This is a genomic window from Pseudomonas sp. KH_024_B2, assembly GCF_057839965.1.
This window is the reverse complement of record NZ_JBYQPS010000002.1, coordinates 1-56435: the sequence shown is the minus strand read 5'-3', so window position 1 is coordinate 56435 and position 56435 is coordinate 1. Positions and strand designations below refer to the sequence as shown.

59 protein-coding genes and 1 pseudogene (1 of these 60 running past the window's edge) are annotated in these 56435 nt (G+C 54.7%); 21 read left to right on the top strand and 39 right to left on the bottom strand.

Annotated features, from left to right (window positions below; translation table 11 throughout):
• A protein-coding gene (istA, locus tag AC3I0A_RS27520; RefSeq protein ID WP_019437297.1) for an IS21-like element ISPsy14 family transposase crosses the window boundary here: on the bottom strand, positions 1–901 show its 5' portion. 614 nt of this gene lie to the left of the window's left edge; 901 of the gene's 1515 nt are visible here — the first part of the coding sequence; the start codon lies at positions 899–901; the stop codon falls past the left edge of the window.
• Positions 902–1088: 187 nt separating this feature from the next.
• Here istA and AC3I0A_RS27515 point away from each other — a divergent pair, with 187 nt between their 5' ends.
• The 7 genes from AC3I0A_RS27515 (at position 1089) to AC3I0A_RS27485 (ending at position 6031) form a co-directional block, all read left to right on the top strand.
• Positions 1089–1925, top strand: coding sequence for an IS3 family transposase (locus AC3I0A_RS27515; RefSeq protein WP_489378742.1), 837 nt, complete (start codon positions 1089–1091; stop codon positions 1923–1925).
• Between the two features lie 104 nt (positions 1926–2029).
• The gene (gene topA, locus AC3I0A_RS27510) at positions 2030–4153 is read left to right on the top strand and encodes a type I DNA topoisomerase (RefSeq protein ID WP_489378741.1); all 2124 of its coding nucleotides are present in this window, start codon (positions 2030–2032) and stop codon (positions 4151–4153) included.
• A gap of 89 nt (positions 4154–4242) precedes the next feature.
• Positions 4243–4701 (top strand): hypothetical protein, encoded by a 459-nt coding sequence (locus AC3I0A_RS27505; protein ID WP_050682350.1) that lies wholly within the window; start codon positions 4243–4245, stop codon positions 4699–4701.
• Entirely contained in the window at positions 4688–4900 is a 213-nt protein-coding gene (locus AC3I0A_RS27500) for a hypothetical protein (protein WP_050682351.1), read from the top strand. Before AC3I0A_RS27505 ends, AC3I0A_RS27500 begins: the two co-directional genes overlap by 14 nt.
• A gap of 71 nt (positions 4901–4971) precedes the next feature.
• Entirely contained in the window at positions 4972–5244 is a 273-nt protein-coding gene (locus AC3I0A_RS27495) for an HU family DNA-binding protein (RefSeq protein WP_489378740.1), read from the top strand.
• A 48-nt stretch (positions 5245–5292) separates the two neighbouring features.
• Entirely contained in the window at positions 5293–5484 is a 192-nt protein-coding gene (csrA, locus tag AC3I0A_RS27490; RefSeq protein ID WP_103403702.1) for a carbon storage regulator CsrA, read from the top strand.
• A 250-nt stretch (positions 5485–5734) separates the two neighbouring features.
• Complete coding sequence (locus AC3I0A_RS27485) at positions 5735–6031, top strand: hypothetical protein (protein ID WP_103403703.1); 297 nt, start codon at positions 5735–5737, stop codon at positions 6029–6031.
• A gap of 177 nt (positions 6032–6208) precedes the next feature.
• Here AC3I0A_RS27485 and AC3I0A_RS27480 read toward each other — a convergent pair whose 3' ends face one another.
• The 3 genes from AC3I0A_RS27480 to AC3I0A_RS27470 all read right to left on the bottom strand — a co-directional run bounded on the left by AC3I0A_RS27480 (position 6209) and on the right by AC3I0A_RS27470 (position 8493).
• On the bottom strand, positions 6209–6883 hold the full coding sequence (locus AC3I0A_RS27480) for a hypothetical protein (protein ID WP_103403704.1): 675 nt from the start codon (positions 6881–6883) through the stop codon (positions 6209–6211).
• A complete protein-coding gene (locus AC3I0A_RS27475; protein WP_273875625.1) occupies positions 6855–7385 on the bottom strand; it encodes an SEL1-like repeat protein in 531 nt (176 codons plus the stop codon). Before AC3I0A_RS27475 ends, AC3I0A_RS27480 begins: the two co-directional genes overlap by 29 nt.
• An 88-nt stretch (positions 7386–7473) precedes the next feature.
• On the bottom strand, positions 7474–8493 hold the full coding sequence (locus AC3I0A_RS27470; RefSeq protein ID WP_103403706.1) for a M50 family metallopeptidase: 1020 nt from the start codon (positions 8491–8493) through the stop codon (positions 7474–7476).
• A gap of 190 nt (positions 8494–8683) precedes the next feature.
• Between AC3I0A_RS27470 and AC3I0A_RS27465 the strand changes: the two genes are divergently transcribed.
• On the top strand, positions 8684–10156 hold the full coding sequence (locus AC3I0A_RS27465; RefSeq protein WP_489378738.1) for a 3'-5' exonuclease: 1473 nt from the start codon (positions 8684–8686) through the stop codon (positions 10154–10156).
• A 12-nt stretch (positions 10157–10168) separates the two neighbouring features.
• Here the strand turns inward: AC3I0A_RS27465 and AC3I0A_RS27460 are convergent, their stop codons facing one another.
• From AC3I0A_RS27460 to AC3I0A_RS27440, 5 genes are all read right to left on the bottom strand, one after another.
• On the bottom strand, positions 10169–10744 hold the full coding sequence (locus AC3I0A_RS27460; RefSeq protein WP_273875623.1) for a hypothetical protein: 576 nt from the start codon (positions 10742–10744) through the stop codon (positions 10169–10171).
• Complete coding sequence (locus AC3I0A_RS27455) at positions 10744–10995, bottom strand: hypothetical protein (protein WP_146041463.1); 252 nt, start codon at positions 10993–10995, stop codon at positions 10744–10746. Before AC3I0A_RS27455 ends, AC3I0A_RS27460 begins: the two co-directional genes overlap by 1 nt.
• 241 nt (positions 10996–11236) lie before the next feature.
• Positions 11237–12181 (bottom strand): DsbA family protein, encoded by a 945-nt coding sequence (locus AC3I0A_RS27450; protein WP_489378737.1) that lies wholly within the window; start codon positions 12179–12181, stop codon positions 11237–11239.
• An 88-nt stretch (positions 12182–12269) separates the two neighbouring features.
• Complete coding sequence (locus tag AC3I0A_RS27445) at positions 12270–12872, bottom strand: hypothetical protein (protein ID WP_103403711.1); 603 nt, start codon at positions 12870–12872, stop codon at positions 12270–12272.
• 135 nt (positions 12873–13007) lie between these two features.
• Positions 13008–13439, bottom strand: a complete 432-nt coding sequence (locus tag AC3I0A_RS27440; protein WP_489378735.1) for a TraR/DksA family transcriptional regulator — start codon at positions 13437–13439, stop codon at positions 13008–13010.
• A gap of 227 nt (positions 13440–13666) precedes the next feature.
• On the opposite strand from AC3I0A_RS27440, the gene AC3I0A_RS27435 reads away from it, so the two are divergent.
• Positions 13667–13879, top strand: coding sequence for an Arc family DNA-binding protein (locus AC3I0A_RS27435; protein WP_425312363.1), 213 nt, complete (start codon positions 13667–13669; stop codon positions 13877–13879).
• A gap of 163 nt (positions 13880–14042) precedes the next feature.
• Here AC3I0A_RS27435 and AC3I0A_RS27430 read toward each other — a convergent pair whose 3' ends face one another.
• From AC3I0A_RS27430 to AC3I0A_RS27420, 3 genes are all read right to left on the bottom strand, one after another.
• Positions 14043–14963: a hypothetical protein gene (locus AC3I0A_RS27430; RefSeq protein WP_273875616.1), complete on the bottom strand. Its 921-nt coding sequence runs from the start codon at positions 14961–14963 to the stop codon at positions 14043–14045.
• Positions 14964–15025: 62 nt separating this feature from the next.
• Positions 15026–15343: a hypothetical protein gene (locus AC3I0A_RS27425; protein WP_489378734.1), complete on the bottom strand. Its 318-nt coding sequence runs from the start codon at positions 15341–15343 to the stop codon at positions 15026–15028.
• A 97-nt stretch (positions 15344–15440) separates the two neighbouring features.
• Entirely contained in the window at positions 15441–16103 is a 663-nt protein-coding gene (locus AC3I0A_RS27420) for a hypothetical protein (protein ID WP_489378733.1), read from the bottom strand.
• Between the two features lie 190 nt (positions 16104–16293).
• Between AC3I0A_RS27420 and AC3I0A_RS27415 the strand changes: the two genes are divergently transcribed.
• Positions 16294–16629 (top strand): DUF4870 family protein, encoded by a 336-nt coding sequence (locus tag AC3I0A_RS27415; protein ID WP_050682368.1) that lies wholly within the window; start codon positions 16294–16296, stop codon positions 16627–16629.
• Between the two features lie 62 nt (positions 16630–16691).
• Here the strand turns inward: AC3I0A_RS27415 and AC3I0A_RS27410 are convergent, their stop codons facing one another.
• The 3 genes from AC3I0A_RS27410 to AC3I0A_RS27400 form a co-directional block, all read right to left on the bottom strand.
• On the bottom strand, positions 16692–17249 hold the full coding sequence (locus tag AC3I0A_RS27410) for a hypothetical protein (protein ID WP_489378732.1): 558 nt from the start codon (positions 17247–17249) through the stop codon (positions 16692–16694).
• Between the two features lie 416 nt (positions 17250–17665).
• Positions 17666–18175, bottom strand: a complete 510-nt coding sequence (locus AC3I0A_RS27405; RefSeq protein ID WP_273875610.1) for a hypothetical protein — start codon at positions 18173–18175, stop codon at positions 17666–17668.
• Entirely contained in the window at positions 18168–18746 is a 579-nt protein-coding gene (locus tag AC3I0A_RS27400) for a hypothetical protein (RefSeq protein WP_050682371.1), read from the bottom strand. Before AC3I0A_RS27400 ends, AC3I0A_RS27405 begins: the two co-directional genes overlap by 8 nt.
• Before the next feature lie 280 nt (positions 18747–19026).
• Here AC3I0A_RS27400 and AC3I0A_RS27395 point away from each other — a divergent pair, with 280 nt between their 5' ends.
• From AC3I0A_RS27395 to AC3I0A_RS27380, 4 genes are all read left to right on the top strand, one after another.
• On the top strand, positions 19027–19827 hold the full coding sequence (locus AC3I0A_RS27395; protein WP_407004678.1) for a phosphoadenosine phosphosulfate reductase domain-containing protein: 801 nt from the start codon (positions 19027–19029) through the stop codon (positions 19825–19827).
• An 86-nt stretch (positions 19828–19913) separates the two neighbouring features.
• Complete coding sequence (locus AC3I0A_RS27390) at positions 19914–20300, top strand: hypothetical protein (RefSeq protein WP_489378731.1); 387 nt, start codon at positions 19914–19916, stop codon at positions 20298–20300.
• 14 nt (positions 20301–20314) lie between these two features.
• The gene (locus AC3I0A_RS27385; protein WP_407004676.1) at positions 20315–20539 is read left to right on the top strand and encodes a hypothetical protein; all 225 of its coding nucleotides are present in this window, start codon (positions 20315–20317) and stop codon (positions 20537–20539) included.
• Positions 20540–20857: 318 nt separating this feature from the next.
• Positions 20858–21220, top strand: coding sequence for a histone-like nucleoid-structuring protein, MvaT/MvaU family (locus AC3I0A_RS27380; protein WP_407004675.1), 363 nt, complete (start codon positions 20858–20860; stop codon positions 21218–21220).
• A 780-nt stretch (positions 21221–22000) separates the two neighbouring features.
• Here the strand turns inward: AC3I0A_RS27380 and AC3I0A_RS27375 are convergent.
• Positions 22001–22810 carry a hypothetical protein gene (locus tag AC3I0A_RS27375; RefSeq protein WP_407004674.1) on the bottom strand — a complete coding sequence of 270 codons (810 nt, stop codon included), beginning with the start codon at positions 22808–22810 and terminating at the stop codon, positions 22001–22003.
• 217 nt (positions 22811–23027) lie between these two features.
• Between AC3I0A_RS27375 and AC3I0A_RS27370 the strand changes: the two genes are divergently transcribed.
• From AC3I0A_RS27370 to AC3I0A_RS27360, 3 genes are all read left to right on the top strand, one after another.
• Positions 23028–23552, top strand: coding sequence for a hypothetical protein (locus AC3I0A_RS27370; protein ID WP_407004673.1), 525 nt, complete (start codon positions 23028–23030; stop codon positions 23550–23552).
• A gap of 161 nt (positions 23553–23713) precedes the next feature.
• Complete coding sequence (locus AC3I0A_RS27365) at positions 23714–24979, top strand: DNA methyltransferase (RefSeq protein ID WP_407004672.1); 1266 nt, start codon at positions 23714–23716, stop codon at positions 24977–24979.
• A 790-nt stretch (positions 24980–25769) separates the two neighbouring features.
• Positions 25770–27056, top strand: a complete 1287-nt coding sequence (locus tag AC3I0A_RS27360) for an OmpP1/FadL family transporter (protein WP_103403729.1) — start codon at positions 25770–25772, stop codon at positions 27054–27056.
• A 60-nt stretch (positions 27057–27116) separates the two neighbouring features.
• Here the strand turns inward: AC3I0A_RS27360 and AC3I0A_RS27355 are convergent, their stop codons facing one another.
• From AC3I0A_RS27355 to AC3I0A_RS27335, 5 genes are all read right to left on the bottom strand, one after another.
• Positions 27117–28028 carry a DNA-binding protein gene (locus AC3I0A_RS27355; RefSeq protein ID WP_103403730.1) on the bottom strand — a complete coding sequence of 304 codons (912 nt, stop codon included), beginning with the start codon at positions 28026–28028 and terminating at the stop codon, positions 27117–27119.
• A 726-nt stretch (positions 28029–28754) separates the two neighbouring features.
• Entirely contained in the window at positions 28755–30239 is a 1485-nt protein-coding gene (locus AC3I0A_RS27350; RefSeq protein ID WP_103403733.1) for an ATP-binding protein, read from the bottom strand.
• A 189-nt stretch (positions 30240–30428) separates the two neighbouring features.
• Complete coding sequence (locus AC3I0A_RS27345; RefSeq protein WP_407004670.1) at positions 30429–30908, bottom strand: hypothetical protein; 480 nt, start codon at positions 30906–30908, stop codon at positions 30429–30431.
• A gap of 188 nt (positions 30909–31096) precedes the next feature.
• Positions 31097–32173 (bottom strand): helix-turn-helix domain-containing protein, encoded by a 1077-nt coding sequence (locus AC3I0A_RS27340; RefSeq protein ID WP_407004669.1) that lies wholly within the window; start codon positions 32171–32173, stop codon positions 31097–31099.
• Between the two features lie 634 nt (positions 32174–32807).
• Positions 32808–33500, bottom strand: coding sequence for a hypothetical protein (locus AC3I0A_RS27335; RefSeq protein ID WP_489378728.1), 693 nt, complete (start codon positions 33498–33500; stop codon positions 32808–32810).
• A 195-nt stretch (positions 33501–33695) separates the two neighbouring features.
• On the opposite strand from AC3I0A_RS27335, the gene AC3I0A_RS27330 reads away from it, so the two are divergent.
• Positions 33696–34514: a hypothetical protein gene (locus tag AC3I0A_RS27330; protein ID WP_407004667.1), complete on the top strand. Its 819-nt coding sequence runs from the start codon at positions 33696–33698 to the stop codon at positions 34512–34514.
• 1051 nt (positions 34515–35565) lie between these two features.
• Here AC3I0A_RS27330 and AC3I0A_RS27325 read toward each other — a convergent pair.
• From AC3I0A_RS27325 to AC3I0A_RS27270, 12 genes are all read right to left on the bottom strand, one after another.
• Entirely contained in the window at positions 35566–36081 is a 516-nt protein-coding gene (locus AC3I0A_RS27325) for a hypothetical protein (RefSeq protein WP_050682389.1), read from the bottom strand.
• Between the two features lie 85 nt (positions 36082–36166).
• Positions 36167–36559, bottom strand: coding sequence for a hypothetical protein (locus AC3I0A_RS27320; RefSeq protein WP_146041468.1), 393 nt, complete (start codon positions 36557–36559; stop codon positions 36167–36169).
• Between the two features lie 122 nt (positions 36560–36681).
• The gene (locus AC3I0A_RS27315) at positions 36682–37032 is read right to left on the bottom strand and encodes a hypothetical protein (protein WP_103403738.1); all 351 of its coding nucleotides are present in this window, start codon (positions 37030–37032) and stop codon (positions 36682–36684) included.
• A gap of 154 nt (positions 37033–37186) precedes the next feature.
• On the bottom strand, positions 37187–37945 hold the full coding sequence (locus AC3I0A_RS27310; RefSeq protein ID WP_407004552.1) for a hypothetical protein: 759 nt from the start codon (positions 37943–37945) through the stop codon (positions 37187–37189).
• Positions 37935–38297 (bottom strand): hypothetical protein, encoded by a 363-nt coding sequence (locus AC3I0A_RS27305; RefSeq protein ID WP_103403740.1) that lies wholly within the window; start codon positions 38295–38297, stop codon positions 37935–37937. Before AC3I0A_RS27305 ends, AC3I0A_RS27310 begins: the two co-directional genes overlap by 11 nt.
• A gap of 20 nt (positions 38298–38317) precedes the next feature.
• Entirely contained in the window at positions 38318–38635 is a 318-nt protein-coding gene (locus AC3I0A_RS27300; protein WP_103403741.1) for a hypothetical protein, read from the bottom strand.
• Between the two features lie 130 nt (positions 38636–38765).
• Positions 38766–38954, bottom strand: coding sequence for a hypothetical protein (locus AC3I0A_RS27295; protein WP_050682395.1), 189 nt, complete (start codon positions 38952–38954; stop codon positions 38766–38768).
• Positions 38951–39343, bottom strand: a complete 393-nt coding sequence (locus tag AC3I0A_RS27290) for a hypothetical protein (RefSeq protein WP_103403742.1) — start codon at positions 39341–39343, stop codon at positions 38951–38953. The genes AC3I0A_RS27295 and AC3I0A_RS27290 overlap by 4 nt, the downstream gene beginning before the upstream one ends.
• 15 nt (positions 39344–39358) lie before the next feature.
• Positions 39359–40852, bottom strand: a complete 1494-nt coding sequence (locus AC3I0A_RS27285) for an AAA family ATPase (protein ID WP_407004553.1) — start codon at positions 40850–40852, stop codon at positions 39359–39361.
• Positions 40853–41945: 1093 nt separating this feature from the next.
• Entirely contained in the window at positions 41946–42272 is a 327-nt protein-coding gene (locus AC3I0A_RS27280; RefSeq protein ID WP_407004554.1) for a hypothetical protein, read from the bottom strand.
• 479 nt (positions 42273–42751) lie between these two features.
• Complete coding sequence (locus tag AC3I0A_RS27275) at positions 42752–45361, bottom strand: autotransporter family protein (protein ID WP_489378725.1); 2610 nt, start codon at positions 45359–45361, stop codon at positions 42752–42754.
• A 300-nt stretch (positions 45362–45661) separates the two neighbouring features.
• Positions 45662–46204, bottom strand: coding sequence for a hypothetical protein (locus tag AC3I0A_RS27270; RefSeq protein WP_103403750.1), 543 nt, complete (start codon positions 46202–46204; stop codon positions 45662–45664).
• Positions 46205–46575: 371 nt separating this feature from the next.
• Here AC3I0A_RS27270 and AC3I0A_RS27265 point away from each other — a divergent pair, with 371 nt between their 5' ends.
• A complete protein-coding gene (locus AC3I0A_RS27265) occupies positions 46576–46935 on the top strand; it encodes a hypothetical protein (protein ID WP_489378724.1) in 360 nt (119 codons plus the stop codon).
• A gap of 139 nt (positions 46936–47074) precedes the next feature.
• Here the strand turns inward: AC3I0A_RS27265 and AC3I0A_RS27260 are convergent, their stop codons facing one another.
• The gene (locus AC3I0A_RS27260) at positions 47075–47266 is read right to left on the bottom strand and encodes a hypothetical protein (protein ID WP_489378723.1); all 192 of its coding nucleotides are present in this window, start codon (positions 47264–47266) and stop codon (positions 47075–47077) included.
• 380 nt (positions 47267–47646) lie between these two features.
• Here AC3I0A_RS27260 and AC3I0A_RS27255 point away from each other — a divergent pair, with 380 nt between their 5' ends.
• Both AC3I0A_RS27255 and AC3I0A_RS27250 read left to right on the top strand, forming a co-directional pair.
• Positions 47647–48627, top strand: coding sequence for a ParB/RepB/Spo0J family partition protein (locus AC3I0A_RS27255; RefSeq protein WP_489378721.1), 981 nt, complete (start codon positions 47647–47649; stop codon positions 48625–48627).
• 2375 nt (positions 48628–51002) lie between these two features.
• A pseudogene (locus tag AC3I0A_RS27250) lies at positions 51003–51044 on the top strand (hypothetical protein).
• A gap of 1179 nt (positions 51045–52223) precedes the next feature.
• Here the strand turns inward: AC3I0A_RS27250 and AC3I0A_RS27245 are convergent.
• The 5 genes from AC3I0A_RS27245 to dnaB form a co-directional block, all read right to left on the bottom strand.
• Complete coding sequence (locus AC3I0A_RS27245) at positions 52224–52520, bottom strand: hypothetical protein (protein WP_156320504.1); 297 nt, start codon at positions 52518–52520, stop codon at positions 52224–52226.
• Positions 52521–52624: 104 nt separating this feature from the next.
• A complete protein-coding gene (locus AC3I0A_RS27240) occupies positions 52625–52900 on the bottom strand; it encodes a hypothetical protein (RefSeq protein WP_273878450.1) in 276 nt (91 codons plus the stop codon).
• Between the two features lie 36 nt (positions 52901–52936).
• Complete coding sequence (gene ligD, locus AC3I0A_RS27235; protein ID WP_489378719.1) at positions 52937–53905, bottom strand: non-homologous end-joining DNA ligase; 969 nt, start codon at positions 53903–53905, stop codon at positions 52937–52939.
• A 230-nt stretch (positions 53906–54135) separates the two neighbouring features.
• Positions 54136–54567: a hypothetical protein gene (locus AC3I0A_RS27230; RefSeq protein ID WP_050682406.1), complete on the bottom strand. Its 432-nt coding sequence runs from the start codon at positions 54565–54567 to the stop codon at positions 54136–54138.
• 473 nt (positions 54568–55040) lie between these two features.
• A complete protein-coding gene (gene dnaB / locus AC3I0A_RS27225) occupies positions 55041–56435 on the bottom strand; it encodes a replicative DNA helicase (protein ID WP_050682408.1) in 1395 nt (464 codons plus the stop codon).

The window sequence follows — 56435 nt, the reverse complement described above, 5'->3', positions numbered from 1 at the left end:
CTGACCGGCGTGAGCCGGGCAGCTTTTTGAAGGGCTTGTGGTTGAGGCGATCCAGCAGCAGCGCGATGGCTGTATTGAGTTCGCCAAGCGAGAAAAACTGGCGGTTGCGCAGCACCGCCAGGATCCAGCGTTCGACCACTTGCACGCCGACTTCGACCTTGGCTTTGTCCTTGGGCTTGCGCGAGCGAGCAGGCAAGACGGCGACGCCGTAATGCTCGGCCAGATCGCGGTAGCTGGGGTTGATATCCGGCTCGTAACGGTGCGCTTTAGTCACGCCACTGCGCAGATTATCGGGCACCAGGATCTGCGTTGTGCCGCCGAAAAAAGCAAAGCATCGGACGTGCGAGCCCAGCCAGTCGGGCAATTTCTGCGACCAGGTGGCCTCGGCAAAGGTGTAGCTGGACGCGCCGAGAACGGCGACGAAGATCTGAGCCTGACGGATCTCGCCGGTTTGCCGGTCGATGACCGGCGCTGTTTGCCCGGCGTAATCGACGAACAGCTTTTCGCCAGCACGATGCTCCTGGCGCATGACCACGTCGACCTTGGCGGCCCAAAGGCGGTAGTGCTCGCAGAACCAGCTGTATTGGAAGCCTTGCGGGTGAGCGAGTCGATATTCCTGCCAGAGCAAGGCCAGAGTGACGCCGGGGCGGCGCAACTCCGCGTGTACCCACGCCCAGTCAGGAATTGGGCGCTGGTCGGTCGGCACCGCCACTGCCGGTGGAAACAGCCGTCGATTCAACTCCGCGTCAGAAATATCGATGGGCCACTGAAGCCCACTGGCGGCGAACCGGCAGAGGTAATCCCCTGCACTCGAATGGCCGATGGATAAGCTGGCGGCGATCTTTCGCACGGACAGGCCGGCGTCGAACTTTAGGCGTAGTACCTCTCGGATTTTACGCATGGATAAACGCTCCACGACGACCTCTTCGCTTCGAAAAAAGAGGTCGATAGTAGTGAATAGTCCTGCGTTGCTGCCTGCCTGAAGGTGTCCGGATGGCCGTGGAATCGGTGTCCGGATGCTTGTGGAATTAGTGTCCGGATGTCGGTGGAATGGGTGTCCGGATGATCATGGAATCCGCACGTTTTCGATGATCGCAGAGCTAAGAGAGTCATTTCCGACGGCTGTGGTGTGTCGTGTTTTCGGCGTGAAGCGCAGCAGCTTTTATGAGTGGATTCAGCGGCGAGCCAAGCCGCGGATCAGACGCGAAGAACTCAAGCTGAAAGTCGTTGAACTGCACAGCGAAAGCCGCGAAGCGATGGGTTCCAGAATGATCAGCAAGGGCCTGAAGTCTCAGAAAATAACTGCTGGAAGAGGCCTGGTCAGAGCGCTGATGAGGGAGGCAAACATTGTCAGCAAACAGCGTCAGCCGCATCCGTTTAGATCCAAAGGTGTAGAAGCATTTGTCGCGCCCAATCGGCTCAAACGCAATTTCAAACCGACTGCAATCGATCAGGTTTGGTGCGGCGACGTGACCAGTCTAATGGTGGGAAAACGCTGGATTCATCTGGCCATCGTGATTGATTTGTATGCTCGCAGGGTCATTGGTTGGGCTTTTTCTCTGGTCAATGACGCCAACCTGGTCAGCAAAGCGCTACGCATGGCTACGGCGGTACGAACGCGTCCTCCTGGGCTGATGTTTCACTCAGACCAGGGATGTCAGTACACCAGCCGCAAGTTTCAAGAAGAACTGACGCGCCACGGCATTTTGCAAAGCATGAGTCATCGTGGACAGTGTTGGGACAACGCTCCAACAGAGCGTTTTTTCGGCACACTGAAGTCAGAGTGGGTTCCTCGAAATGGCTACAACCTGATCGAGGAGGCAAAAACGGACATGGTGCGATTCTTCATGTACTACAACCGCACCAGACTCCACAGCTACAACAACTACCTGTCGCCAATAGCCATGGAGCAAAAAGCGGCATAAACACCGTAACCGGTGTCCGGGATTACTTGACCAGTTCAAGATTGCCCCCCCAGCGACCCGATGTTGAAGCAATGTTGCTCTAAGTTTCCCCAGGGCTAAACATTGTGTTTGATCTCGTCATAGTTGAATCGCCGAATAAAATTAAGAAAATCCAGAAATTTCTAGGGGACTCCTTCAAGGTTTCCGCTAGCGTCGGGCACTTCCGAGACCTTCCACTCAGGAGGATGGGAGTAGAAGCCCCAAACTTCGTACCTGACTATGAGGTAAGTGAAGACAAAAAGAAGGTCGTATCCAACCTGAAGAAGTTAATTCAACAGGCAAATATGGTGTACCTGGCCACCGACCTCGATCGCGAGGGTGAAGCCATTGCCTGGCACTTGAGGGAGGTCCTCAAGCCCAAAAAATACCGAAGAATTAAGTTTAACGAAATCACCAAGAAGGCCCTTACTGAAGCTATCTCCAAGGCCGGCGACATCGACATGATGTTGGTGGCGGCCCAAGAGGCACGCAGAGTTCTGGATCGCATAGTTGGGTACACTGTCTCACCGCTACTGACCGAGCTATCCGGGGCCGGTGTCAACCTATCCGCCGGACGCGTCCAGTCGGCAGCCCTTTTGCTTCTGGTCGAACGAGAACAGGCGATCACCAGTTTCGTCTCCGTCGACCATTACAAGCTGAAAGTGAGCTTTCCCTGGCCAGGGAAACACGCAGTTTGGACTGCTGAATGGCAACACAAGGCGCTACAAGCAGCCATGGGTGTTGAGCAAACCGACCTTTTTACGCATGCCGCTTATTTACAAAGTCTCGCCGACGCCATTAAGGGTCAGCCTGCCTTCATGGTTTACAAGCTTGAGAGTCGAGAGGAGGACAGAAAGGCGCCGGCGCCCTTCACTACATCGACTCTGCAGCAAGCCGCAAGTGTGAAGCTGGGTATGGACGTGGATCAGACCATGAAGAAGGCCCAGGCGCTCTTTGAAGCAGGCATGATCACCTATCACCGCACCGACAGTCCTAACCTTTCCGAAGAGTCTGCCCAGGAAATTCGTGCATGGCTCACTGGGAAGGGACATGCGGTCCCTGCAGCACGCAACACTTGGGCGTCCAAAGCTGACGCTCAGGAAGCTCACGAGGCCATACGACCGACAGCAATCGACATTACACCGTCCGATTTTGCGCCCGACAGCGATGAGATGAAGCTCTACAAGCTGATCTGGCTCCGCGCTGTGGCAAGTCAGATGGTGCCCGCCAAATTTTATGCGACTAAGGCGCTGCTCCTCTCGGCCGTCAAAGTGAAAGATCACAACCTGCAGTTTCTGGCAAAAGGCCGAGTCCTATTGAGCCCGGGATGGATGGCACTGACCCCGGACGACGCAGTGGAGGACAAAGACGAGGGCAATGAGGACGACGCAGACAAATCCCTCCCTGACCTGCAGGAACAAGCCCGACTCCAATGCAGTGAAGTACAAGCCGTCACAACCGCAACAAAGCCTCCGCCGCGGCTCACGGATGCCTCGCTCACAAAATTGCTTGAGTCCATGGGTATTGGTAGGCCCTCTACTTTCGCGTCTATTGTGGCCACGCTTTACAAGCGTGAGTACATTCGAAAGGAAGGACGGAAGCTTTACGCGACACCACTGGGCATAGGCGTGATCTCCATCTTGAAGGGCCGGTTCAGCTTCGTTAGCTACGATTTTACAAAGATGATTGAGGAAGCCTTGGATCAAATTGCCACCGGCAAAGCATCGTACTTGGCCGTCGTTGGTTACCAACACCAGGTGCTCACGGGTGAAGTGGACAAGATCAAAGCAGACCCGGGCATCTCAGCAACCGTGGCTGAACAAAAGTCAGAGATGTTCGGCGACCAGGTCAGTTGCCCGATCTGCAAATCCGGTGTTCTTCGCCGGCGAGCCACCAGTTCGGGGGCATTCTGGGGATGCACCAAATACCCGTCCTGCACAGCGTCCTGCAATGACATCAAGGCACGGGGCAAGCCTCCTGAACCTGATCTCTCAACCATCCGCACCAAAGAAACCTCTGCTGAGAACGGCGCACCTAAACCGGAGCGAATCATTTCTGAGGAGAATTGCCCAAAGTGCAAGAAGAAGAAAATGTCGCTGCGACCAGGTCCAAAGGGGCCGTTCTGGGGATGCCTTGGCTACCCTTCTTGCAAGGGCACGGCGCCCGACGATGGTGGCAGGCCATTAATTGCAGCGTCACCGGCAATCTGAATTCGCCCCTGTGACTGGGACTGATCGGACGTTTGTACCGTTATGGCATCGGGATAATGCGCCGATTAGACGGAGGCTCTTGGACCATTATGTGTATCGACGGCGCAATTGCAGTAACCAGTTACTCATCAGCAAACGCTAAGCTTCCTGTTGAGATCGGGATTGCCACTGGCACCAACACCCTGAATGTCGTGATCGGTGTCGTGCCGGGCGTTATCGAGATTCATTCGGGTGATGAGGCTGAGGCTGGTCTCGGCGCCCTCGAAATGGAAGCCATTGGCCTTCAACCTACCAGGGCATGCGAACTGATCAATGATTTCCTGGTCGGGGGTGTTGTTGGCTGCAGGGAAGAGCGAGTCAAAATTGCATTGCAGCAACTGTACAAAATAGCCGGTTATGAGATGGAGTTCCTATTGGAGGAGCTTGGCGACCTCGACATTTCTCCTCCGACTTTTGACCAGGGTACATGCGCAGAAATGGAAGCTCGTAGGCTTGTGTTCCTCGCCAGGCAAAGTAAGAGCAGAGGCGCTTCACATGTTCGACACTGACGTAATACCACATGAGACGAAGGAAAAACTTCAACGTCTCCTGGATCTAACTGCGTCGCTTGAAAGGGTCAACTCCAAGGTGATGCACGGCCAACAACCGACTACTGAAGATTTCCAGCTGCTGGGGGAAGGTCGACGGGAATTTGGGGATCTGATCGCACTCTTTGGCCTGCGCCCGCCGGGCAATTCACTCTCATAGCTACACCTTGATGTAATGGGATATTTCTAGTTTCGCCCTGACAGTACAGGCCAACCAAAAGGAGCGCCTAAGTGAATAAAAATCAGCTCGTGGAAAAAGTTTCAGCTAGTGCGGACGTTACGAAAGTCGCTGCTGGAAAAGCTGTTGATGCACTAATCGATGCAATCACCACCACTCTGGAAGGCGGTGGCTCCGTTACATTGGTCGGCTTTGGTACTTTCAACGTTGTGGACCGCCCCGAACGTATTGGTCGAAATCCCCAATCAGGGAAGCCGATGACGCTACGGGCCCGACGTGCGCCCACCTTCCGGGCTGGTAAATCGCTCAAAGAATCAGTCAACTAAAAAACCTATAACGCGGGTGACTCCCTAGCGTCTAAGAAGGAATCAAGACTGCTTATTCTCACACGGAAGGTCGGAGAAACTATTGTCATCGGCGATGACATTCGCGTGACGGTTCTCAACGTCTCGGGCAACCAGGTTCGTATCGGAGTCGAAGCCGACAGGGCGACACCGGTTCACCGCGAAGAGATTTACAACCTGATCCAGCAATCCGGCTCCACGCAACAAAGACAAAGCGCCTGACAACCATTGGTGGAAAGTCGCCGGCGTTTAGCCGGCTTTTTTGTCAGGATTCCCTACTGGCTTAATCGCTCTCAGGCCAACCGGGCTGGCTCCATGTCTGTCGGCATGTGATATCCTCAAAAAGATTCTTTCGCGTCCAGGATGTCCTGGCGTGAAGTCCAGCTGATAGCAATCATCAGCACCAATTTCCAACCTAGTGGGGTCCATTTCCCCATTGGGGGACATGGCCTCCACACTTTCGGAGAACGCCATGTCAAATCAAGCCCCGCTATCAAAACTCTCCTTGTCGATCGGCCTGCTGGCCGCGCGGATCGCAGAGAAGCTGTTGGTGAACTACACGATCACTATTCCAACAGACCATGAAGCCACGCGGACCTATGAGGTTCTCGTGACGCAAACCTTGAAACGCACCATCGCAGTGAACGTTCAAGACTCAAATTTGCTTGCTGCAATGACCCAGGCCGCTACTTTGGCCACCACAATTCAAGACTCCGATTGGGAACCACTGAGTGAACCCATTCACGTCGAATGCAGGGTGATCAAGTAATCGAAGGAGTGGTAGGCATGGCCTGGTTCATACCTTGGCAATGCGTCTATCCAAAATCGCCTTGCCTCACGGAGGCAGGGCACTTTGAGAGTTGCCTTGGCAGTAGCACCAGTTGCTGCCAAGGTCTGTTCTATTTCATTTAGGTGGTGTGCGCCATGATCACCTAGAGCGACTTACCTAATTGCAGAACCGGTAAAGCACTTGTGGCACACCGCACTTGTAAATTCGAACGTATCCGAAAGGTCCTCCGCGCAACCCCTCATCCCCTGTTTGACCCAGACTAACGCCCAACATCGAACCGACACCGATCCAGCCGGTCAACGGACCACAAATTGATTGGATGGTGAAGACCGAACCTTCAACGGTGCATGCTGCTCTGCAGTATGAATCGATGTGCCATTTCCCACGCACCCCAGCGACAACAGCGAGGTGCAGCATTGAGCCATCGACAAGCAAGTAACCTACCGCCTCATACCCGGGATAACCTGAGGTATCGATCCCAAATGCCCAGCACTGACCACTGAAATCGTCTGGTAGCGGTTGGATCATCAGGTCCTGCATTACCCCGTCATGCGTATGGTCATGCACCTGCGGCGCCATGGACCACAAGTGATTGCACCTGGCCTTGAAGCCGGCTCGCTTGGTGCCACTATCGAACCAGGTAATTGCCCATTGACCCACACCCTGGACAATCATGAGAAAGCCAAAGAGCAGGGCTAACCCATAGACTAGGAGTAATGGTTTGAATGTCGGCAACAGGATCTGGAACAGAATGTTAACAACCAGTGCTGCAGCGATGATGCTCAACCCCGGTTTCACAAACCTAGCCAGGCTGACAAGGAGATCCTTCAACGGTTACACCTCGAGTTCGGTAAAGTTGAATCCAGCGAGCACCTCGCTGAACCCCTACGGTTAGATCGGTGCCAGCTGCGGCCAAGTTGACCAGTTGAACAACGACATCTGAACTACCCTCGCCGTCGATGTATCGTGCAACTTTTGCCCACTTCGCCGCCTCCTGTAGCTCCTCAGCTCCAGCAGCGTTTGTCGCAATCGCGATCGCCAGATCTGCAGCCGAGTGAGAGGTTCCACTCTCGGCGCCGAACCGTAAAAATGACTTCGCCTTTTCAAGATCCCTCCCAAGGAGCCCGTTGCCGAAGAGATAGAGTCGGCCGATCTTGGCAGCGGCCTCAGGATTGCCGCTACAGGCCATTTCCTTCAACTCGATCAATGCCACACCAGCGGCGTCCAGGTCGTCGCGAGAGATGGCATCAGCAATATTCGCCTCGAGTGATACCGGGTCACTTGCCGATGCGGGTAACGCCAGAAGCAGGATTAGCAGAACGACAATTCGCATAAATGGCACTCGCTAATAACGTGAGACGACTATATTCGCCCCGTGCCTGTGCGATCTCTCCAGATAGGCCCTACGGCCGGGGCAAACCCTACGACTCTGAAGCCTCTCCAATTCCATTTTGGTCTGCTGGCGGACCACCCATGCGTTTACCATTTTTTGTGGCACCAGAATTCATCGTCCTATTTTTGCCTTCAACGCCGTCATCCGGACTGACAAGAACACCAAACCCAGCGACCGGGTCGCTGCCGCCGGCGCGATCCAGCTCAGCGACTGGATGAGACGGTACCGCACCGCCGTATCGCAATCGTCTTAGTACGATCACGACGAGAGAAGGCAGCACCAACATGACAAACACCCCGGCAACAGCCAATGTCGTGACCATGGTCACCGCGTAGATAACCCACTCAAGCGCCCGCATGCTCATCGCATCCGCCATTCCCTGGGCGTGAGCCAGGCCATTACGCAACACTGTGGGGAGCTGACTCGCAAAATCGACCTTGAACAGGAATGACGCAGCAAGCGCGATAACCAGCAGCACGACACCTCCCCTTAAGGCCAGGCGGATATCAGCCCACGAAGGTATGCAGTGCATCGCTATGATCAGCGCGGACATACTCCACACGGCGCCCATCCCGCCTGCGCAAAGATTCCCGTAGACCAGCGTCCAAGCGCCGACCACGCCCTCCAGGAAGACAGATCCATCAAATCCACTATCTCCCCAAGGAGCCACAGCAGGGTTTAATGGAAAGAGGAACTCAAACAATAGGAATGCCATAAAGATTGGGGCAACACCTTGCACCACCAGCCCAACAGCGTGAACTGTTGAGGACGGACGATAGGTGAAGGCGACATAGCCAAGACGCCCGGTGGCCGCGTCGGGTGAGTAGAGCCGGATTTGAGTTATTTTCAAACCGAACATCCAGCACGCCAAAACGTGCCCCAACTCATGTATGGGCGTACCAAGAACACCTGTGACCGCGTAGAACGGGAAAACGCTCCGGACAAGCGACTGAACCAGCCTGTCCATAACCAGAATGACCAAGGGCGGCATCAGGAAGATGTAGGCCAGGTACTGTACGATCAGTTGCCAGTTAGAATCATTAAACATTGAAGGCTCACGGAAAGTGGGGGGGGGGCCGCTCATTCTCACCCTCCTCAAGCTCGCCGCGGAGCGACATTGATGCCCGGCCTGGGGCACCAACATCTGTCATAGATCGAACCCGTCTACAGGCTCAGTCTCAACACCTGCGCTCCTCTCCCCTTGCTAGATTGGCCTGATCGAATCTAGAGGAACGGCCGTGGACATTAACTGGACATCGGAGCAGCTGGAATTTCTCAATTGCACGGCACCGCTCATTAGGCTCCGAGCGTTTGCTGGTGCGTCCAAAACGACCTCCCTCGAAGGCTATTCGCGCAAACATAACCGCCTCAAGTACCTGTACCTGGCTTACAACAAAGCCATCAGGGATGAGGCCAAAAAACGCTTCCCGAAAAACGTCGTCTGCGCGACCACACACGAGTTGGCCTACAAAGGTTACAGGGCAAAATACGAGCATAAGCTCGAGGGTGGTTTGCGCCTTGGGGACATGGCCAAGGTACTGAATACGAATGATTGGACCGTGGTAAGGGCCGTGGTCGATACCTTGAACAACTTTTTGTGCAGCCCCCTCGAGACCTTTCATGAAAGCCATCTCCCAATGGTCAAAAGGATGCCGGGCTCGCAAATGCCACCGAGCTTCATCGAGAATGTTTTCAAGTCTGCAGAGTATCTTTGGGAACGGATGATCGACCCTGAAGACACGTCGGTACCCTTGTTGCACGATGGCTACTTGAAAATGTATTTGCTCAGCAATCCGGACCTCAGTAGAACCTACGATGTCATCCTGGCCGATGAGAGCCAAGACCTGAACGGCCTGACACTGGCCCTCATCAAGAAACAATCTTGCAGGAAGATTTTCGTTGGCGATCGGCACCAGGAACTCTATCGCTTCAGAGGTTCTGACAATGCGTTGGATGATCCAGACCTCGACGATGCGGTTGACCTTCGCCTGACCAGGTCGTTTCGATTTGGGCCAGCAACAGCCGCCCTTGCCAACATCATTCTAAGTTTCAAAGGCGAGACGGTACCGGTAATAGGTGCCGGCGCTCGAACTAAAATTCGATCCACCTTAGACAGCGATGCCAAACGTCCCGCGTTGCTCCACCGCACGGTCATGGGGGTCATCCTTTCAGCGCTGGACTACACCGCCGCCGGCAAAAAAGTGTTTTGGATCGGCAAAATTGATTCGTATCAGATCTCGAGCATCGAGGACCTGTATTGGTTCAGCGAAGGCCGCACTGATAAGGTCAAAAACAAACGGCTGTTGAAGGAGTTCAGCAACTGGCACCAATACCTGACCATCGCAGAGGAAACGAAAGATCGCGAAATGGTCCGAGCCATCAAGATCATCAACGCCTACGATGACCTTGAAGCACGCCTACGTCAGATGCGCGCGATGACGGTAAACGAGGAGGACAAAGCCGACATTATCCTGGCCACAGCCCACCGATCGAAAGGGCTTGAGTTTGCCAATGTCGCACTGATGGATGATTTCCCGGACCCACTGGACCCTCAGATGGACCATGGGTCGCGTGAGGATGAGCTCAATTTGCTGTACGTCGCGGCCACCCGTGCGAAGTACCAATTGGCGGTCAATCAAGTCGTGATTGGCCTCATGCGCGAACACGCCTACAAGGTAAAAATGGCCGCTAAACAAGCGCAAGGGGTTTGAAAAACCGCCGTGTCATATCGCCCGGCGGAGCGGCACTAGATGATCCGGTGATGCCCCAAATCGCTTGCAGAGGGACTCGTAGCTAGAGCCGAATCCCAAACTCGACATTGTGCATAGCACCTCAATGTTCGAGTCCAGCGTCGCAAGACAAAGGTCGCGGCTATGGGGAACCATACGAAATCCGCGGACCTTCAATTCGTGCTCAAGCTCCCCCCACCCACTTGAAATCTTGGTGAGCGCCAGGAGTTCAACCTTTTTCGATTCACTTAACTCGCCCTTCAGCGCAGGAATTTTTCTAAGGTCTTCCCGAGGGTCCACACGAAAGCCTGAGAAAAGGGCCTTAATCTGCCAACTACGTCCTGTCCGAACCCAGCGGAGCCCTCCAAGAAGCGCCCACACAGCGCAGAACACTGCAAAGGCTACACCAGCACCCGATAGGATCGAAGAAGCCTCAAGCATGCCCAGGCGACGCATTAGGGTGGGAAAGAGATCACCCACACCAAAATAGAAGAAGCAGGCGTAGGCAAGGGGTCTGATGATCGCCGCACCAAATCCCGGCCGGCGCCGATGGGAGTTGAGCTTGTTCATTAGGCAGTGGCTCCGGCTGCACCCTGGATATCGCTGTGGTTGGCCCGACCCTCAGCTTCCACCCGATGAGCAGGGTCGGCATTATCCGCCGCGACCAGTGAATCCCGGGCGTGCTGAGCCCACTCGTCGATCGCCCCCTCAACAATTTTCGGATACTCCTGATCAGACTCTAAAGCCTTCATCTGCAGCAGGATCTCGTCAATCACCAGGTCTGGCTCGACTCGCGCCCCGCATTCGCTGCAGTGACTCATTCCAATTGCCAAGCCAGGCATCCGGTAGGGACGTCGCCCAGTCTGCAGCTGAAACTCGGAAAATGCCCGCGCGTAGAGGTCAACGGTTCTTGAGGGCAAAGCGCGGACCGGCAAGTTCCCCAGAATGGCTATGACGCATTGGTGTGACATGGTTTTCTCCAAACAAAATGGCTCTCTCAGAATCAACCGAGAGAGCCAATATGCAAGCCCTGCTCCTGAGAGATCTGCTCAGAATGTTGTTCTACTGCTCATCTGTGCCGGCGTCATGTTCTTCATCAGCCGTCGCCACCGGGGCAGTTTTCTCTGCCACCGGCGCTGCACCGCCGCGAGCGCCATAGCCCAGTATTTGCTCGCTTACAACAGCCCCACCATCAACCTGTTCACCCTTCTGCTTTTGCTCATCGGCCTGAGCGTCCGCTCGTTCGCTGACCATCATTTTTTTCATGACGGTAATGAAAGCGCTGGCCGGCTGGGCGCCTTTAACAAACTCCTTTTCACCGGTGAGATTGTCGATGACCATCGTCGCAGGCGTTCCGGTGGCGCCAATCTTCTCGCCCATCAACATGTGCTCGTTGATCCGGTCCTTGTGACGTTCACTGGCCATGCACTCGTTAAACTTCGCCTTGTCGCCACCGAGTCGTTTGGCCAGCGCCGGCAAGTCCTTTACCCCGCCACCATTGCCAGCAGAAAGCTCGAACACCTGGTCGAGAAAGACCCAAAAGCCCTTGTTGCCTTTTTGCTCTGCGAAGCACTCGGAGGCCTTTGCCTCATCGTGGGCCGCCGGGTTATGGAACTGCAGAGGCAGATGTCGCCATTGCCAGTTAACGGCACCGTTAGAGCGATCAACAATTTCCTTCATTGTTGGGTGCAGACGCTTACAGTACGGACACTCCATATCGGAGAATTCGGCCAGGGTAAAACGCGCTTTCAGGTCACCGTATACGCGCGCGTCATTTGGCACCGTGTCGACTGCATTGGGGTACCGGGCATACTGGGCACTGGCGTAGGCTTCAATTTCCTTAAGCTCGCGCTGGACAATGAGATCGTCGACAGCAGCGGCTACTTTGTCATCGAGATATCGACCGCCCTGCAAGGCGTTGAATGCCGCAAGCCCGCCAAAGGTTGCAACTTGGGAGAGGACGACTGAGATGGCTATAGCCGGGATGAGCGGTTTGAGGTTGAGCATGGCTGTTCCTGCAGTGGTATCTAGTGCAGGAGACGATACTCAGCCGCGGAAACCGAAAGGGGCTAATCAGCCCCTCAAACTGGCTCGGTTACCGTGCGGCCACGAGCATGAGAGAAGCAACTGATGGCAGTATCGGGGAATGGATCTGCGTGGCTTGTCGCACCGATTTCTGAACCACGATCAACTCGCCACGACTCGCCAACAAACAGGCTAATAGCGGCCCCATTTCACCGCGGCTACAGGAAGAAGAATCTTCTGCCTTGTACCGGGTAACCAATTGAACAAGTGAAGCCGTCGCCCATCCAGCACCAGGAAGGCTTTTCGCTTGAGCGCCAACGAGATCCAGGCGCTCGTTCAGCGTCAAGATCGGTGTGAGTGCGTCCATTAGCACAATTAACCTTTGGCCATATGCGGCAAGAGTGACAGCCAGGTTGCTCATTCGAGTGGCAAAAAAACGGCTTTGAGCCAAATAGCTTTGATATACAAAGATGTCATCCCTTGGAAGCCCCTGCCCTTTACCTTTCGCATCAAGGATTCCCAGCGCGCGCTCGGCCGATCGCAACTTCTGCCGCTCCTGGACGAAAAGTTGAAGAACGCAGCGGGCTTCCTTGCGCATCAACAACAGCTCTGCCCTGTGGGCGGCCTGGTATTTCAAGTTAATGGTCCCGTTGCCTAAGTGTTGAATGTCCATTTTTACCTCCGGGCAAACTACGCTTGTAGCGTTTTGCCCCATTGATTGGACTGGTAGTTGCGTTTAGCTCGATTCTTCACCCTATGAAGAAGGGGTTGAACTCACCACTGAGCAGTAGAGCCAACCCCACACATTTCAGGCGGCAAATCTTGCGCGATGGCGGTCTTTGGCCTCACGGCGCTCCTGCTCTTCCACGCACAGTTTGGCGGAGGGCAGTACCAACAACCGGCGCAGTCCGATTTGCGGGCCGGTTTCACAGTAACCGTAAGTGCCGTCTTCAATCCGGCTGAGAGCCTCCACGAGCTCGTCCAGAGCCGATGAGTCACGTCGGATCGAGCTGGTTAACTTTTGACGCTGTTCTTCGATAGTCGCGGCGTCCCCAGGATCAGGCACGTTCTCCAATCGCTCAAGTTCCTCCCGCCAATTGCCGATACGCACCCTGAGTTCACTGATGTGGGTATTGATCAGATCGCGGAAGAATTCAAGCTGCGCGTTGGACATGTAGTCATCGGCACTCATGAGCAAAATTTCACTTTTCGTCACATCAACCTCCAGGTTGTTTTTCATCACCTGAATCATGCCGATAGTTTGAAATATGCAACCTGCTAAATGGGCCCAATGGAGGCCGTATCCAGGGTCGGATTCGAACCCCTGAATCACGCATATCGTCAAACATTGCCGGCGATATTGAACGAGGTCGACTACCCCATCTTGGTGTGCAAAAAGACTCTTTCAGTTCGACCTTCATTTCGATACGACCATGGCGCCAAAGTCGTTTTAAAACAGGAGCACGCATGACGAAAAACTCAACTCACCCTGAGGCCAAATACCCTGCGCGCCTACCGAGTACTCTCCTCGAGCGAATAAGGGAAAAAGGTCGCGTCAACAATCGGAGCATCAACCAAGAAATTGTCCATGGAATGACTCAGTACCTTGATGGACTGGACGAACTTCAGTTGCTCATCGCGACTATGAAGCGACAGCTTGTCGCTATTCAGTCCACTTAATATCTGTATGCGTGCCCCCCTCTCTACTGCTGCATCTCCACATCAGGCAGCATCGTCCTAACCGGGCTGTGGCTGTAGAGGTAGCGTAAAAACGCCCTCACATGGAGGGCGATTTTATTGTGCAAGATTGGAATGGGGGCCCTGATGCTAGGCCGCCCCAGTCTCAATAAAACGCAGAGGGTCCACGCTCACTGTCAGGCAAGTAAAAAGCAGTGTCCTTCGGCAGGTTCTTGGACAGGGCGGCTGCCAGCTGCTCGGACGTCACTTCACCACGGGTCTTAAGCACCATCGAATCGAAGAGCGATCCCGATGCCGAGCCATTCGTGGTTTCGTGCCCAACCGGGATAGCCACGATTCGAGCTGGGTAACCACCACGATCTACAGGAGCGTAACCGTCTGCAGCGAGGATACCTCGGTGACCCATGAAGACTTTGGCGGCCTTTAAGCCAGACGTGGTCTCAATTTTGCCCAACCGGAATTGTCCGTTTGGCAGATCATACGATTTGGTAACGTCGACCACTGTCTTGGCAAACATGGCTTCCATCTTCGCCCCGCACCCCGCCACGGCTGCAGCCATGTCCTGCCCATCGACCTTAGGCATAAAGCAGACAACATAGCCTTGCGTGACGCGTGGGTCGAATTTTGGTGAGCCTGCCACCAGGCTCAGCACCATGCCGGCGCCACCCACGTCTCCACCGATTGCGTTTAAGCCAATCGCTTCAAGGTCCTTTCCTGTTGAGCTTGGTCGAGAAGAGTCGGTCGACATATATCGGATCGTTTCCTCTTTGGTCGACTGCCGCAATTGGGTGCCAGTGAACGAGCCAGCTGGGGCGGCCTTCAAGGACGGCATTCCCATTACTGCAAAGACCTTGTCGGTTGCCGTCGCAGTGCTGGCAAACTTCTGAGGTTCGCTGTTTGCGTGCTTGATGGTCATCTCATCAGCCGCGCGAAACTCGTATTGCACTGACGCAGATTGTGCCGTTCCCACTCCGTCAACCTGAGCCTTTTTGGCTCCGTCGTACGCGGCGCATCCACCCAGGGAAGCGATAGCTGCAGCGATCAGTGTGTAACCGATGGACTTCATCCTTAGACCTCATTTTGGTTTTTCTAAATGAGACCACAAGGCCGTCAAAGTGCAAATTGGATTTATTGGAACGCTTTGCTCTGTTGATCTATCGGCAGACAGAGCTCCGTAACTTTTTTCAGGTCCCTATGCGTGATTGCTTGAGCGCTACTGTTCGCATCGGCGAGCAATTTTTTCGCACAGGCCGACTCGGCGATCACAGTTCGAATTTCATCGACGGACGCCGGTTGCCACGGCTCGTATAGTGCCTTGACCGCTGGATAGCCGATTAGACAGACAAGCGCTAGCCCACCAATCCATTTGCAGACCACGAGAAATTTTCCCCTGGTAGATCCAGGCTCGTTCACCAATGTTTCACCGTCAGCGTTTACGTTCGTCATAGCGCATCCAGATAATATTTGTGGTTGATGTAAATGCTCAGGAATGGCAGGCCAGATCTGAAGGTTGTCGCCTTGAATGAGTCTCGCCGGCTACGTGTTACCCGCACCACAGTGAACAGGTACCGGCGATTTTTTTAGCGAGTACTGTTACGTCACCGCGGCCCCGGTGCCCAATGACCGTGCAACCTTGCCGGGTGCATTTCACAACTAGGGGGTGGTCGTCACACATGCTGATGCCAGAAAAGCTCATTTTGATCCCATGTATCGGGCACCTCCCCTCATGCAGGCGCTGCGCCTGCTCTGACGCCGATTGCCTACGTGGATCAAGTCGCCAATCGGCTCCTATCTCTGAAGGGACATCTGGGAACTTGGGGTCGTGAATGTCGCTGTACCAGCGGCCATCCCTTTCACTTATGTCGTGGCCTTCGTATTGCCGGTAGATACAGTCGAGCCCAAAGTTCTGGGGGATAAATTCCCGAAGGGCCTCGCCAATGAAATTGTCTCGGCACGCGGCCTCCGCGCCTCCAACCAACTCGACAATCACTGAGGCAACGTAACCAGGTCGTCTGTAATACCGGTGCGTGATGACCCAGGACCCGCCAAAGCGGATATAAAACTCATTGAGCTCGCCTTCCGGGACCCCTCGGGCCAAACCCTTCTCATCAGAGTCGAACCAGAAGGCCCACTTGAAACCATCCCATTCCTGCGAGTGATCGGCGTCGGATGATTCGCCCTCTACACCTGTTTGATCGTTCAGCATCATGGTGTCCAAAACTCAAAGTTGACGCTTATGGTCTCAGGTGCAACAAAGGAGCGAGCTTGGGTTTGCTCCCTAGGACGGGGCCAACTCCACCAAAAGGTCTATAGGAGAAATGTGACTATGGTGAGCATCCATGTGGGGACCTCACTATCGCCCTGCAGATCTGCTTTGAAAAAATGGACGAGTACTAATGTCGGTCGCGAAACACATAGCCCGTGCCTTGCCTGCTCAGCGCGTTGCCTTGCTGATCTACCTGCTCTACATCTCCGGTTATTTCTTCGGGATCACAGCTTTAGTGGGGGCAGTCATCGCCATCATCTACAGAAAATGTCCTGATGAAGTTGTCGCTACACATTTTCGCGCCCAAGTCCGACTTTGCTGTTGGAGCCTGCTCTGGGTTGTGTTGGGTGGCCTTACGGTTAAGGTAGGCGTTGGTTACATCGTCCTCACGACCTGGTTTTTTTGGTCCGTATGGCGAATCGCGCAGGGCCTGTTCGCGCTTTCTAAACACCGGCCCACGACCTGAAAAAGAAAACCCCCCGGCCACTGACGCGACCGGGGGTTTGTTTTTTTATGTGATGTCCGGGGCTAGAGCCGACAAACTACCGACTGACCAGCAAGTCCCAGAATTGCTCCCATGACTTCCTCCGGCGCCGATGCCCATTCAGCCGAGTCCCAATACATGAGCTCGAACCCCACCTGAACGATTCGCACGTACGAGCATGGGCCACGAGCCGGCATTCTTAGCTCTCGACCATTGGCCACCGAAACTAACCGCTCCTCGCCATATGCAGTTCCGAAGGACTCCAGCGCATGCGTGGCTTCAGCCCTTCCCCAACCAAGTTCAGCGGCATACTGCTGCACGACTTCATGAACTGCCACCTCCTTTGGTATGGATGCTCCCGCAAAAGCTGACCACTCAACATGCGCCTCAACTTGGAACACAACAGCACTGCCTTTGGCATGTCTGGCGGTGTGCTCGATGTTGCGCAGCGCCGGCGCTCCAATGGCCAGTTCATGAAGAATATTGACCAGACCGTCGACGTCAAAATCATGCAGGGCATCCAGGTCTACCTCAACGAAAGCAGTCAAGCGATCAAGATGGACAGGCCAAATTTTGCCGTTCGGAAATTGCATGTAATTCATGGTTCTTGCTCCAGATTAGAGCGATGCCACGCCCCAAGCGGGATGTGAACACCGCATGGGTTTAAAATTTGATTTGCGCTTAGAGGACGATGCGACGATCCGAAGGCCGTACGGGATTCGTATGCTGAGATGTCAGCTCAATCCACTGGCACTGGTATGAGCCTCCATACTGCTGGCACACCGGAACGGTGCGAGCAGGGACGGTGGGCGAAGAGTTCACAGTGGGCTGCAGGTCAACGCAACCGGACAGAACGATTGCCGCCATGACCAGAAATTGGGAACTATTCATTGAGGAACTCCGTGGAAATTCACGGGCCCCTCCCCTAGCGGGAAAGAGCCCGCAAGGGTTGATGATTGCTGTAATACAGCTCGTGGCCATGTGGCCTCATGACGGCAGATCAATCTGCCATCATGCTTTAGGAGACGAAAGAATACTCTGGGCGCAGGGTCGGGTCCAGAGCGCTGGCACGAACCCATAGATGAGCTTTAAGCACTGCCCCCGCTGGCCTCATCTCACTCGAAACCGTTAGTGAACCGTTGCTCAGGACCGCTTCAAAACCTGCGTCCATGATTGAGAATTTAGACTGGTCAACGACCGCTCCCACCCTGGACAAAAGCTCCTGCCGCAGCGCGGATATCACGCTGATTGTTCCGATCGTTCCATACAGCCCGTGGCCCATGTAGAGACTGAAATCAAACCGCAATGCGTTATAGCGGTCCGGCCTGTACTGAACTTGCGAGAGGACCGCATCGCACGAAATTAGGCGCTGTGACCCTTTGTTGGTTGTCTTCACGGGCTCCCCACGATGGAGCTTGTGCTTAACGTGGGCATCCTCAAGAAACCGCCTTACCAGGGTCAACAGCTCCGGCGCGGAATCCGTGTAGTCAGGCCAGACCACAGGTGCGGATGTGTGTTGTTCAAGCATGTGTTTCTTCCCATTCCCCTGCGAGCTCAGCGAGTCGCTCAAGTGAAAATTGTTCGCCTGGCTTACCCGTGTCGGATAGCCATGAAATGAATCCAAGGATCGCATCATGGAGCCCCACTTCGGCCTTGGTCTGGGCCACAGCAGCGCCTCCAGAGCTTGGAAGCGCTGGAGCCTCGTTTTCTGCCCCAACCATAAAGGGAGACACGGCCGCGACCACCAACTTGGTCCATAAGGGGACCTTCGATGCCAGCTCGGGTTGCAGAGACAAGACCGAGGAGACGCGCTGCGCCAGGTCCGCTTCCGCTGCTGCTGAGCACACTGGAGTAACCGCCGGCTCCGCCTTGCTCGGTGCAGTCAGGGGCTTTTCAGCGTCCACCGCCAGCTGTTCAAACGCAATCACCGCCAAAGCGGCATACCGGTGACCGAGCTCAGTAGATCTGCAGCGAAATACAGGCTCATTACCGGCAAAGATCGCCGGCGCACCACCGTCAAGCTCGCCGGGCTTCAGATGTAGAGTCGGAACAGCTTTGATCAGGGCCGCTAGGTCCTGACTGAAAGACTCGGTAGTCATAGAGCACCTCCAATATTTGACGTCATGGTGACACCAGTTCTGAAAATGCAAGTCCCGAGATAACAGCCCGTCCTTGGGGGCTTAGGGCAGTGCAGTCGACCACCTCACCGAACGTCGATCGCGTCTCCATTAGGCAGGTGTATGGCTTGGTTCCGGGCTAGATCTGGATTTTTTGGGACACGGTTTGGGGCTTGCATTTCGCACTGACGTGGGAGAATTGCCACATCGAGTTGAGGTTTGGCGAGGTGCCTTCTACGGCAACCCGTACTGAGGAAAACACATGAGCGTTCAGCTGCAGATGTTGTTTGGCGATGGTGTGGGTATTCGTGCCTCTTGGGAGGATGAAGTCGATCGACTTATCCGTGATGGAGCGCTTTTTGTATCCAATCACTCAGGAGGTAAAGATTCACAAATACAGTTAATCCGACTGCTGGAGCGCGTGCCAGCGTCGCAACTACTTGTCGTTCACGCTTCGCTGGGTGCCATGGAGTGGCCTGGAGCCATGGAGTTGGCACGTGATCAAGCGGCCGATGCTGCACTGCCGTTCATTGTGGCCACAGCTTCCAAGACGCTGCTGGAAATGGTCGAGCGCAGGTATGAGAGCCGCCCGGAAGTTCCGAGTTGGCCATCAGCCACAACCCGCCAGTGCACGAGTGACCTGAAGCGCGGCCCGACCCAGCGTGAGGTGCGACGTTACGCAAAGGCCAACGGATTCAAGACCATCGTGAACTGCCTTGGGCTGCGTGCTCAGGAGTCACCGGGGCGTGCCAAGCGTGCTGCGTTCAGCCGTATGGGAATAAGCAACTCAGTGCATACATGGTTCGAATGGCTGCCGATCCATGACATGAGTGCTACCGAAGTATTCGACGCCATCGCGGTTGCCGGGCAGAAACCCCACTACGCCTATGCCTTGGGCAATGATCGCCTTAGCTGCGTCTTCTGTGTGATGGCTTCCAAAGCTGACCTGCGAAATGGTCGGGTTGCGCGCCCTGAGTTGTTTGAACAGTACGTCGAACTTGAGCAACGGACGGGCTACACCATGCATATGAATCGCATTCCATTGGTTGAGCTGGTGGCTTAACCTTAGCCCGCAAATACGGCTAAAGGCCTACATAACAGCGTCCAGACGCTTCACAACGACTGAACAAGCCTCACGGAATATCCGGCATGAAGCACGAATACCCCGAGTATCCATCAGTTTCGGCAACGGTAGATCCATCGCGATTTCTGGATGCCATCGACGCTCTGAAAGGCGTCCGTCAGGTCTTTTGTGATGGGGAGACGATCCTCTTGCCCGAGGCCGAGGTGCAAGCAATTAATATGCTGTGCACCCGCTTCAATGCGTCCACGGTCTACGGTCAGGCCAAGGAGTATGAATTCGCAACAAAGGCTCGCGATCAGTCCGTTCCACGTGAGCTGCTGCGACTTGGCCAGGCCGTGCATGACTCCACCGGGCTATCGGCCGAAGAAATGATCCGTGCTGCTTTGGAGCAACCGAGCGCGACCTTGTTGGCGTGGTCAGCGCTCTATCGCTCCAGCATGTTGCCCAACTAAATACGGAAAAGATGATGAGCAAAACACTCAAAGCGCTAAGTGATTATGAGCACGGATTTGTCACCGCCGCAGCGCTGGCCACCCGGTTGGGTGATCCGAACCTTGCAGCCAAAATGCTTGGGCATGCTGGCTTCCAAGCGCTAGATTGCTCGGAAGTCAACGACGTTGATAAGCAGATGCTTCAGTTGGTGAACCAGCAACCTGGCATGAAGTTGACGGGTCTCGGCAAAAATAACTGAATCCCGGAAAATCCCGCGACACACCTGCCCGCCTTGAGCGGGCATTTTTGTCGCTGTCATTTGCAAAGAGCTGTATTTTTATGGAAGACGACAGCCTCAAAAGATTCTTTCCTCGGAAAGCAATTGTAATGTGCGAGCTAATGATCAACAGGTACGGTCCCAATCTGTGACGGCTTTGTTCGCGAACTAACCGATTGATCTCATGCCCCAGGTGTAAGATTCTGTATGTGAATTCCGCGGCCCCAGCAGGGTTAGCTTAAACAGCACACATTGCGTTTACCCTTCAGTCTTAGTTTGAAGATCAATTGGAGAATTACGATGTCCCTGATAAATGAGTACCGTGCGACCGAAGATGCTATCAAGGAGCTTCAGAGTCGATTGGCGCAGCTCAGCAGCGATGACCGCTTGAAAACCGAATTGGAGTTCGAGGGAAAGTTGCGCAAGCTGATGGGTGAGTATCAAAAAAGTCTGCGCGACATTATCAACCTGCTGGACCCTACCCCGGCAAAAACTGGCGCGAAGCAAGCAGCTCCCAAAGCCCGCCGCGCACGTGTGGTCAAGGTTTATCAGAATCCACATACCGGCGAGTTGATTGAAACAAAGGGCGGTAACCACCGCGGCCTGAAAGCCTGGAAGGAGCAGTACGGTGCAGGCACGGTTGACTCCTGGCTGCGCGGCTAACGCTCGCGGCGAAAATGAAACCATAACCCCTGAAGTCTTCAGGGGTTTTTTTTATGGCAGACGCCTACTGGTTGGAAAGCCATCGAAACTTCAGGGACACTGCTTGCTCACAGAGGGGCCCACTGGCATTATGCTCACTCTTTCTCTGGTGCTTGCTCACCAGATAGGCGAAAGCCAAGCTGCTTGCAGCACCTACCCTGCGCTTCATTCGATCGTTATGGCCCTACCTGGACCTTCAGGATTCAGCCCGGACCACTCTTCTTAAGCTGTTTGAACTTCGCCGCTCCAAAACCGCTTCGCTCATACAGCAGACCGAACAACCCATACTCAATTGCAATGACCTGGTCCGATTTCAGGTGCAGGCTTCAGATATGCCGCATTTACCGGCACCCTATTCGCAATGCCTCAAAATCGAGTCATTGCTCCTGCTCGAGCAGGAACAAATTCTAGACGTCCAGATGGCTGCCGCTGTCAGTAAGCGGGAACTCAACACTTCAGTGTAGTTCCGGGCCAAGGTTTTTTTAAACCTGGTCAGCGAGGTCCGCAGTCGGTGCCTCGGGAAGTTTTCAGTCCCATATAACAACTGCAGCTGCAGATGGTATGAGAGTCAGTTACATCAAGTAGGGTTCTCCCGAACGAAAGGACTAACTCGCCTCCACTCTGCACTGCAGAGTTTCTTCCAGGCAACTGGCATATCAGGCTAAAGCACAGACCCTCGCGAAAGCGTGGTCGAAAAAAAACCCGGCACACTGTGTCGGGTTTTTTTTCGCCTGCAGAATCTTAGCGCTCAGCCGGTACTAGATCCTGTGCGGCTGATGCCACAAGGCTGCAATAGAACAACCATCCGCAAATGCTGACCAGCAGCAGAGCAACTCCAAGTGAGTTCGTTGTCGCGTCCAGCCACTTTGCAGATGCCTGCAGAAGAACGCCACAGATCACCAAAAGCCGCATGGGGCCGAGAATCAATTTGTCGCGCTTCGACAGCCCTTCCTGCAAGAACTTGGCCTTCTCCCAGCTGACACGCCCGGACATCATCGCCGCGACCAGATAGGGCTCGACTCTTCCCCCCATGATGATAAACAGAGGCATGATGCTGAGCTGCTGTTCGACTGCACTTGTGTAGAGGATAACCAGGAGGTTCCTCTTCCCTTCCCCAAGCAACTGGTCAGGAATTTCAAACCGCGGGAGCGTCCCTGACTGCCACGCCGAAATGTCCGAGCTAAGCATTGCCCCCAATGCAATGAGGTTTAGCAGACCACCAATGATCAGTGCGAGGGGAGTGGCCAGCCTAAAAAAATTCCGCCAAGGAGAGCCGGGGCCGATAGCCTTTGTCAGCAACTCCGAGCCATTGATGGACCCTGCTTTCCAACAGCACAGGGCCAATACAATAAATACGAGCGGGCTCCCCAAGCTGAAGACGTGAAAGGCGGCCTTGCCCACCGTAAGCAACAAAACAATTGCAACCATCGCGGCAAGAAAGGTGATCAGGAAATAGAGAGGCAATACCCTGAGAAATATGGGGACCGCACCAGCCAACCAGGTTCGCCATTGGGCAATTGTGATCGCGGGTGTCGGTCTCTGCTCGAACATTGTCAATCTCATATTCCCTCAAGTCGTTGGTGGTGTGGCCACCGCCCTTTTGTCTCTGTGCGTACCAGTCGTACAAGGACCTGCGCACCTCAATCGAGAAACAAGACTACGGCCACAAGCGAAAAGCGCAAGTGCCGCTGCCCATGTGCGCCACGCTTGCATATTGGAAAGGTGTGAGAGCGTGGTTCCACTAACAACTGCTCAAGGGAGCCAAACAATGTCTCAACCACTCGATACAGCACTGCCTTTTACCACCACCCCAACCACTCCCGCGGCACTCCATAAAAAACTGGGTCTGTATTGCGTAGCCTGGGAGCAGATGGTGCTCAATGTCATGGCGTATCTCCTTGGCAGCGAGTACCAGGGGGGTAGCTATGAAATACGTGAGTACCTCAATGGTGCTTTTGCTTTGATCCTGCCAGATCAGGGCGAGAAGAAGATCGTAAGATTCCAGCAAAATGAGGAAAGCATGACCCTCGAAGCCGCCTCATTTGTCGCAAACCTGATGGCGTTCTCAGCTTGCAATTCCACTGCCATTGAAAAGGAAGACGAGGCCGGCAACCTGATGCTGCACGACTACTACTTTGCATTGAAAGATGTTGTAAGCGGCAGGTACGGCTTCATCATCGACGCCAGTGTCGAGGATGGGACACGGCCGCTCAACGAGGATGAACTTGCCAAGGTTCAGACCGAAGCAAAACCCCACCCTGAGCAGAAAGCCATTCTTCGTATGATCGACTGAGCCTTCTAACCTCTCAACCCCTTTGTCGAGCTCAAGGCGTCGAGACAGAGCCATCCCCCTCCAAAGGCGTTGCCCCCTCGATCATACATACGCCCGCTTCGGTCACCGCGGCGGGCTATTCAACTCTGCACCTTTAGCCTAGCAACCCGAGGTCGCACCCAATGACTGTTCCCCCGGCAAGACCACAACTCGATCTGTTCGAGCATGTTGAAAATGCCTTTAAGGCAACCCCTCACCGCCCTCTAAGCAACGATGAGCTTTATCAAATCGTGGGCCGCACGGCCGAGATTCCTGACCATGTGATGAACGCTCGGAGCCCGATCGGCGCCGCCGGCGAATTGCACTCCACAACTCGGCGATCGATCCGCTGGCAACAGCAGTCGCTCAAAGCACTTGGAGTGGTTGAGCGGGTCGATGGTGCCAGAGGGCTATGGCAGCTTACCGAGAAGGCTAAAAAGGGCCTGAACAAGCCTTCGCCCGGTCTCACCCTGCTCGGGTTCAGTACCAACCTCGGCCTGGCCTTGTGGGGAACTTCTCCGAACGCTTTGGCCGGACTCAATGAGCCGATTGAGCTCGTCCTGACTTCCCCCCCATTCCCCCTGAAAATTTCTCGAGCTTATGGCAACCCCACGGCGAGTGAATTTGTCGACTTTATCTGCCAGGTCCTTGAACCACTCGTGCCGAAAATTTCGGAAACTGGAAGCCTCGTATTGAATCTGACCAATGATTCTTTTCTCGACAAATCCCCAGGAAGATCCACGTATTTGGAACGCACAATTATTGCCCTCGAGGACCGATTTGGACTGACATTGATGGACAGAATCCCATGGGTAAATTTAGCGAAGGCCCCAGGTCCCATGCAGTGGTCGAGTCGGACGCGCCAGCAACTGAATGTTTCGTGGGAACCGATCCTGTGGTTCGCCCTCGATCCCATTTTGTGTAAAGCAGATAACCGAAGGGTTCTTAGGCCGCACACCGCACGTCATGCAAAGCTCTTGAGTCAAGGCGGTGAACAACGTAGCACAAGCTATGGAGACAACGCCTATCGGCTCCGCCCCGGAAGCTTTGGCGGAATCACCAACGGCGCCATCCCGAAGAACACGCTCCAGATTGGCCACTCCTGTGCCCGCGGTCGGGAACATCGAAAGGCCCTAAACGCTCTGGGCCTAACCCAGCACGGTGCCGGCTGGCCATTCGCTGTGCCAGATTTTTTTATCAAATTCCTGACAGAGCCTGGGGATTTGGTAGCCGATATTTTCTCTGGCCGCGCCATGACCGGCCGAGCAGCTGAAGAGAATCAACGTCGGTGGATCTGCGTCGAGAGCGCACTGCAATACGTGCGTGGAGCAGCCGAGCTCTTTCGTTCATTCCAAGGTTTCTGGATCAATCCGGCATTAGAGGAAGCATTCAGGTCGTCGGATGCGTAGAAGCACGACCCACGGCCATTATGCTCGGGTCCGGAAACCGTACGAGTAGGCAACCTTGCCTATTTGCTTGCATAGGCAGTATTGCCTATTACAGATTTTGCTATGGACATGGGGTCAATCGCACAGTTATCTCCAACTGCTGGACGCTTGGGCCACACCGGCACGAACGGGCATGCCTCATAATTGGTGACCGGTGCCCCTGATATGGCACAGATAGAGCGAATAGGGCCAGGCCTAATGGGTAGCCTCGACGATGTAGATTCGACGAGGCCGACGTTATGGTTACTAAAAAAAAGATCGCTACCGGGTTGGGCATTGCTGCGCTCTTGGCGCTTGGGTTTGCCGCTTCAATCAGCACCGGGATGATGGCGGGGACAATACCGGCATCACTCTACGGACAGGTCGGCGACGCTCCAGGTTGTCTAACCAACCTAGGGCAAAATGCCGAACAATGGGCGGAATTATCGCGTGCCCAGATCCACTCAGAGCCAATGCTAATGGATGGCACGTCGGGCGGTTACTGCTTCAACCCACCGAGAAAGTCTAGTCATCTATAACTGACCGAGACCAGTCGCGCTGAGCACTCAGCATAAATCCGCTAAAGACTCCCCCGTTGGTGCCGCCATAGCACAAAAGAATCTTCTGAATTTATTTCCGAAGGGTTCACAAACTTGTGTTGGATTGTCCTACAAAACCGCTCTATCTCCTGCAATACAGGCAATACAGACTATGGCGCTGCGAGCATTTTATTGGTAATTTCCTCGCCGCTGACCACCAAGGATTAATAATAATGAAAAAAGTGCTTCTCAAGAACACCATCGGTTTCGCTGTGGCCGTGGCATCCACTCAACTCTTCGCCGCTGGATTCGCTCTTAACGAACAAAGCATCAGCGGGATGGGCACTGGTTTTGCCGGCCGCTCTTCTTCTGCCGATGACGCCAGCACTGTATTTGGTAACCCAGCCGGCATGGCACGCCTTAAGCGGGAACAAGTGACCGTAGGCGCGGCTGCCATTCTCGCAAAGACAGATATCAGCAGAGATGGCAGCAATTCTCCAGGCGGCAGCTTCGATGGCGACATGGTTCCTACCGTTGGCGTACCGATGGGCTATTACGTCAAGCCAATTGATGATCATTGGGCGGTCGGATTTGGCATTTACGCACCGTTCGGCCTGGTCACCGACTATGAAAACGGATTTGCCGGCCGTTACTTCGGTAGCTATAGCAAAGTTTCGGTTGTGACTCTGCAGCCGACCGTCAGCTACGCCTTCAATGACAAGATTTCGATCGGTTTCGGTCCGACCATCAACCGTATTGACGGCACATTGAAGTCTGATGTCCGCGGCAACTTTGCTGGTACGAACGACGGTGAAGTGAAAATCAGCGGGGACGACACTGCCGTTGGCTACAACATAGGCGTCATGGTCCAGGCCACTGACAGCACGCGTCTGGGCCTAACCTACCACTCGATGGTTGATTACAAGCTCGAGGGCAAAACAAAAATCAGTGGTGCTCCGTTCAGCGTTTTCAGTGGCAGCAAGTTTGATGCCTCACTGAAAATCAAGACCCCTGAGTCCGTGGATTTCTCGGTTACCCACGAGCTGAACGACAACGTGACCCTTTACCTAGGCAGCACTTGGACCCGCTGGAGCCGCCTGGAGGACATCACAGTCAACAATAGTGGCGTATCCCCGCTATTGGGCGGCAGCGCTGGCCCAATTGGAACTATCAGCGAGCCACAGAATTGGCACGACACTTGGGCCCACGCCATCGGTGCCAGCTACAAGCTCAACAAGGAATGGACACTCCGTACCGGCTTCTCGGTCGACCAGTCGCCTACCAACAACGAAGACCGTTCGCCACGCATCCCTACCGGCGATCGCACAGTGTTCAGCCTTGGTGCTGGCTGGAGCCCAACCGAAGACATCACTGTCGACATGGCGTACTCCTACTTGATGGAGGAGGACGTTAAAGTCAGCCGTTCGAAGCCGCTTGCCCCAGGTGTCAACACCACCTACAACGCCAAGTATGAAAACAGCGCACATGGCCTCGGCCTCGGCCTGACCTATCGCTTCTAAGCGTTTGTTGGTCAAACGAAAAGCCCCAGCATGAGCCGGGGCTTTTTTTATTCCTTTGGCTTAGGCTTGAAGCGAATTGGCTTCTGAACTGGGGACAAGCGGCAATTGAGTCGATTGTCTGGTCCAACCTGGTTGTGTACTTGGCAATGCTTCCATCTTCTCAGTGGTTAAGTCCCGGCTGAGCGAGAGGAAAAGGGCTGTTGGGGCGCCATTTCTTGGTCCTCGGCAAATAGGTATTCCGAGGGAGCGACGACATTGACTGACCGATCCCTTTGTAAATGCGCCGCCGAGCAAGGCCGCGACCTCCGAGTCTTTAATTTTGCCGAGTAGCGCAATGCGTTCGGCCGTCCAGACCTTATGGTGCCGCTTGATCCCCAACTTCTTTCGAAGTACAGAAAGCGTGGTTGATGAGTAGCCAAACCTGGCCACCAGATCACGATCGGCTACCTTCCCAAGCAAGGACAACATTTCTTCGGGGTACTTAGGCACGTTTACACTCAGGATACCCCGGGCTTTCCGCTCCTTCTTCAGGTAGTGCAGGGTGAAACCAAACTCAGTGGATAGGTCCTGATCAGATCGCACTCCCAATTGACTGACCAATTCCTGCGGCAAGTTAACTATCTCGCGCTTTTTTATGGATGGCGTTAGCGTTGGTAAGGTTGCAGGCTTAACCGTGGAGGCCACGCCCAGTTTTTTCCGAAGAGCACAGACGCTTGCGATGTGATAACCAAACCGCTCACCGACCTCCCGGTCAGTAACCTTCCCGAGCAACTGAAGCATTTCTTCTGGGTATTCGCCACGCTTGAATTGATCGATACCCAAGGCAAGACGCTTCTGCTTCAAGAAGTAAGCCGAAATACCACATTCAGCCGACAGATCGCGGTCCGAACGCTTGCCGAGTTGCTGGATCACAGCTTCGGGGATCTCATCTAGTTTGTGGCTACTTGACTTTGGTTTGGTTAGTTCGCTCATGAAATTGTTACTTACATGTCAATTCTTTTGGATAAAAGCGTCGCCATTGAACACTCGTTTCAAGACGATGGATCATTTTGCCCGAGGCATTACTTGCGGGCAGCAACTGCATGGCAGGTTCAGCCAAAGCGCGAGGTGTTCTGGGGGCATATGGTCGAGGTTGAGCGAGGATGTCATGCCGCTGATTGTGCCAGAGCAGACTTTCATCGGCGACCAACAAATTGGCCAAAAGGCCGGGGCTAAAAACTAAACCCTCGATTGTTCAGGCCGCCCATAATCCTCACAGATCAAAGCGGCATGCGGGCCCAAGGAAAAGTGTAAGACACAACCGTGTCAAAGGCATCCCACCTTTCGTGGAATGGCTTTAAATGCACCAGGCCATTCCCCAAGGATTCCTTTTATTTTTGGATTAGTACGGGTCGCGGAATCAGAGGAGCCTGGTCAGCTTCAATGGTGCGACACAGAGGCTTGTTCACCTCATCGGTTAGAGCAACCAAGCGAGGGGCCTTCTCCCCTTCCATGACACTCCACAGGCAGCCGCGCCGATCCTGCAAGATTGCACCCTTGCCAATGGGTAGGGAAATGCGTTCCAGCCGATCTAGCATCGCCGCCTCTGGTATTGGATCGCGTGCCGGCTCCAGTGGAACTGGTGCCTGGTCCGCAAATGCAAAAAGCGGCAACAGCGTAAGCAGCGCGATTGGTAGATTTTTCAATTTGCTATCTCCATTAGACTATTGAGCACCAAGCCCAGTCGTTTTGCGTTTCGCCTTTCATTTTGAGCTGGACCAGCATCGTCTTGGTCGAGGTTACCCACGCCAATGCTTCTTCGCGAAGGCGCAGTTTTGTCGCGCTAGGCCTCCAGTAAATCTCGTCAATACCCAACACAATCTTGGTGGCCACAGAAGCGACAAAGTCCTCCGGGAAGTGCGTCGGGCTCTGCGATGCTGCCACGAGCATCACGCCAAACTTTCGCGCCTCTTTTGCGATGGTGTTGATTGGATTGTCAGGATCATCGTCGGCGTAGATATGCGCCTCGTCCAAGATGATCACGTCCTGAATATGGTCCTGAGGTCCCCGCTCCACCGCAGCCATGAATAACTCCTCGAGCTTGAAGAGAACGAAAAGCTTTCGTTCCTCCATGGACAGCGCGTGGATGTTGTAACGCCAGATGGGGTTACTCATTTCGAACGGCGGCGGCGACGGTTTGAAAATGCCGATCGCATCGAGATTCTGCAGGCGGTCGACAACAGACTTGAGCACGTCAGTGCTGTCGTACTTCATCAGGGAGTTCAGTTCGCGACCCGTGGTGATGGACTCGACGTAAGTCGCGAAGGCGTCAATCGCCTTCTTCTTCGCCTTGTCCAGCTCGAGCTTTCCAGCCTCATCTTCAAAGTTCGCCTCACCTTTGCGAAGGGCTTGGATCGCCTTCTTGCGGTAGGACTGTGCCGATCGGTTTGCAAGCTCAAGATAGGTGACCGCGTCGGCTCCCGATCCCAGAAACGACTGCTGAAGGATGTTCTGAGCCATTCGCAGGGCATCTTTAATCGAGGGGTTGGTTCTGGCCATGAGCTTCGGAGGCCAACGGGTCACAGCTCCTTCGTACTGATCCTGATTGATGTACCAGGAGTAGAGAGGTCCGCCACTCCAACGTGCACCAAGGGCCTTTGCCTCGTCTTTTTCAGCCTTTGGTACATCGATGAACAACCGCTCCTCATGACCATCGCTCATCAGCACCGCTGTCTCGTCCTGGACGTACCAGGTCGATGGATCATCTTGCTTAAACCCGTACTGGGCGTAGACGTCGGTCAAGATATTTCGCAAGCAGGCCTCCTGTTTGGGGCCCATCGTGCGCATGGTCCGATTCATGGTGGACATGAAGGACTGGATTCGCTTTCTGACGCCGCCAAAATGAGGGTCAGGGTTGACCTTCAGTGGATTGAGCCCCCAACACGTCTGCTCGGAGAATCGGACCTCGGAAGCACCAGGAATCTCCAGATCACCATGCACATCAAAAAGGTGAACGCGCGGGATCTGGTGTCCGGCGGTTCTAAGTGCCTGAGCAATCATTTTTCGAAGCGTGAAGGTTTTACCCGAGCCGGACATACCCACGATCAGCGTATGACCATTCACAAGCTTTGAACTGTCCCAGATAACAGGGACAGTTTTGCCTAACTTCAATTCCTGGGCGTCGAGGCCGAATCGAATCTGCATCTACGAATTGCCTTATCCACTTTTAGCCTAGCGACGCCAGGCCATTGATGGAAGCAACTGTAAACACCCGGCTGATCCGAAGGGGGCAGGTTTGTACCCGTTCAGGGGGCAAACTGGTGGCTTGGGCGGCGGATGAGCCAGCTTCCCTAGCCCCCACCATAACCAAACAAATGAATCTTTCCTCGAGGTTCAAGCAGCCGAGACGAGACGCAGTCCACGCTGCATGTGGGCCAAGCGCACTTGAGATTGCGCCAGGGGCTCACCCGACGTTGATGAAAGCCTGACTGCATCAACAAGCCCTGCGCCGGTTACTCGCCTCATGTCGTCCGATGCCTTCATAAGTGCAACAGCGCACGCACGCATGAGATCGGCGAGGGCCGCCTCGGAAAGCTCGCAATGGGGGCCTAGAAAGGAACCCTCTTCATCGCCTACGTCAACGCAGAGCAAATCGGCTACCCGGGCCAGCCAGGATGAGTGAACCGCCATGGCTGCAAATGGGTGCACGTAAAGCCGGCCGGCGCTGATCCGATGAAGCACTCGGCATTCCGCCTCATCTAGGGCTTCAACGAAAAGCCCTTGAAGTTCATCAGTTGATACTGCCATCACCTCCATAGACAGCGAAGCCGACAATGCAGTCATGTGAGTGGCAAGGTTCAAAAATGGCGTCATCGTTAAAGATCCTGAAATGTTTGAGTCCAAGATACGTCGTAACCCCAAACTGCAACCTTGGGATCGTGACTCGCAGTGAAAAAATGGAGTTCCGAAGTTGGATGGCAGCAGCGACAGTGGAGCCCCGTGCCTGACGGCCGGGCACGAGCAGCACGCGAGCAAATAACTGTCAGCCCAGAATCAAATGCTCACTCAGGGATTTCCTGACTGGCATCAATGAGTGCAGCCGCAAGCAGAGAAACTTGCTCTCTGTTTAGGACAGCCAGATCACCCTCCACTCCCATTTGCAGGTGCACCGCTTTATCGACCACGTTGACCTTAACAACGGTGATGGTGGCCGCCTCATGCTTACCGGTCGCCTCAACCGACACTGGTCCGCTCAACCGTCTACGCGAACGAACAATTGACTCTTCTGCCCCAAGAGCGGTTGGCGTGAGGAGGTATTGCTTGGTCGATTCCGGGAGCGATCCAAAGGCGATCTCATTGACGCCGAAACGCTGCCGCATCTGCCACCCTTGCACATGCGCCCGGTGTTCAATGAACGTTTCATCGGTGGCCATACCTGGCAACCCGACCAGGTCCCTCACCGGCAACCATAGGCCTTTAGTGAGATCAAGCCGATAAACCACTTGGGGTTCTCGGTGCTCTGGCCCCTTAGCCCGCGACCTAACCTTTGGAATTGGCCGCCCCAAACCATCATAACGCTCTGGCCAAATCTGCTCTGGCCTGATCCCTAAGCATCTGGCCACTAGATGTTGCAGGTTATCCAGCCTGGTAGAGCCCAAGGTATCCAATGCTGACCGCCTGATACCAAGGTGCGAGGTAAGGCTGATCAGAACGAAACCCCGGTTACGCAAGGCCGCTTTAATCCACGTCAAACGCGCAGGCTCCTCACTTGGTAAGCCTTCTAGGTCGATTGGACTACCTGAGTGTTTCTCCAAGAGATCTGTGAAGAGCTGGCGCGCAGGGACCGCAACCGGCAGATCAAACAGCTCTGGCAACGTGGACTCAATTTTCGCCTGGAGCTCATCATTCCAGACGACATCGTAGCGCTCTGGGAAAAGGGTTCCTTCGGAAACTCCGAGCGCTTTGGCAATTTCAGTTTGCGCTGCTGGATAGTTACGATTCCCAGCCGAAGCGATGCCTGTCACACCTGAGGACTTGGAAAGTGAGGAGAGGGAAATCCCCATCGCCAACAGCGCTACCTTGATTGCATGCCAACGAATAGCCATTGGAAAATCAGGGTATTTATCTTTAGTTGTCATACCAAACACCTCGCGTATTTGGTATGACCCTCTCATGGACTTCTCAATGTGCAAGACCGGGCTCCACTACGGTGAAATCGCCCTCCATTGCTCTCCATGCTGGTGGCTCGGCATCACATTTTATGATTAATAACAGGCTCCACTGCAAGAAATCTTTTGCCTGTCATATTCCTCTTTGTTTTGTGAAGTCTTGAAAGCACTAGATAATTTGAGTCTATTCCATACACAAACGTGCGTTATCTAGCCCTTATCTACGGCTGCGTGAGCAAGGACCAAATTTACTGGCGCATTCATGCGATCAGAACTATTGGACTGGGCCGTGGCAAAACCATGGCAAAGTGCAATTAAAGAATCAAATTATAGCCACCATTATTATGATGACTAACATGCTTTGATAATGCTCGAATTAAGCAGCCGCCGTGGCCCTTCTGGCTGCCGTGCAGAGCCGCGACTGAAGGGGTAAGCCGAATGCCTATTGATAAGAAAGACTTAAAACCCCATCTCCTCTTACACCAAGGATTTACACTTCATAATGCCAACCAAAGGTATCCTGGCCACTAGATCTAGAAACCCTCTCAGGTCTACCCAGTAATTGCTGTAGACTTACAATTTCGCCATCCGAAAAATAGAACAACTAACCTTTAACTCTCTTCCTGCGCCAGGATACTAGCCCAATCAATGCGCATATAACCGAAAGCGCACTAACCACGCTACCATACACCAACTTACCCTGAGCGAGTGACGTTACAGCGTCGACTGCTGCGATGGCCGACATCACATACATAACAGCTGGCGACGGGATCATTCGGTAATAGTAAGTATATTTCGTATTGTTCGATCTTGCCTCTAAAAGCACCTTCTTCGCTGGACCAATAAGTTCTCGCAGGTTTTCCAAACTGCGTTGGCCATCAGCAACAACATTGTTCGGTAAATGGTAAAGAGCGTCAGATATTGACTCGACGAATGCTGGATCACTGCCGGCGGCACCGCGAATTCTGGCCAACCCTTCGTGCAACAGATGAGCAGCTTCTGCACGCAGAAACATCCGCTCCTCGCCGCTTGTGAAGGCATTATCAAATACAGGGAGGTGGTAGATTTTGGCCGCTCCTTCGCCCCCCCATTTCCGGAGGCACTGGTCGACCTGCAATTCATTCGCCCCTGGCAGGCGAACAAAATAGCCACTCTTTCGAGAGGACGAACTCAACTCTTCAATTAAAGATTGGCTGCTTCGGCTTCCGTCAAGCACCGCACTTAAGCAATTTTCGTCAATCACTACGGCAATAATGCCAACTTCATTGAGTTCATTGAAAAGCGATCGAATTGTCACGGCGTAGCTCCACGAGACTTTCGCAAAAGAATCACAGATCGGCACTTTGTCTGTGACTGGTATTCGCCCCTGCAAACGGTCCAAATTATCTGTGTTGTACCGCAACCTGCTCCTTGTGTATGAGGCCAAAGGACCGGGCTTGCATATTTCGCAAGCGCGAGAGGATGGAGTCTGAATTCTCTCAGGTACTACACGATGTCCGTATCAGATACTCCATGGAAGTACGCGTTTCATTCCGGCATGTCCTCATCAGCTGACCTGAGGGCGGCTACTGATCTTGGCTTGCCCGTTGGCGTGGTCGCCACACTACTCACCACACGCCAGATGTTCCTTACGCTGCCAAAACACCTAAACGCCGGCGGCAAACTGTTCGTCGATTCAGGTGCGTTCAGCGCCTTCCAGAAGCGCACCACCATGGACTGGGAAAAGGTTTTTCAAACTTACGAGACGCTCATCAATCAGACTGCGCAATCCGGGAATCTATCAATCGTTGCGCCCGACGTGGTTGGGGATCAGGTTTCCACCCTTGAGCTATGGGCGGAACATGCACATCGCGTGAGAAACTGGGTTGAAGCGGGAGCGCGGGTTATTGTTCCTCTGCAGGTAGGACGCCTGAGTGCCGGGGATCTTCTTGAGGAGGCGTTTAAGCTCTTTGGCACCCGCAAGGTGTGCGCCGGGGTACCTTCTAACCTTGCAGCAATGACTGCGAACGACGCCGCTACGATCAGGCATGGTGACTTCCACATCTTGGGCCGGGTCGTGCTCACCGTTGACCTAGCAGAAAAGGTGCTCGCGATCCTTATATCAAATCCGGATGCACAACTAACTGCCGACGCCAACTGGCTCCGCGCACGAACCGCGCGCATCTCCAGCCTCGCTCGTGATCTCCCCCGCTCCAGTCTGCCCTTTGACTGCCGCCGATCGAGGGCGATTAAGGAGTTGCTGTTGGCGGATGGGTACCACCTCCAAGCCCGCCAAACCGAACGCGCCCGTCGAGTGCAATCCGCCTGTTGAGGCCCCCACCGGTTGGGCATTGACCCCCTTAATAAAAACCGGCGCTTAGCGCCGGCTTACTGATTCTCGGATCGTCATCGGTCACAAACGCTATTTCACGCAGCTGGTAGGCCGTCGGCTGTAGTCAGCCCAGGCAGCACGCCACCCATCGTGATGGTTCGCATGGACTGTGGCTATCTCAACGCACTGCGTACTGCCCAACTTTGACAGGTACGCCGATGACACCGCCCGAGGAACCACACTGTCCTGGTCACCGACCAGATGGCGCTGAGGAATCGTCCTGAGCTTGTCGACATAGCTCACCGGGTCAAGCGAACCACTTAACTGCGTCAACCCCTGCAGCTGCGTCCAAGCCGTGACGGCTATGTTGCCAGCTAGCGTTTGCACTGAAACTACGTCATCCCTTTTCGCAGCCAGAAGCAGAGCAACTGCGCCGCCACCTGAGTAACCCACCAGCTCCATGCGCGTCACCGTATACCGCAATTTTACGGCGTCAAGTGCGGACGACATGGATGCAATGACCTGGGGGCTGAAACGCTGATCGGTCCACGTCTTGGGATTGCAATGCTCGTTCGAGACAAACTGGCAGGGCCTGGCCAGGTACACAGCTCCGCCGGGATCGTTGGCAGCGAGATTTGCTACAAGGTTTTCATGAGGGGTTGGATCTGTGCTGGGTTGTCTTGCAGTCGCCCAAGCGTACCCATCGCCCTCGACGTACACCCTCAACACCTCGCCTTTCACTGACTTGGGCAGTACCGCCTGGACAGGGTAGATTCCACCGGTATAAATCTCAGTCGTGCGGCCGGCAGCATGTGCATTGCCTTCGAGGCGAGCGGTGTAATTTACACAGCCCGTGCTCAAGGCCGCTCCAACCATTACGAGGCTGATAGGTGCGCACAGTCGGAGCTCAGTGATGGGCATCGAGGTTCTCATTTTTCTGTGATCGAAGTTCCATGATACCCAACGGTTATGGTATGCAAGTAGTCGACGCCGACCCAGAAAATTACCCCATAATCAGGTCTGCATTCCCACGATGGGAACGGTGAACACTCTACAATTCAATAAGTTGGTAATTTTGTACGCTAAGCGACCCTCGCCTTCTGAGCGTAGCTTGAATTGCCTCATCGCTCGGCTTTCTCATCCAAAATGTCGCCGCTTCGGCGCCGCCGAATTCCAGATAAATTACTGCCTCAACTCGATGGGTCATACCGGCATTCTTGTAGAGCCGGTCAAATCGTTGCACCCGTGCGCTCGACGAACTTAGCGCCGCCCGTGGATCGCACGAGTCGTGCGTCACCAGTTGGGCAGTGTCGTTCAACTGCTGGCTTCGAAACTCACCAGAAGAGTCTTCTGAATCAAGGCGATCACGGACGAATTGGCAGGTCAAGCGTTGAGCACGATCGAGCACCGATCTTACTGGATGAGCTGACAAGCACTTCTCGAGAATTGACAACCAAAACGTCGGTCCCGTTGCTGAATCCGTTTGAGCGGGTCTGAAATTACTAAGGTCTGTCATGGCAGCATCCTGCTTGGCTATGTGTTCCATTCTGATCAACCAGTTGGTCATTGATCCGCCAATTTGCCCCAATAGCCGGGGCTATCTTGAGCACCATTGCTCCTGAAAGGGAGCAGGTCCATCCATGGCCAACGCGCTAATCGATCCTTGCAGGTGCATTCTCCTTGGCCAGCAGTGCCGCTATGACTATCAGGTAAATGCCAGTACCCGAAAGCACAACGATGGCCGAGGTAACTGCCAGAAGATGCAGGCTGATCAGCGAATTCAGATGGCCGCCCATCGCATACGCGCCAATGGAAATCGCCGAGGCCAGAACCACCATCAAAATTAGTTTTAGGACAGTCAGGATTTTCGTACCGGTGAGACTGTGAGCCAGGTATAGGCCGCACATGATCACCAATGCGGAAACCAGGTACTCAAGGAAACTTGCTGCCATATACGTCACGCCATCGATGCCCGGCCTGATTGAAAAAAGCTGGATCAGGATGTAGAACGCGGAACAGATGATGATCGGTTTTAAGAACTTCATGTGACGGACCCTCGACTCGCCTTTGACAGGTGAAAGGGTCGCGTATATAGGCGGGAAAAAGGCATCGATTCGCCCCAAAGCGAGGGCACAAATGCGAGGCTGACATGAGAGTTTCCTTTGCCCTAAGCCAGCAGTGCAACACACAAGATGAACAACCCGCCGAGGGCAAAGGCGTTAAAGAGCCAGAGCGACGCGCTGCCATTCGACGCACCGGAACGACTCAGGGAGTAAAAGGCCAACGCTTCTATGGTTACAGCCCCGGCTACGGCTGCGGTTTTTATGCCGAAAGCCTCGAACAACATCCACACCGTAGAACCGAGGATAAGGGAGACGAAGAGAACAAACAGAGCTGGAACGTTGAATCCGAGAACCTCGAAGGTTGTGGAGGCCAAGACTCTTGTCACTTTGGTCACGCCACCAAACAAGAAGTAAGTGAGCACAGCCGCTGCCAATACGATAAGGATTTGTGTCATTTTTCTGCTTGTTCCTAATTGTGTTTTCGCGCACGCGAAACTCGCGTCCTTCTACGGACATGGCCCCACGTTTTACGGCGGGGCATTGTGTGTACCTGGGGGATGTAAGGGGTGGCCGGAGCCAACCGATCGGATTAATCCAGTCCATGAAAAATCAATCCAGATAGAGCCGTCGACCAGGAGCAGGGGTCGATTCTGGAGACGTCACAGCCGTTGGAGGCGCTGGCTGCGTAGGCTGTAAAACAAGTGGTGGAGGCGTAATCACCCGGGCTGCTGGTTGTTGGGAAGCCTGCTCGACCCGCAACCGGGTAAGGCTGTCAACTCGCTCAGACACGGCGGTTGATATTTCTTTGCGCTCGAAGTGGACCACCATTACGGCAATGAAGAGGACGATCCCAAACCCTATTCCAAAACCCCAACCAAGGACTGATTTGGCGACGCCGTCCGCCTCGGTGGGATTGCGAGTGGCAATCGCGCTGAGATCCGTGAAGGACGACACCGGACCACCAGTAGCCTGATATGAGAACTTGATCTGCAACCTGTTCTGGTCGCCGTTCTGAGTGATATCAAGAATCTTGGCGGTACCGCCTGCCAATTTAAGGATTGCTTCCTGAGCAGTCATGGACTCACCAGTGACCATGCCCCCCAGAAGGCCATTGAGACCACCATCGGGAACCCGGCACCGTATCTCCCCGCCAATTGTACGAAATCGTCCCGGGCAGACCTTGAGCTCACTCCCTGCCTCATGATTCCACTGATCCCATCGCAGGTTCAGTGTCTTGACCGACAGAACATCCTGCTTGACCAGCTGCGACGAGGACGAGCCTTCCTCAGCTGACGCAGTCCCGACAATGCTACCCAATGAAACCGCCAACAAAACAACTGCAACCCGGACCAAATTATCAATCACCACTATCTATCGCTCCCACCAACTGCACAGGGCTGCCAAGTTTCCCTTGCCTGTAAACGAACTCCTTCTCAAAGTGAATTGCGGCCGAACGACTCTTGAACGGGCCATGCGATTCTTTGTCGATCTGGACGTTCCATTGGCAGCGCCAGCGCCTGGTCCACGCCGCGGCTTTTGACTCATCATTGACCAGTGCGCGAAGCACCAGGAAGCAACCGCGCTGAAAGCGGCCCGTAGGGAGGACGCGTGAGACACGCTTCTTGTCGAAACCCGTTACGGTAAGCCCCGCAAAGCTGACCTCATCGGCAAAGCCGGTAACGGTTCCATTGCGTATGACGATTCGTCTTTTATGAGACATAAGCGCTCTTCTCTGCTCCGTCACTTGTCGGTGACATCATCCAAAAAAAGACGTCTACCTGAAGGCCTAACAGCCCCTTCAGTTGTTGGGGCCACTATGGCTCGCCCTGGCAAAGCCAACTCGGCTGGTTTGATGGGAGTTACATCCGTAACAACGACAGAGCTTCGAGTGGCCTCAGCTTCCAAGGTCGGGCTAAAACTTGAACTCTCGAACGATCCGATCGAGCCGAACAGCCCTAACGCAAGGGCAAGGAACAGAAAAGCGCTCCAGCCCGTTGCAATCCAACCAATGAGCACCACTACAGCAGCGATGAGAAAGATTTGTTTTGCGCTGTTCATCCAAAAACTCCATTGCCCTACCAGCCATGAATCCGATTACATCACCCCATAACTCCAGACCTACCCTGCGAGCCAGCCACACGTCGACGCACTAGCTCGGTTTGGATACGGTCTCGGGTTTGTCGAGCGATTAGCTGGAGACGTACTCTGCCTGATCACTTTCACTCTGAAAGTCGTATTCCGGTTTCTTTTCGACCTCCTGCAACTCGAGGCCTTCGGGGCGCAGACGCTGCTCCAGCGTTTCGCAGGTCTTGCCGTGGAACCCCTGGAAGTCGCCATTGATACGGCCGCCCTTGATCGTGATAACGACTTTCTTCACCACACCACCTCCTCAGCAACAACCTCGAGCGTGCCATCGGCCTGAGTCATCACCGTCACGTTATAGTTTTCAGCTTTGAGTTGTTTCTCGTAGTGGTACGCCAGATAGCGATCGACGATCTTGTTGCTGGTCTGGGCAGTCCAGGCCCCATAGGACCCGTAGTCTTCCTGGTACTGGTTGAAAACGGCGCCCTCAAGACGAAATCCGATCCGGCGCTGGTGGTCTTGGGCATCCACCAGGACCAGCGAGTAGCGCTCATCCGTGTACCCAACGCCCACTCGATACAGCTTTTCGTTTTCGCGAACTTCCCCGAGCCCGGAAAGTGCCTTTACCAGCACATCCAGGTCCGTGTAGGAAACCGATACCTTTCCTTTAACGATATGACTCATTGGCATTTTCTCTTGTTAGTCGACGTTAAGCTGCCGGCCCATTGTTGAGCCGGGAACTTCGTCGTAGGTGTTGGCGGGGTAAAACCCTTGCTCACCCAGGCGCCGGATGCTGTCGATGTCGGCCTTGCGCGTGACGCTTGTAGGCGTGATATCACCCAATGCTGCCATCAAAATTTCCTGGCTCAGCGCAGTATCCTTGGCATTGGCGATGTACAAAGCATCAACCACCGCTTGTTCAATTTCAGCCCCGGTGTAGCCCTCACTCCCCTCGATCAACGCGGGCAGATTGAATTCTGCGGGGTTGGCCTTGGCCTTGTTGATATGGATTTTAAAGATTGAGGAGCGCTCCTCGATGCTGGGCAAGTCGATGAAAAAGCACCGATCCCATCGCCCTGCTCGCATCAGTTCTGGTGGGAGCTGACTCACCCGGTTGGCCGACGCCACGATGAATATTTTGCCCTTTCGTTCTTGGAGCCAGTACAGGAAGGTGCCGAGCAGACGCTTCGAAACTTCATGCTCCCCTTCAGAGCTGCCGAAGAACTTTTCGATCTCATCGATCAGTACAACGACTGGCGCGATCTGCTCGACGGTCTGCAGCGCACGGGTGAACTTCGCCTCAGTCTCACCGAGGTATTTCGAGTAGAAGCGCCCCATGTCCAGCCGGACCAATGTCGTTCCGAATACACCTGCGGCTGCCTTGGCCATAAGCGTTTTCCCGCCGCCAGGCACACCGGCCAACAGCAGCCCTTTGACCGAAAGATTCTTTTCCCAGCCAGCCTTACGGATGTTCAGAAACTCCTTGAGCGGTCCCAGTCCACCAACCGTGTCGATGGCCACGGGTTCCAGTACATCCAGCCCCACATCACGCAGGATGTGATTTTTCTCCCGCCGGATTTCCCCAAGATACTCATGCCCTTTACGCTTCAGATAGGCCGAGTAGATGAACACGTTACGCATTTGGCTGTGAGACAACCCCATCGCGTGGTTCGCGATAATCGCGCGTTCGGCTTCACTGAAGATTGTTGGTGTCATGTCCGCCCGACCGGCCAAACTTTCGCTTGCAAACTGAACATCGCGCTCAGCACTCAGCAGTACGTCAATCACCTCCTGCTGATCCATCGGAGGGAGGTCGATGTGATAGACAAACTCCTCGGACAGCACATCTCGGCCGGCGATGACATACGTCACACCGAGCTCCTCAATTGTGGCTAAGGACGCCTTCAAACTTGGGAGGTTTTCAGGATTGGCCTTACTGCGATCAAAAAAGTACTGGTCAAAAATCACTGTACCTCGACCGTTTTTATCAGCCTTGCCAGCCAGGTTCTTAATGTAATCGGGCGAAGGAACTTGCTTGAAAGGCATGCTTTCAAACGTCTTTTTCCGTTCCTTCGCTGCCGAACCGACGACTTGAATAGCCCGGCTCATCTCAAACGTGTTGATGGCCACCACGGGAAAAGCCAGCATTAGCGGAATGCTGATGCGATCGTTGTTGGTGTCAGGTACAGACATCAATCTCATCTCCAGATGAAAAATCTATGGGTTCAGTGTTTCACGAGGCCACGGTCAACTGGAGCTACATCTGAGCCGAAAACTGGGGCAAACCCCACTTGCACTGGGAGGGTTCGCCCCACCAGGAGACGTGCCCGAGAAGGCTTATCAAGCATGCCACCCAGTTCAGAAATGCAAGCTTGTCAGAGAATGCAGACGACTGGAGGCGCATCAGGAGTTGAGATGGTGGAGAAGGAGGTCGTTGGCCATCATGTCGCCCGAAGGTTGCTTAAGCTGGGCTAGGAAAGCCCACCTTGACAGACCGCCGAGCAGTTTTATCGAGCAACTGGCCATGTATGCCAAGACCAAGTCATTGCAGAGTGATCCATCGAGCTCGACCCTTGTTTACCCCATAGTCAGGTAAATGGGCTCTGGCTGACCTTAAGGACGAACCATTCGGTATTTACGAGCTTAATCCCCGATATTTGACTCGAAGACCTGATTTTGGGGTAAATCGCGATCGAGGAGCCCGACTCGCCAGGCTGCCTGATGACTGTCTCATGGCTGTATTCCGTATTCAGTCCAAATGCAGCTTCCGACCCACCCTCCCGGGCTGCTCCGCTTGAATGGGCTCCAAGCGATCAGTCATTGTTATCGCAACCGGATCAGGCCCATTCGCAGTTTCCTGAAGCTGCCCTACTGAGGACGGTAACGGTGAAGGTGTTTCAGCGCTCGCTTCTCGCTCAACAGATTGCCCAGAGTTTCCTGAAAAAATGTACATAATGGCCGCCAACAGAAACATCGGGGCCATGACCATAGGCAGGAACTTCATCAACTCGTCCAGACTGTCGGCCATGTTTTCTAGGCCAGGTGCGGCAAGTGCAATACCCGGGGAGACCCCGAGCGCCACTAGTAAGGCCATTCGACAATGTTTTACGCGCATGGGGCATCTCCGAAACGTGATGTCCAATTCTCCAACTAGCGCGAATTGCGAGGGTCCCAATTAGTCCTTCGTATAGGGGCGAACCTGACGCCCTCCCCCACACAAAGTATTACGGTAAGAGGGTGCGCCTCACGTTTGCCGTGACGCGAACCTGATTCACACCTCAGGTGATTATGCAGAAGCCTTTTCAGGATCGCTGCTTGGAACCTGAGCGGCGATGGATGCCTTTAGGTTATCCCTGACAAAGGCAATCGCTTCCTGCGCAACTACCGGCCGAGCCTCCAACCAGTAGCCAACGGCGGAAGGACTTCGCTGTGGGTTGTCGGGGCACTGGGAGCCACGAAGCAGCAGCGAAACGTCACCCTGCAGGGAGTACCAGCTGTAAGATTGCTTCTCCACATCAACCCAGTAACTCGCGCTGGGCACCTGGAACATCAACTCCAGAACCTTTAATGACACAGTGGCCAAGGGATCACTCGACGCCTTCAAATGGCTCATCAAGGGCCCCAGGGTCCGCAGTCGCTCGATGCGAACTCGATTCCCCCAACTGATCAAAGCTGGCGTACGACCCTGTAGCTTGGGGAGCTCAAGCTTATGGAAACCCTTGCCCTGATAGGCCAACCAATCCTTAACTTTCTGACCACACGCACCGCACAAGGTAGCGTGGGCATAGTTCAGATCACTGCGTAGACCACCCTTATTCCTATAGTGGTACGTGAAAATATCAGTGTGGGCGCAGACACGTTTTGTCGGGGCGCCATGATGATTTGCGGCCATAGGTTCACCACTGTTTACGATTGTGAACCCAGTGTCACTCAACTTTTTAAAGTGCAAGGGGGGCATTTTGTTGCTTTGAATCTACCGGTAGATAGCACTGGTTCACGGCCTTATCGATACCAGCCAGGCTCCTTGGTGGCCTTACAGAGGGAGGCATTAGGCGAAAAAAAACCCGCCGAAGCGGGTTTTTTTGATGAGCTTTAAAAATCGTATCTGACTCGGCCGAGCACCGTTTGGCCGTCGAAATCAGTTTTGGTTTGGTAGGTGTAGCTCGCACCCACGGTTACCGCACCGATACGGTAATTGGCACCAAGCGTTGCCTCGTAGCTGTCACGGACAGGCGAAGCACCTGTGGTAACAAACGGGCTACCGCCCAATACGAAAGCGGACGTCGAGGATACTTTGTCACCGATGAAGTCGTGCCAAGCCATCACGGTCGCTTCAGGTTCAATACTGCCCATACCGAGTGGGAAGTTGCCGGAAACACGAACCCCCGCCCCTGCCTCACCAACCTCAAAGCGCTGGCCACCGACTTGTAGTGCGGCCGACGATCCGTGCTCAGTGAAGCCGTCAATCTTCACATTGGTGTAGCGGGCACCAGCGCGAGGCTCGACAACCAGATTGTCGAAGTGGAAGTCATAGCCACCCAGGACACTCGCTCCCAGCAAGTCGGAGTCATAGCTACCCTTGGCTTGAGTCCCCACGATGAAGCGCTTGGAGTCGTTGTCGTTTTTACCAGCAGTCATGCTCCCGTCCACGAACCAGTTACCAAGCTGGTAGCTGCCATAGAGGGTGAATGCAGAGCCCTGCACTTCCGTCTTATCGCCGCTGTCGCTGGTCACGTTGGTGTTCAGGTAGCTGAACGCAGCACCGATCGTAGTTTGATCGTTGATCTTGCCGTCGGCGCCAATCGCAATACCAGCACTGTTGGACTGGAATCCATCAACACCACCCCGGCTGTTCTGGTCCGAGTTATTGGAAAGCGCCTGAGCCCAGACACCGGTTTCCTTCAGTACATCGCCCGACGATAGGCCGGTGCGCAAGCTGCTCACGCGGTTGCTTACTGCCCCACCAACAATGGTTTGGCCAGAAAGCGCAGCCGCAGTGCTGCCACCGTTCACCTCAGGGGTCAACTGCTTGGCGATCTTGAGCACTTCCTCGCGGGTTTGCGCGTTGCTTAACGCCTGAAACACCGGGTCGGTTGGCTGCAACTGGCTGAGGATGCTGTTTTTCATAGCCAGAATGGCGCCAGTGGTGCCATTGAAAACACTGTCGTTGCCATGCGGGAAACCGCCATTGCCGCCGCCGTTGTCAGTGCCACCGTCCGGATCTTCGATGTCGCCGATCTCATCGTCAGTCTTTGCCTGAACGACTGCTTTAACAGTCGTGCCGTCCACGGCGAACTGCTTGACGTTCAACAGATAGGAACTGCTGGACACGGACACGCCGCTATCGGCGATAGAGCCAGCTTTCACCAGGACGTACTCGACGCCTTCTTTTGTCGGTGTAAAGTCAAAAGGCTTGGCCGAAACCTTCACCGCCGAACCCGCGTCGAAGGTTGCGGTACCCGAGACATCGAGGTAAGCAGTGTTCGGGTCAGTGTCGGTGGCGAGCATCAGATCCATCGCCGATCCGCTTGCCAGGTGCAAATCACCTTTCAAACTACTTTGAGACGTCCGCAGGTACAGGCGAGCATTGCTGCCGACGTTCAGCGAGCCAGCCTCGATGGACTTTGCAGTAACAATGGAGGACGTGTCCTCCAGGACATTCAATTGGCTAAGGCCAAGGATGTCACCGGTTACCGATCCGCCGCCCAGGTTCAGGGTCGTGTGTTCACCACCATCAATGGCGGCGATGCTGCCCATAATGGTGCCTCGACCGGTATTGTTGATTACCAGATCAGACGCGCCGGTATTGAGGATGCCAACGCCCGATGAGGAAATGGTGGAAGTGTTTTGAATGACCGCGGTGCCAAGGTTGCCGTCGGTATAACCCTGAACGTTGTCGACATAGATGGCGGTCACACTCCGGTCCGGGACGCCTTGTGCGCCTACGGCGTTAATCACACCAGTGTTGACCAGCGGGCCGAACGTCGAGTTTTCGAGCACAGCGCTTCTGGCGCCCGCACCACTGGCGTAAAGGAGACCAGAGTTGGAAACGCCGCCTTTTACATCTGCCCCTGCCAATTGAAGGGCAATGGACTGTTCGCCGCTGACCGAAATCACTCGGCTGTTGGTTACTGATCCGCCAATCTGATTCTGGCCGTCATTGACGATCCCCAACCCCACAACCGTGTGACCGCTGCCGTAGATTTCGTTGGTGTTTGCAATGTTGCCGTCGATGTCCGAGTTTTTAACCAGAATCCCGTATGTGGCCGGGGTCCCTACAGGGAAGACGCGACCGGTTACGGTGATTGTGCCTGCGTTGGACAAGGAGCCGCTGACAGTGCTGCTGTCGATCAACATCCCGATGCTGTTCGGCCCGTTGGTTTGAATCTGCCCGGCATTGAGCACATCGCCGTCAACAAGCGCATGATTCAGAGCGAACGAAACACCCCCATCGGCAAAAGCCCGCAAGATGCCCTGGTTGGTGATGGACTTTGTGTCGGTGCCATTGACTTCGATCAGGGTCACCGGATCACCATTAATGTCGACGAGCGTCAAACCACCGGTGATGGTCAGGTCTTCAGCGACACTGGTATTCCACACTTTAGGTCCGGCATTGACCTCGTAGCTTTCTGCATTGGCGAAACTGGCCGAGGTCGCAACGGCGATTGCCAGCATGGAGAGTGGGAGCGAGATACGATTCATCGTGAGTCCTTGAATGTGCTTTATTTTTTCACGCTGGAAAGGTGAGAGCAGATTCAGAATACCGACGCTTCGTAAACTGCAACCCCCCTATTCGAACCACTTATTAGAACCATCTGGCACGTCCTCTTTCGGTGTTTCCTTATGCTCCACCGCCCCAGCGTCCACCCCCTACCCCAGCTTTTTTTCCCGTCCCATCGAAACAATGAACGCGCCTGAATCTGGGCAAATAATGAAAAACCCGGCATAGCCGGGTTGGGTGATCAGTGCGGAGAGCAGTACGTCGGAGTTCGCCGAGCACCGTCAGGACTTGGTCGGCCTCCACAGCGCGAACAAACTCAGCAGTCTTTTCACCGCCCCGGGTTTGAGACCAGGTGTTGCAGGATCCGGCGCCAGCGTTGCGCGATATGCCGCCAGCAAAGCACTATCTCGACGCAGCATACGAAGTACAGTCTGATTCGCATCAGGAGTCTCCTGGCTCAGTGAGTAACCGTAGGTCTCACTGATGAACTGCGACACAGCTGCGCTACGAGAGCGACCCGCCTGGCAATTCACAACAATGTCCAATCCGGTAGCGGTCAGCCTACCGATGGATTCGCGCAGACGATCGGCCTGAGGGATCAGAAAATAGTCGCGAAACAAATGCTCAAATTTGGACCCAAACATCCCCATTTTTTCTTCGTCGAAATCACCATCCACGAAATAGTGAAATTCAACACTCCGCCAACGACTGGCCTCTACCAGAGCCTGATCGTCCTCACCGTCAGAAATGGACAGCAAATGCACTTGGCCTGCCGGCCGATACCGTTGCGCGTCAATTCGTGACATGAACTGCACTGTGGGCATACGTTCTCCTTCAGGATTTTCCTGCGCTTTATAGCCAGTCAGCTAAGGATCGCAGGGTGGTTGCATTCCTTGGGTTGAGTTCGGCCCTCTTACAGTCGCCAATTCCAGACTGGCCGGCGCAGTGATTGCAAAAACGCTCAAGTACCGCGGAGATATGGACGGGGACACTCGGCGCCCCGAACTCACGCACTCCCAGGAAAGATCACGGCGGGCACGCTGCGCTCCCAGTGCAATCACGACAGAGGCCGTAGGAGCCAAGACAAGGCCGGGAAGCAGTTCCAGGTGACCAGCAGCACACTTCACCCCTAACTTGCAGTTCGAAGAGTCCATGGGAAATTCGGATAACCCTATTCCGAAGACAGGAGCTGAAGATGAATCCCTCACCCACACGAAACAAAGAAACCGTGTCCGATGCCTTTCATATCGAAGGAAGTAACAATGCGGCTCTGACTCCAAGCACACCCCAAAAAATCTATAAGCGAATCCCCTTCTCCCGCCAACCAACCCTGGGTCGCTACAACTCAACACGAGAGGAGTGGCAAGGTGCATACCGCGAAGCACGACAGCGTGCGCGCAAAGCGCAGCTGCCGGACGCCACTCAGAGTGGCATCGAGTGGAAGGCCCAACTCATTGTCACTTATGAGCGGGGTCTTTACGTCGATCGCCTGCATTCGCCGGTTCGGGATCGGTTGGCAGAGAAGAGACTGATTGATGAAGTCGTAGGGGAATAATCCGCCGCGAAGGGCGGTTGGCGCCAAAAGGATTTTATCGCGCCGATTGCCCGGTTTTAACCGATCCACAGAGCTCGATCCGCTCACCGTAGCCCCGCCGATAGGCGCTGGTCCGGGCAAGAATGGCGGACTGCTCCGATCAGGAGACAGGAACGAGCCCTTTAAAGGCCTCTTCGCAGCGCTTGTTGAGCAGATCCATCAGAACTTCGGCATCGTTCGCGGCGTCGACACAATCGCGCTCTAACGCCTTGCCAAGGGCTTCCTTGAGCCAGTTGCTGGCTACTGGTGAGTTGAGTACATCACGAATCTCGTGGTCAATTTGCGTGCTCATCCTTCCCCCTTGATGATACGGCGCTTTTCGGTACCGCAGATTTTCCCACAAGCACCGATCCGGCAAGCCTCCATTCACGCCTAAATACGGTACCAACCCCGGGGTTGAGTGGGGATGAAACGATCCCATCCATGCTTTTCGGTCTGATGGGTCGCATGAAGCCCCGGCGTCATCTGTGTTCCAACTCCCCGCAAAAAGATTCTTTTCGACTGGCTACGTCCACCCTGCGACCACCGGCGGTATCAGCCAGATGATCCCCACAAGCGCAGGTTTGACCCGGATTTGTAGCCGGATTGCGGCCTTGCAGTTTAGCGATCGTGAGTACTCTCGAATCATGAAAGGCACAAACGCCGAACCAGATCCCTCATAGGAATGAGAACATGACAGAACACGTCGCCACCCTCAAAGACTCCGATATCCCGGCCAGCGAGTACTCCCTCGATTTCGTGCTCGGCTCCATCAAAGGCGCTCTCGAACGTGGGATGAGCGCCAAGGCGCGCGACCTCTGGATGCCATCGGTTAAAGAGATCGACAAGATCCACGTGATGGAGGGTCTGAACGTCCGCGTCAACGACGCCGACTTGCAGGCCCATGTCCGCAAAATTGCGGACAGTATGAAGGTCAACGGCTTCAAAACCTCCAAGCCCCTTGAGGTCTTTGTCGTCGAAAAAGAGGACGGAAGTTCGGTTTGCTATCTGGCCGACGGTCATTGCCGACTGGCAGCATTGCGCATCGCGCTGACCGAAGGCGCAAAAATCCTGAACATTCCGATCGTCACGCTGCCCACCAAGGGCATTGGCTTGCAGGACATCATTGCTGGGCTGTACACCAGCAACACCGGCAGGCCACTGACGACGTTCGAAACCGCACTGGTGTGCAAGCGTCTGGCCGGCTTCAACTGGACTTCGGCACAAATCGGAGAAAAGCTGGGTTTCGGCCCTGAATACGTGGATCAATTGCTCGAAGTCGTTAGCGCTCCTATCAGCATTGTGACGATGATCCAGCAGGGCGAGTGCTCAGTCGGCCTCGCTCTGGACATGCTGCGCAAGCACCGTGGCGGCGCCGTAGATGTGCTCAAGCAAGGTTTGGAAAGCGCCAAGCGAGCCGGCAAAAAGAGCGTCACGAAAAGCTTCATCGCCGGCGCCAGCCTGGAGAAGGTCGTTAAAAAGCAGGCGAAGCCGCTGTATGACGCTGCCAAGAAAGTGATCGCAGACCCAGGTTTTAAGGGCTTGAGCCCTGAGAACCAGACCCTGATGAAAGCGCTGCTCGACGAAATTAGTAACAAGGAAAAAAAGGCTGACGAAAAAGCCAAAGCCATTGAATCAAAGGCTGCTGCCGAAGATGGCGAAGCTGCAGCGTAATACCCGCTCGACCGGCCCCTTAGGGGGCCCGGAATGCTCTTAATCCCCCATGCCTCCCTTTCCCATCGATGCCGCCGTTGAAGGCTTGCATATCCCAGCTTCGTGAGAGCCTTCCTTCAACGCAACTGCAGGAATGCCCTCATGTCTGAACCGCATAACACCCAGCTAACCACCCGCCCCCCTCTCGAGGATTTTGAGCGAGTGGAGAAATTCCAGTCTCTTCAGGCCGGTCAGTACTGGCGCGCAATCGCGGCGATTCCGCAAAAGGCAATCGCCCTCGATTCGGTTCTGCTACTTCAGTCAATCAAGTGGGTCGATAACGCAGCGCACACCATTGTCATGCGCGCGCATCCGTTAAAATTCGGCACTCGCGAGGAAATTGAAATCCCTCAGCCCGATGGCACAGTTCGCAGGACCTATGTGAGCCATGGCACTTATGACTTCTTGCTGAAGGACTTCCTGCTCCAGTTCGAGTACGAACCCGACGCCGATAAAATTCGTGCCGAAGAAACCGCCCGCATACACAGCACGATCCAGCAGTTGCAATCAGAACTGATCGAAGCGCAGTCTAACCCGGACATTCTTGCAAGGGTGGTCGAGGATCAGCTGCGAGAAAAAACCGAAGCCCCGAGTGTGTCAGATACCGCAGGCGGGGCCCTGGTGCTCTTCGCCCCTTCAGTACGACAAGAGATGTCTCAGCTGGCAACCGGCAGCATTGCCAATGCCTTGGGCAGCGGCATCACGTCCGAGAAGGTACAGGCGATGAAAGCAGTCGCTGAGCGCGAGTACCAGGTGGCCACCATCCAGTCACAATGGATTCAGGGCAAGACAGCCGAAATTACTACCGTGGTCAAAAAGCTCACCCCCTTTTTTGAAGAGAAGGCCGCGGCATCACTGGCCAAGACGGAGGATATCCGTTCGTATGTCGCCAAGCTGATCGAGGGCATCGAGTCCCTAGACCTTTATGTCGGAAAATCGGTCGTGGTGCAGACCATCCGCACCGGCAAGCCGGCCGATCCATCCCAGCCGCTGAGTTTTGCTCAGAAGAAATTGATGATGGACGAAGAGTTGGCCGTTTGGGCAGATGTCGACGAAGACTTTGATTTCACCAAGGAAGAGCTGTTCTTTGACGCCCTGCGAAATCACGATGATCTGGTCAATCAGATTTTCCCGACTGAGCGTTGCGTTCTAGTGATGGCAACTACCCGGCGCGACCTTGATTACGGTGATCGCTGGACCAATCAAGCCAAGAACGATGAGAACCGCAAAGTTTTCCTGATGGTTCGCAATGGCGAAAATGTTCATCGTGTGTTCAGTCCCGTCGAAAGTCATTTAGGCACCGGCCGGCTCTTCCCGTCTCGGGATGACCAAGACCGGATTTTTCGTGGCGTAGACGGATCACAGATCAAATTTGAGGACGTGGCCTACACGGCTCATCTGTCCAGCCATGCACGCTACGCCTTGCACTACAAACGATTCCTGCTGCTGATGTGCGGCCTAGACCACCGAGAGAAATTGTTCGGTGAGTTTTACCCAGGGCCGGAATCGCTGCACTTTGTCACCTTGGACTTTCAGGAGAAGTTCTGCCGCTTCATTCATGACGATGACGGTGAAGGCCTGATCGAGACCACCCCTCGGCAGCCGGTTGCAGAATGGATCAAAGAAAAAAACGCTTACCTCTGCTCTGGTAGTAGGGTCCTGTGCTTGTGGCACGAGCTCATGAATCCCGACACTGCCCCTAGCGCCTGTAAGGAACGGCCTGGAGACCATTTTGATCGAGTCTTCAGCCCCTCAAACCCGATCGACCTCAAAATTGTCGCAAGGGTTGCTGATTCGCTCTGCGTGAAAGTTGAGGTGAGCGGTGGCTACGGCTCTAGAGCCCGCAAGTTTGCCTGCAACGTAAATCTCACCTCCTTTGACCGTCGTACCTGGGCATCAGACAGCCTTGCCTTCCTGTGTCTCGATACGGTCGAACCTGAAGAGTTGCGGTGGTACATCCACAACCGTGAGGCTCGCTACAGCCACCTACAGTTCATCCGCTTCTTCAAGCTGGCGCTCGCGCACCTCGAACAAGAGCGAGCAAGTGAGCAGGATGCCCGCAATCGGATGCTGCAGGCGCTTTCCGATGGGGCCATCGCCCACGGCGAAGAAGCGCGCGGAATCATCAGGCAAACGGTAATTGCATGGCGTGCAGCAAACCGTGGCAAGCCACTCCCGCAGTTTGTGGATGGCAAGGCCCCAACGGCGTGGAAAGGCCTCCTCGACCAGATGTACGCGCTGGCCGGGAACGGAATACGTCAAGCCCAGGAGATTGAAGCCTTCGTTCGACAGTCGGGCTACCAGCCGCTAAGGATTGCCCTGACAGGCAACAGCAAATTCGTCGTCTACGCCGCGCCAAAAGACAACGAGCTCGATAATCGACTCGAGCCCCACGCGTGGGTGAACCGCATGATTGTTGAGCACAGCAAGGGCAAACTGGTAGAGAAAAGCCGGCGTTGGGTCATTCTGCGCCAGGTTGATGCCGCCGAGACTTCCCTTCAGGAGTGGAGTGAGATCAAGGAATGGTTGCGAACCTCTGTTTTTGATTCCTACGAGCTCAAGCAAGAGGTTTTGGATGAGGTCATTGACCACGCCAGCGAGCTCAAGGACCTTCTTTGGGGGCAAGATGCGGCATCGCACCGGGTGCTGCTCGAGGATTGGTTCGAACTTCGCAGCGAAATGAGTGAAGAGACCAACATCGTTGCCAGCCCTAACTTGGTGATTCCTGTAGGCGCCTACCTCTATCCCAGCACCAGGAACGTTAACTACATCGGCGCTTGTATTTCAAACCCGTATGGGTGGCTGTACCACAATGCCCCGGATGACAATACCCGAGCTGAAATGCGCCGCCGGTTCATTCGAGCATTTGTCGACAAGGAATATGCGGTCTCACATCATGACCAGCTAATAGCCACCAAATCCCCATGGGCCCTCGCTCAATTATCAGCGGAACACCGACATGAGGGCATGAAACCTCTGTCCGGGGCCTATATGAGACCTATGGGCGGTTCTCATTCTGATCCGCGCCTGGCGACTGCGTACGCGAACTGGATGCGCCGAGATGGCAGAGGTTCTCAGGTTTGGCTTGCAGATGGTTGCGTCGATGAAAACGGGACTCTTCAGCTGGATTCGTTGCTTGGCGTGTCACTGCCAGCTGACTACGATCCGCGCGATGTGCTTGAAGTGCATGCGTCGACGGCTGATGGCAAGGAAGTGCCTTTCGGCAGGTGGTTGGAAATCATTCCTGCAGGTTCTGATTACACGGCAATCAACCGCAATGTTGCAGGGGCAAGTGGTTACTCGTTCACCACCTCCCACTGCGCCTCCCCTGCCGAAGCGCGGGAGTTGGTTCAAAGTAAGGCCAGGGCTGAGGGTGTTGAAGTCAAACCTGCAGAATTGATCGAGGGAGCTCCTCTACCTGCCGAAGGCTGTGAGCGGTGGATCATTCTTCAGCGATCAGAGGGAAACGCCCAAACTATCGCCTGATCGATCACGAACAACTGCCCATATAGAACCGCGCCTGCGGGCTGTGGCCACAGGCGCGGTTTGTGTGGGAGTTACCGTTGAAGCCAGTCTTTCCAGCCAGGGTGCTGCAGAGTAGTTTTAAAAGATTGGGCAACTGCATCGGCATTGCCGGCCTTTAGATATTCCAACTCCACTGTGCAGATTCCTGACTCTGTGTTTATCACTACCGACTCGACCTTGGGATGATCATTTCGGCCCCAGGCGGAGTCTTCGTATTCATACCCCACCTGCGGGGGAATATCTGATTCAAACTCTTTGGCAACAATTTTCGAGACGAGACCTGTTTCAGGAGACGAAAAGGAGATACGTCGAATGAGGGTAAACTTCATGAATAAGCCTTTTTAGATGAGTCGATCGCGCCTGCAGATTACGATCCCGCATATCGGGTGTCCACAGGCGCGGTGACGTCAATCCTGCCCACCTACAAGCCCCCCTATGCCACGTCATGCGATTGCGCGTCGATCTGTCGCCACAACTCGCTTTCGATGAACTCCGCGTACTTCTCGGACAGCTCCGCACAGCCGTTTCGACCAAGATCCGAAGGCCTATCGTTCTCGTCGTAGACCACCCCGGACACCACACGAAACTCAAGCTCCCGATAACCCTGGGCGTCCCAGTCACTGGTCCATGTCCCCGGACTGGGGTCAGCGTTAATCAGATCGGTGACTTCGCACTGAAGCACAAAGCCTTCAAAAGCGACTTCATACACAGTGACCTCCTGAAATGCTTTAGCGTGCCGCCGCGATCACGGAGCGTCGTGAGCATCCGATTCAAGATTGATTTCTGATGCCGGCTTGTCCTCGCGTAGCCCGAGAAACACAGCGTGGCGCACCTTACCGGCCGGGGTAATCTCGGTGAATTTCACTTCACAAACGAGTTGGGGCAGTACCCAAACGGCGGTGATACCCTTGGCCAGTTTGGGCGGTGCCGGAAGTGATGAGCCAGCTTGTTCCAGCGCCGCCAACGCTAGACGCAGGCGTTTGAGCATGCGGTTGTCAAAACCTGAGCGCACGCGACCGGCATACACCAGTTGGCCGTCGTCATTGTGCAGGCCGAGCAGGAGCGAGCCGATGCCGCCGGCGGCGCGGGTGTACCCAAGAATGATGAACTCCTGGCGTGGCGAGCATTTGACCTTGACCCAGTTGCCGTTACGCTCGGAGGCATAAGGGCTGCCGGCTCTCTTGCAGACGATGCCTTCCATCTCTAACGCGCAGATATTGTGCAGCAGGTCGCGAGGATCGACATCCAGGGTGTCGGTTAAACGCACATGCTGCAGCTCCACCCGGTTGAGGAGTTTGCTCAGTCGCAATAGACGTTGCTCGATCGGCAGCGAGCGCAAATCGCGGCCGTTTTCGAACAATAAATCGAACGCAAAAAGGCGCAAGGCATCTGTTTTGCCGCTACTGAAAGCAGACTGCAACGAAGAAAACAGCGGCCGACCATCCTCGTCCTGCACGACTACCTCGCCATCGATCCATGCTGAGCGCACCGGTAGCATAAGCAGCTCGTGGGCGAGCACTGGCATGCGTCTCGTCCAGTCATAGCCATTTTTGGTGAGCAGGGTAACGGCACCCTGGTCGATTCGCGCCATCAGCCTGTAGCCGTCGAGTTTTATTTGATACAGCCAGTCGCCGCCGTCTGGCGGGCGGCTGGCCATGGTCAACAATTGCGGCTTGATCCGCTCAGGGCACGGCAAGATTTTCGGCGAAGCCATGACACCAGTCTCGCAGGCAAGGTCATTAATCTGTGGATTCGTCAGAAGGCCAAAAGGTCATTGTTATTCGACTCTGCTCGCAGATTGCTTTGGCGCGAAAAGCCAATACAGGCCACCAAACTACGCCCAGCCTCAAAACCCGAGCAAAAAAAAGCCCGGACATGCCGGGCCTTCCTTTATTCCATTCAGGTGCAACGACTGGAGCATTACACCTCTTGAGCAACAGATGCCTATAAGTGAAGAAATGGTGTTAAGCCAACTAGAAACCCCATAACCCCAAGAATGCCACCCATCACGCCGAGTCGAGTCGAGAGACGAATCCCAAGATCAGGATGGTTCCAAAACCACTGGTAGACCTCAAAGGTCGACGCGCGCCTGATTTCCAGGTCTACGTCGGTTTTGAATCTGATACCGAGCACATCGACAGCATCGTAATCCAAGGCAACAGCACGCTTGGTAATCGAGATGCCCCCTGGTGTACCCATTGCATACCGAAGAACCCGTGACCCATTTCGTGGATTACAGATGACCACCGCTTCCCGCCGGAAAAACCTTTCACGGTCCAACCGCTTGGAATCGATGTTGCTGTTGTGCAGGCGGACGATGGAGTGTTGCAGACCACAGTCCTCGGGCAGAAGCTGAACGACCGTTTCTACTTTCATCGTCACACCAGCTTTCCGGTTAGACCGGAAATTGCGTGGTGCCCAAGGATGACCGTAGGGGTATAGCGGTAGTGAAACCAAACCACCTCTCCAGTGGTAGCCTCGAAAATCCAGCCTCCTGCAGACTCACGGTGAGCGTGTGCAGCCTCAATGGTTTCAAAGCCGGAAAAAGTTGGTTCTAGCGACATAGTGTGTACCTCCAAATTAAGCTTTGCAGGCACACCCACCCTACCGGGAGAGTGTGCCCGGTAGGCGAAGAACCCGGGCAGAGTTGCCGGGAGGTTGAGACGGGAATCAGGTCCTAAACGGACCAGGAATTCCCAATGGTGCGAATTGCTGGCAGATGGGCCAGCTTCCCTTTTGGTCGCAGTTCATTCTGCAGGCCAAAATCAGATTCTAAGGTAGCTTTGGGCCCGGTTAAAAACAAGCGCTCAAAGCGAGCAAAGGCTCATCTCAGTCAGGCCCACATAGCTTTACTCGTCGTCGAAGTTGTAACTGCCCGGCGCCAGGTTTTCGAAGCGGGTGTATTTACCGATGAATGCCAGTCGCGACGTGCCGATCGGGCCGTTACGTTGTTTGCCGATGATGATCTCGGCGATGCCTTTGTGCTCGGTTTCCGGGTGATACACCTCGTCCCGGTACACGAACATGATGACGTCGGCATCCTGCTCGATCGCTCCGGATTCCCGGAGGTCGGAGTTGATCGGGCGTTTGTTCGGACGTTGCTCCAGGGAGCGGTTGAGCTGGGACAATGCCACCACCGGGCAGTTGAACTCCTTGGCCAGGGCTTTCAAGGAACGGGAGATCTCGGAAATCTCGTTGGTCCGGTTGTCACCGCCCGAGCCCGGGATCTGCATCAATTGAAGGTAGTCGATCATGATCAGGGCAACATCGCCGTGCTCACGCACCAGGCGCCGGGTCCGCGCGCGCATTTCCGAAGGGCTGATACCCGCCGTATCGTCAATGAACAACTTGCGATCGTTCAGCAGGTTGACCGCCGACGTCAGGCGCGGCCAATCGTCGTCATCCAGGCGACCGGCACGGACCTTGGTCTGGTCGATACGGCCGAGGGACGAGAGCATACGCATGATCAGCGATTCACCTGGCATCTCGAGCGAGTACACCAGCACGCACTTGTCGCTGCGTAGCACGGCGTTTTCCACCAGGTTCATCGCAAAGGTGGTTTTACCCATGGACGGACGGCCGGCGACGATGATCAGGTCGGCTGGCTGCAGGCCGCTGGTCTTTTCATCAAGGTCGGTGTAACCGGTGGACAGGCCAGTGATGGCGTTGTCGGTGTTGAACAGGGTGTCGATGCGGTCGATCGCCTTGGTCAGCAGGTCATTCACGCTCACCGGGCCGCCGGTTTTAGGCCGGGCCTCGGCGATCTGGAAAATCTGACGCTCGGCTTCGTCGAGAATCTCTTCAGCGGTGCGGCCTTCCGGGTTGAAGGCGCTGTCGGCAATCTCGGTCGCGATGCCGATCAGCTGCCGCAGCGTTGCCCGCGCGCGGACGATCTGCGCATAGGCCTTGATGTTGGCGACGGACGGCGTGTTTTTCGCCAACTCGCCGAGGTAACCGAGGCCGCCGACCTGCGAAGTCTGACCTTCCTTGTCCAATTGCTCGGCAAGGGTCACGACGTCGATCGGGGAGTTCTGGTCGGCGAGCTTGGCGATCGCGCGGAAGATCAGGCGGTGGTCATGCCGGTAGAAATCGCCGTCGGAGACTTGATCGAGCACGCGTTCCCAGGCGTTGTTGTCCAGCATCAAACCACCGAGCACGGCCTGTTCGGCCTCGATGGAATGCGGTGGGACCTTGAGAGATGCAGTTTGGAGGTCGTATTGCTCAGGAGCGGACAATTCGTTCAT

Coding starts and splice junctions, on each gene's coding strand:
- AC3I0A_RS27415 (WP_050682368.1), top strand. CDS start 16,294: ATGTCGGTCGCGAAACACATAGCCCGTGCCTTGCCTGCTCAGCGCGTT.
- dnaB (WP_050682408.1), bottom strand. CDS start 56,435: ATGAACGAATTGTCCGCTCCTGAGCAATACGACCTCCAAACTGCATCT.
- AC3I0A_RS27400 (WP_050682371.1), bottom strand. CDS start 18,746: ATGACTACCGAGTCTTTCAGTCAGGACCTAGCGGCCCTGATCAAAGCT.
- AC3I0A_RS27370 (WP_407004673.1), top strand. CDS start 23,028: ATGTCTCAACCACTCGATACAGCACTGCCTTTTACCACCACCCCAACC.
- AC3I0A_RS27425 (WP_489378734.1), bottom strand. CDS start 15,343: ATGACGAACGTAAACGCTGACGGTGAAACATTGGTGAACGAGCCTGGA.
- AC3I0A_RS27270 (WP_103403750.1), bottom strand. CDS start 46,204: ATGCCCACAGTGCAGTTCATGTCACGAATTGACGCGCAACGGTATCGG.
- AC3I0A_RS27255 (WP_489378721.1), top strand. CDS start 47,647: ATGACAGAACACGTCGCCACCCTCAAAGACTCCGATATCCCGGCCAGC.
- AC3I0A_RS27380 (WP_407004675.1), top strand. CDS start 20,858: ATGTCCCTGATAAATGAGTACCGTGCGACCGAAGATGCTATCAAGGAG.
- AC3I0A_RS27435 (WP_425312363.1), top strand. CDS start 13,667: ATGACGAAAAACTCAACTCACCCTGAGGCCAAATACCCTGCGCGCCTA.
- AC3I0A_RS27260 (WP_489378723.1), bottom strand. CDS start 47,266: ATGAGCACGCAAATTGACCACGAGATTCGTGATGTACTCAACTCACCA.
- AC3I0A_RS27460 (WP_273875623.1), bottom strand. CDS start 10,744: ATGAACAAGCTCAACTCCCATCGGCGCCGGCCGGGATTTGGTGCGGCG.
- AC3I0A_RS27340 (WP_407004669.1), bottom strand. CDS start 32,173: ATGACAACTAAAGATAAATACCCTGATTTTCCAATGGCTATTCGTTGG.
- AC3I0A_RS27360 (WP_103403729.1), top strand. CDS start 25,770: ATGAAAAAAGTGCTTCTCAAGAACACCATCGGTTTCGCTGTGGCCGTG.
- AC3I0A_RS27300 (WP_103403741.1), bottom strand. CDS start 38,635: ATGAACAGCGCAAAACAAATCTTTCTCATCGCTGCTGTAGTGGTGCTC.
- AC3I0A_RS27375 (WP_407004674.1), bottom strand. CDS start 22,810: ATGTTCGAGCAGAGACCGACACCCGCGATCACAATTGCCCAATGGCGA.
- AC3I0A_RS27245 (WP_156320504.1), bottom strand. CDS start 52,520: ATGAAGTTTACCCTCATTCGACGTATCTCCTTTTCGTCTCCTGAAACA.
- AC3I0A_RS27395 (WP_407004678.1), top strand. CDS start 19,027: ATGAGCGTTCAGCTGCAGATGTTGTTTGGCGATGGTGTGGGTATTCGT.
- AC3I0A_RS27405 (WP_273875610.1), bottom strand. CDS start 18,175: ATGCTTGAACAACACACATCCGCACCTGTGGTCTGGCCTGACTACACG.
- AC3I0A_RS27330 (WP_407004667.1), top strand. CDS start 33,696: ATGTCCGTATCAGATACTCCATGGAAGTACGCGTTTCATTCCGGCATG.
- AC3I0A_RS27505 (WP_050682350.1), top strand. CDS start 4,243: ATGTGTATCGACGGCGCAATTGCAGTAACCAGTTACTCATCAGCAAAC.
- AC3I0A_RS27365 (WP_407004672.1), top strand. CDS start 23,714: ATGACTGTTCCCCCGGCAAGACCACAACTCGATCTGTTCGAGCATGTT.
- AC3I0A_RS27315 (WP_103403738.1), bottom strand. CDS start 37,032: ATGACACAAATCCTTATCGTATTGGCAGCGGCTGTGCTCACTTACTTC.
- AC3I0A_RS27345 (WP_407004670.1), bottom strand. CDS start 30,908: ATGACGCCATTTTTGAACCTTGCCACTCACATGACTGCATTGTCGGCT.
- AC3I0A_RS27285 (WP_407004553.1), bottom strand. CDS start 40,852: ATGTCTGTACCTGACACCAACAACGATCGCATCAGCATTCCGCTAATG.
- AC3I0A_RS27430 (WP_273875616.1), bottom strand. CDS start 14,963: ATGAAGTCCATCGGTTACACACTGATCGCTGCAGCTATCGCTTCCCTG.
- AC3I0A_RS27470 (WP_103403706.1), bottom strand. CDS start 8,493: ATGTTTAATGATTCTAACTGGCAACTGATCGTACAGTACCTGGCCTAC.
- AC3I0A_RS27450 (WP_489378737.1), bottom strand. CDS start 12,181: ATGCTCAACCTCAAACCGCTCATCCCGGCTATAGCCATCTCAGTCGTC.
- AC3I0A_RS27280 (WP_407004554.1), bottom strand. CDS start 42,272: ATGAGCCATTTGAAGGCGTCGAGTGATCCCTTGGCCACTGTGTCATTA.
- AC3I0A_RS27305 (WP_103403740.1), bottom strand. CDS start 38,297: ATGTCTCATAAAAGACGAATCGTCATACGCAATGGAACCGTTACCGGC.
- AC3I0A_RS27320 (WP_146041468.1), bottom strand. CDS start 36,559: ATGAAGTTCTTAAAACCGATCATCATCTGTTCCGCGTTCTACATCCTG.
- AC3I0A_RS27515 (WP_489378742.1), top strand. CDS start 1,089: ATGATCGCAGAGCTAAGAGAGTCATTTCCGACGGCTGTGGTGTGTCGT.
- AC3I0A_RS27440 (WP_489378735.1), bottom strand. CDS start 13,439: ATGAAAAACAACCTGGAGGTTGATGTGACGAAAAGTGAAATTTTGCTC.
- AC3I0A_RS27445 (WP_103403711.1), bottom strand. CDS start 12,872: ATGGACATTCAACACTTAGGCAACGGGACCATTAACTTGAAATACCAG.
- AC3I0A_RS27230 (WP_050682406.1), bottom strand. CDS start 54,567: ATGAAAGTAGAAACGGTCGTTCAGCTTCTGCCCGAGGACTGTGGTCTG.
- AC3I0A_RS27500 (WP_050682351.1), top strand. CDS start 4,688: ATGTTCGACACTGACGTAATACCACATGAGACGAAGGAAAAACTTCAA.
- ligD (WP_489378719.1), bottom strand. CDS start 53,905: ATGGCTTCGCCGAAAATCTTGCCGTGCCCTGAGCGGATCAAGCCGCAA.
- AC3I0A_RS27410 (WP_489378732.1), bottom strand. CDS start 17,249: ATGAATTACATGCAATTTCCGAACGGCAAAATTTGGCCTGTCCATCTT.
- AC3I0A_RS27355 (WP_103403730.1), bottom strand. CDS start 28,028: ATGAGCGAACTAACCAAACCAAAGTCAAGTAGCCACAAACTAGATGAG.
- AC3I0A_RS27350 (WP_103403733.1), bottom strand. CDS start 30,239: ATGCAGATTCGATTCGGCCTCGACGCCCAGGAATTGAAGTTAGGCAAA.
- AC3I0A_RS27455 (WP_146041463.1), bottom strand. CDS start 10,995: ATGAGTCACTGCAGCGAATGCGGGGCGCGAGTCGAGCCAGACCTGGTG.
- AC3I0A_RS27390 (WP_489378731.1), top strand. CDS start 19,914: ATGAAGCACGAATACCCCGAGTATCCATCAGTTTCGGCAACGGTAGAT.
- AC3I0A_RS27475 (WP_273875625.1), bottom strand. CDS start 7,385: ATGCGAATTGTCGTTCTGCTAATCCTGCTTCTGGCGTTACCCGCATCG.
- AC3I0A_RS27420 (WP_489378733.1), bottom strand. CDS start 16,103: ATGCTGAACGATCAAACAGGTGTAGAGGGCGAATCATCCGACGCCGAT.
- AC3I0A_RS27265 (WP_489378724.1), top strand. CDS start 46,576: ATGAATCCCTCACCCACACGAAACAAAGAAACCGTGTCCGATGCCTTT.
- AC3I0A_RS27290 (WP_103403742.1), bottom strand. CDS start 39,343: ATGAGTCATATCGTTAAAGGAAAGGTATCGGTTTCCTACACGGACCTG.
- AC3I0A_RS27485 (WP_103403703.1), top strand. CDS start 5,735: ATGTCAAATCAAGCCCCGCTATCAAAACTCTCCTTGTCGATCGGCCTG.
- AC3I0A_RS27275 (WP_489378725.1), bottom strand. CDS start 45,361: ATGAATCGTATCTCGCTCCCACTCTCCATGCTGGCAATCGCCGTTGCG.
- AC3I0A_RS27385 (WP_407004676.1), top strand. CDS start 20,315: ATGAGCAAAACACTCAAAGCGCTAAGTGATTATGAGCACGGATTTGTC.
- AC3I0A_RS27325 (WP_050682389.1), bottom strand. CDS start 36,081: ATGACCAACTGGTTGATCAGAATGGAACACATAGCCAAGCAGGATGCT.